General features: G+C 61.9%; 60 protein-coding genes (2 of these 60 running past the window's edge). 42 read left to right on the top strand and 18 right to left on the bottom strand.

Annotation, left to right across the window (positions count from 1 at the left end; translation table 11 throughout):
• Positions 1-52 carry the end of an ABC transporter ATP-binding protein gene (locus tag D1227_RS04870; protein WP_119403979.1) on the top strand. It extends 791 nt beyond the left edge of the window, so 52 of the gene's 843 nt are visible here — the last part of the coding sequence; its start codon lies beyond the left edge, outside the window; it ends in the stop codon at positions 50-52.
• Here D1227_RS04870 and rfbA read toward each other — a convergent pair.
• The 4 genes from rfbA to rfbC are packed head-to-tail and all read right to left on the bottom strand — an operon-like array spanning position 49 to position 3,458.
• Positions 49-912, bottom strand: a complete 864-nt coding sequence (gene rfbA / locus D1227_RS04865) for a glucose-1-phosphate thymidylyltransferase RfbA (RefSeq protein WP_119403978.1) — start codon at positions 910-912, stop codon at positions 49-51. The genes D1227_RS04870 and rfbA overlap by 4 nt on opposite strands.
• Complete coding sequence (gene rfbD, locus D1227_RS04860) at positions 909-1,793, bottom strand: dTDP-4-dehydrorhamnose reductase (RefSeq protein ID WP_119403977.1); 885 nt, start codon at positions 1,791-1,793, stop codon at positions 909-911. Before rfbD ends, rfbA begins: the two co-directional genes overlap by 4 nt.
• A 21-nt stretch (positions 1,794-1,814) precedes the next feature.
• Entirely contained in the window at positions 1,815-2,870 is a 1,056-nt protein-coding gene (rfbB, locus tag D1227_RS04855) for a dTDP-glucose 4,6-dehydratase (RefSeq protein WP_119403976.1), read from the bottom strand.
• A 3-nt stretch (positions 2,871-2,873) separates the two neighbouring features.
• On the bottom strand, positions 2,874-3,458 hold the full coding sequence (gene rfbC, locus D1227_RS04850) for a dTDP-4-dehydrorhamnose 3,5-epimerase (protein WP_119403975.1): 585 nt from the start codon (positions 3,456-3,458) through the stop codon (positions 2,874-2,876).
• 136 nt (positions 3,459-3,594) lie between these two features.
• On the opposite strand from rfbC, the gene D1227_RS04845 reads away from it, so the two are divergent.
• Positions 3,595-4,677: a glycosyltransferase family 2 protein gene (locus D1227_RS04845; RefSeq protein ID WP_233349573.1), complete on the top strand. Its 1,083-nt coding sequence runs from the start codon at positions 3,595-3,597 to the stop codon at positions 4,675-4,677.
• On the opposite strand, the gene cysN is transcribed toward D1227_RS04845, so the two are convergent.
• Positions 4,674-6,578: a sulfate adenylyltransferase subunit CysN gene (gene cysN / locus D1227_RS04840; protein WP_119403974.1), complete on the bottom strand. Its 1,905-nt coding sequence runs from the start codon at positions 6,576-6,578 to the stop codon at positions 4,674-4,676. The two genes, D1227_RS04845 and cysN, sit on opposite strands and share 4 nt — an antisense overlap.
• Positions 6,578-7,480, bottom strand: coding sequence for a sulfate adenylyltransferase subunit CysD (gene cysD, locus D1227_RS04835; protein ID WP_119403973.1), 903 nt, complete (start codon positions 7,478-7,480; stop codon positions 6,578-6,580). Before cysD ends, cysN begins: the two co-directional genes overlap by 1 nt.
• Positions 7,481-7,674: 194 nt before the next feature.
• Here cysD and D1227_RS04830 point away from each other — a divergent pair, with 194 nt between their 5' ends.
• Entirely contained in the window at positions 7,675-8,628 is a 954-nt protein-coding gene (locus D1227_RS04830) for a UDP-glucuronic acid decarboxylase family protein (protein ID WP_119403972.1), read from the top strand.
• 36 nt (positions 8,629-8,664) lie between these two features.
• On the opposite strand, the gene D1227_RS04825 is transcribed toward D1227_RS04830, so the two are convergent.
• On the bottom strand, positions 8,665-8,958 hold the full coding sequence (locus D1227_RS04825) for a hypothetical protein (RefSeq protein ID WP_158586562.1): 294 nt from the start codon (positions 8,956-8,958) through the stop codon (positions 8,665-8,667).
• 260 nt (positions 8,959-9,218) lie between these two features.
• Between D1227_RS04825 and D1227_RS04820 the strand changes: the two genes are divergently transcribed.
• From D1227_RS04820 to D1227_RS04800, 5 genes are all read left to right on the top strand, one after another.
• Positions 9,219-10,034, top strand: coding sequence for a 3-deoxy-manno-octulosonate cytidylyltransferase family protein (locus D1227_RS04820; protein WP_119374382.1), 816 nt, complete (start codon positions 9,219-9,221; stop codon positions 10,032-10,034).
• Positions 10,034-10,654 (top strand): histidine phosphatase family protein, encoded by a 621-nt coding sequence (locus D1227_RS04815; protein ID WP_119403970.1) that lies wholly within the window; start codon positions 10,034-10,036, stop codon positions 10,652-10,654. The genes D1227_RS04820 and D1227_RS04815 overlap by 1 nt, the downstream gene beginning before the upstream one ends.
• 101 nt (positions 10,655-10,755) lie before the next feature.
• Positions 10,756-11,718 (top strand): Gfo/Idh/MocA family oxidoreductase, encoded by a 963-nt coding sequence (locus tag D1227_RS04810; RefSeq protein ID WP_119403969.1) that lies wholly within the window; start codon positions 10,756-10,758, stop codon positions 11,716-11,718.
• Between the two features lie 39 nt (positions 11,719-11,757).
• The gene (gene cysQ, locus D1227_RS04805; protein WP_119403968.1) at positions 11,758-12,549 is read left to right on the top strand and encodes a 3'(2'),5'-bisphosphate nucleotidase CysQ; all 792 of its coding nucleotides are present in this window, start codon (positions 11,758-11,760) and stop codon (positions 12,547-12,549) included.
• 80 nt (positions 12,550-12,629) lie between these two features.
• Entirely contained in the window at positions 12,630-13,991 is a 1,362-nt protein-coding gene (locus D1227_RS04800; protein ID WP_147373260.1) for a hypothetical protein, read from the top strand.
• Between the two features lie 6 nt (positions 13,992-13,997).
• On the opposite strand, the gene D1227_RS04795 is transcribed toward D1227_RS04800, so the two are convergent.
• Positions 13,998-15,929: a gamma-glutamyltransferase family protein gene (locus D1227_RS04795; protein ID WP_119403966.1), complete on the bottom strand. Its 1,932-nt coding sequence runs from the start codon at positions 15,927-15,929 to the stop codon at positions 13,998-14,000.
• 103 nt (positions 15,930-16,032) lie between these two features.
• Between D1227_RS04795 and D1227_RS04790 the strand changes: the two genes are divergently transcribed.
• The 6 genes from D1227_RS04790 (at position 16,033) to D1227_RS04765 (ending at position 22,043) form a co-directional block, all read left to right on the top strand.
• Entirely contained in the window at positions 16,033-16,809 is a 777-nt protein-coding gene (locus D1227_RS04790; RefSeq protein WP_119374377.1) for an enoyl-CoA hydratase, read from the top strand.
• 108 nt (positions 16,810-16,917) lie between these two features.
• Entirely contained in the window at positions 16,918-17,181 is a 264-nt protein-coding gene (gene rpsT, locus D1227_RS04785) for a 30S ribosomal protein S20 (protein ID WP_119374376.1), read from the top strand.
• 464 nt (positions 17,182-17,645) lie between these two features.
• Entirely contained in the window at positions 17,646-19,112 is a 1,467-nt protein-coding gene (locus D1227_RS04780; RefSeq protein WP_119403965.1) for a DnaA ATPase domain-containing protein, read from the top strand.
• Positions 19,113-19,288: 176 nt separating this feature from the next.
• Entirely contained in the window at positions 19,289-20,407 is a 1,119-nt protein-coding gene (dnaN, locus tag D1227_RS04775) for a DNA polymerase III subunit beta (RefSeq protein WP_119403964.1), read from the top strand.
• Between the two features lie 9 nt (positions 20,408-20,416).
• Entirely contained in the window at positions 20,417-21,526 is a 1,110-nt protein-coding gene (recF, locus tag D1227_RS04770; RefSeq protein ID WP_119403963.1) for a DNA replication/repair protein RecF, read from the top strand.
• 271 nt (positions 21,527-21,797) lie between these two features.
• Entirely contained in the window at positions 21,798-22,043 is a 246-nt protein-coding gene (locus D1227_RS04765; protein ID WP_119403962.1) for a hypothetical protein, read from the top strand.
• A gap of 128 nt (positions 22,044-22,171) precedes the next feature.
• Here the strand turns inward: D1227_RS04765 and D1227_RS04760 are convergent, their stop codons facing one another.
• Positions 22,172-23,545, bottom strand: coding sequence for a hypothetical protein (locus D1227_RS04760; RefSeq protein ID WP_119403961.1), 1,374 nt, complete (start codon positions 23,543-23,545; stop codon positions 22,172-22,174).
• Positions 23,542-23,952, bottom strand: a complete 411-nt coding sequence (locus D1227_RS04755) for a hypothetical protein (protein ID WP_119455218.1) — start codon at positions 23,950-23,952, stop codon at positions 23,542-23,544. Before D1227_RS04755 ends, D1227_RS04760 begins: the two co-directional genes overlap by 4 nt.
• Before the next feature lie 138 nt (positions 23,953-24,090).
• Between D1227_RS04755 and D1227_RS04750 the strand changes: the two genes are divergently transcribed.
• Positions 24,091-25,329, top strand: coding sequence for a cytochrome P450 (locus tag D1227_RS04750; protein WP_158586561.1), 1,239 nt, complete (start codon positions 24,091-24,093; stop codon positions 25,327-25,329).
• Between the two features lie 12 nt (positions 25,330-25,341).
• On the opposite strand, the gene hemN is transcribed toward D1227_RS04750, so the two are convergent.
• On the bottom strand, positions 25,342-26,706 hold the full coding sequence (gene hemN / locus D1227_RS04745) for an oxygen-independent coproporphyrinogen III oxidase (RefSeq protein ID WP_233349576.1): 1,365 nt from the start codon (positions 26,704-26,706) through the stop codon (positions 25,342-25,344).
• 126 nt (positions 26,707-26,832) lie between these two features.
• On the opposite strand from hemN, the gene D1227_RS04740 reads away from it, so the two are divergent.
• The 4 genes from D1227_RS04740 (at position 26,833) to D1227_RS04725 (ending at position 31,712) form a co-directional block, all read left to right on the top strand.
• The gene (locus D1227_RS04740; RefSeq protein ID WP_119404047.1) at positions 26,833-27,597 is read left to right on the top strand and encodes an enoyl-CoA hydratase; all 765 of its coding nucleotides are present in this window, start codon (positions 26,833-26,835) and stop codon (positions 27,595-27,597) included.
• A gap of 203 nt (positions 27,598-27,800) precedes the next feature.
• Positions 27,801-30,227, top strand: a complete 2,427-nt coding sequence (gyrB, locus tag D1227_RS04735) for a DNA topoisomerase (ATP-hydrolyzing) subunit B (RefSeq protein ID WP_119403959.1) — start codon at positions 27,801-27,803, stop codon at positions 30,225-30,227.
• 71 nt (positions 30,228-30,298) lie between these two features.
• On the top strand, positions 30,299-30,655 hold the full coding sequence (locus tag D1227_RS04730) for a hypothetical protein (RefSeq protein ID WP_119403958.1): 357 nt from the start codon (positions 30,299-30,301) through the stop codon (positions 30,653-30,655).
• A 61-nt stretch (positions 30,656-30,716) separates the two neighbouring features.
• Positions 30,717-31,712: an OmpH family outer membrane protein gene (locus D1227_RS04725; RefSeq protein ID WP_119403957.1), complete on the top strand. Its 996-nt coding sequence runs from the start codon at positions 30,717-30,719 to the stop codon at positions 31,710-31,712.
• 9 nt (positions 31,713-31,721) lie between these two features.
• On the opposite strand, the gene D1227_RS20020 is transcribed toward D1227_RS04725, so the two are convergent.
• Together D1227_RS20020 and D1227_RS04715 are read right to left on the bottom strand one after the other, a co-directional pair.
• Positions 31,722-32,159 carry a hypothetical protein gene (locus D1227_RS20020; RefSeq protein WP_199288208.1) on the bottom strand — a complete coding sequence of 146 codons (438 nt, stop codon included), beginning with the start codon at positions 32,157-32,159 and terminating at the stop codon, positions 31,722-31,724.
• Positions 32,160-32,220: 61 nt separating this feature from the next.
• Positions 32,221-34,017 (bottom strand): ArnT family glycosyltransferase, encoded by a 1,797-nt coding sequence (locus tag D1227_RS04715; protein ID WP_119403956.1) that lies wholly within the window; start codon positions 34,015-34,017, stop codon positions 32,221-32,223.
• Positions 34,018-34,149: 132 nt separating this feature from the next.
• Between D1227_RS04715 and D1227_RS04710 the strand changes: the two genes are divergently transcribed.
• Complete coding sequence (locus tag D1227_RS04710) at positions 34,150-35,526, top strand: dicarboxylate/amino acid:cation symporter (protein ID WP_119403955.1); 1,377 nt, start codon at positions 34,150-34,152, stop codon at positions 35,524-35,526.
• Here D1227_RS04710 and D1227_RS04705 read toward each other — a convergent pair.
• Positions 35,523-36,443, bottom strand: coding sequence for a hydrogen peroxide-inducible genes activator (locus D1227_RS04705; RefSeq protein ID WP_119376251.1), 921 nt, complete (start codon positions 36,441-36,443; stop codon positions 35,523-35,525). The genes D1227_RS04710 and D1227_RS04705 overlap by 4 nt on opposite strands.
• Positions 36,444-36,570: 127 nt before the next feature.
• Here D1227_RS04705 and D1227_RS04700 point away from each other — a divergent pair, with 127 nt between their 5' ends.
• The 6 genes from D1227_RS04700 to rpsP all read left to right on the top strand — a co-directional run bounded on the left by D1227_RS04700 (position 36,571) and on the right by rpsP (position 41,089).
• On the top strand, positions 36,571-37,134 hold the full coding sequence (locus D1227_RS04700) for a peroxiredoxin (protein ID WP_119376252.1): 564 nt from the start codon (positions 36,571-36,573) through the stop codon (positions 37,132-37,134).
• A 134-nt stretch (positions 37,135-37,268) separates the two neighbouring features.
• Positions 37,269-37,799, top strand: coding sequence for a carboxymuconolactone decarboxylase family protein (locus D1227_RS04695; protein WP_119376253.1), 531 nt, complete (start codon positions 37,269-37,271; stop codon positions 37,797-37,799).
• Between the two features lie 123 nt (positions 37,800-37,922).
• On the top strand, positions 37,923-38,522 hold the full coding sequence (locus D1227_RS04690) for a GNAT family N-acetyltransferase (protein ID WP_119403954.1): 600 nt from the start codon (positions 37,923-37,925) through the stop codon (positions 38,520-38,522).
• 191 nt (positions 38,523-38,713) lie between these two features.
• Complete coding sequence (gene ffh, locus D1227_RS04685; RefSeq protein WP_119403953.1) at positions 38,714-40,189, top strand: signal recognition particle protein; 1,476 nt, start codon at positions 38,714-38,716, stop codon at positions 40,187-40,189.
• Complete coding sequence (locus D1227_RS04680) at positions 40,186-40,476, top strand: chorismate mutase (RefSeq protein WP_119403952.1); 291 nt, start codon at positions 40,186-40,188, stop codon at positions 40,474-40,476. Before ffh ends, D1227_RS04680 begins: the two co-directional genes overlap by 4 nt.
• A gap of 136 nt (positions 40,477-40,612) precedes the next feature.
• Positions 40,613-41,089, top strand: coding sequence for a 30S ribosomal protein S16 (gene rpsP / locus D1227_RS20445; protein ID WP_119376257.1), 477 nt, complete (start codon positions 40,613-40,615; stop codon positions 41,087-41,089).
• A gap of 81 nt (positions 41,090-41,170) precedes the next feature.
• Here the strand turns inward: rpsP and D1227_RS04670 are convergent, their stop codons facing one another.
• Positions 41,171-43,021, bottom strand: coding sequence for a long-chain-acyl-CoA synthetase (locus D1227_RS04670; protein WP_233349578.1), 1,851 nt, complete (start codon positions 43,019-43,021; stop codon positions 41,171-41,173).
• Positions 43,022-43,091: 70 nt separating this feature from the next.
• Between D1227_RS04670 and D1227_RS04665 the strand changes: the two genes are divergently transcribed.
• From D1227_RS04665 to D1227_RS04640, 6 genes are all read left to right on the top strand, one after another.
• Entirely contained in the window at positions 43,092-43,967 is an 876-nt protein-coding gene (locus D1227_RS04665; RefSeq protein ID WP_119376258.1) for an acyl-CoA thioesterase, read from the top strand.
• Between the two features lie 91 nt (positions 43,968-44,058).
• Positions 44,059-45,939 (top strand): ABC-F family ATP-binding cassette domain-containing protein, encoded by a 1,881-nt coding sequence (locus D1227_RS04660; RefSeq protein WP_119376259.1) that lies wholly within the window; start codon positions 44,059-44,061, stop codon positions 45,937-45,939.
• A gap of 134 nt (positions 45,940-46,073) precedes the next feature.
• Positions 46,074-46,832, top strand: a complete 759-nt coding sequence (locus D1227_RS04655; protein WP_119403951.1) for a phosphodiester glycosidase family protein — start codon at positions 46,074-46,076, stop codon at positions 46,830-46,832.
• Positions 46,829-47,065: a DUF2164 domain-containing protein gene (locus tag D1227_RS04650; protein WP_119403950.1), complete on the top strand. Its 237-nt coding sequence runs from the start codon at positions 46,829-46,831 to the stop codon at positions 47,063-47,065. The genes D1227_RS04655 and D1227_RS04650 overlap by 4 nt, the downstream gene beginning before the upstream one ends.
• Positions 47,066-47,139: 74 nt before the next feature.
• Positions 47,140-47,574 (top strand): hypothetical protein, encoded by a 435-nt coding sequence (locus tag D1227_RS04645; RefSeq protein ID WP_147373259.1) that lies wholly within the window; start codon positions 47,140-47,142, stop codon positions 47,572-47,574.
• On the top strand, positions 47,567-47,779 hold the full coding sequence (locus tag D1227_RS04640) for a helix-turn-helix transcriptional regulator (RefSeq protein ID WP_119376263.1): 213 nt from the start codon (positions 47,567-47,569) through the stop codon (positions 47,777-47,779). Before D1227_RS04645 ends, D1227_RS04640 begins: the two co-directional genes overlap by 8 nt.
• Here the strand turns inward: D1227_RS04640 and D1227_RS04635 are convergent.
• Positions 47,776-47,988 carry a hypothetical protein gene (locus tag D1227_RS04635; RefSeq protein WP_119376264.1) on the bottom strand — a complete coding sequence of 71 codons (213 nt, stop codon included), beginning with the start codon at positions 47,986-47,988 and terminating at the stop codon, positions 47,776-47,778. The genes D1227_RS04640 and D1227_RS04635 overlap by 4 nt on opposite strands.
• A gap of 163 nt (positions 47,989-48,151) precedes the next feature.
• On the opposite strand from D1227_RS04635, the gene D1227_RS04630 reads away from it, so the two are divergent.
• A complete protein-coding gene (locus tag D1227_RS04630) occupies positions 48,152-48,496 on the top strand; it encodes an ArsC/Spx/MgsR family protein (protein ID WP_119376265.1) in 345 nt (114 codons plus the stop codon).
• 1 nt (position 48,497) lies between these two features.
• Here D1227_RS04630 and D1227_RS04625 read toward each other — a convergent pair whose 3' ends face one another.
• Positions 48,498-48,890: an MAPEG family protein gene (locus D1227_RS04625; RefSeq protein ID WP_119376266.1), complete on the bottom strand. Its 393-nt coding sequence runs from the start codon at positions 48,888-48,890 to the stop codon at positions 48,498-48,500.
• Positions 48,891-49,039: 149 nt separating this feature from the next.
• On the opposite strand from D1227_RS04625, the gene D1227_RS04620 reads away from it, so the two are divergent.
• From D1227_RS04620 to D1227_RS04595, 6 genes are all read left to right on the top strand, one after another.
• Positions 49,040-49,561 (top strand): hypothetical protein, encoded by a 522-nt coding sequence (locus tag D1227_RS04620; RefSeq protein ID WP_119376267.1) that lies wholly within the window; start codon positions 49,040-49,042, stop codon positions 49,559-49,561.
• A 63-nt stretch (positions 49,562-49,624) separates the two neighbouring features.
• Positions 49,625-50,512: a hypothetical protein gene (locus D1227_RS04615; RefSeq protein ID WP_119403948.1), complete on the top strand. Its 888-nt coding sequence runs from the start codon at positions 49,625-49,627 to the stop codon at positions 50,510-50,512.
• Between the two features lie 91 nt (positions 50,513-50,603).
• Positions 50,604-50,963: a hypothetical protein gene (locus D1227_RS04610; RefSeq protein ID WP_119403947.1), complete on the top strand. Its 360-nt coding sequence runs from the start codon at positions 50,604-50,606 to the stop codon at positions 50,961-50,963.
• Positions 50,964-51,086: 123 nt separating this feature from the next.
• Complete coding sequence (locus D1227_RS04605) at positions 51,087-51,638, top strand: rRNA large subunit pseudouridine synthase E (RefSeq protein ID WP_119403946.1); 552 nt, start codon at positions 51,087-51,089, stop codon at positions 51,636-51,638.
• Between the two features lie 81 nt (positions 51,639-51,719).
• Positions 51,720-52,472 carry a dienelactone hydrolase family protein gene (locus D1227_RS04600; protein ID WP_119403945.1) on the top strand — a complete coding sequence of 251 codons (753 nt, stop codon included), beginning with the start codon at positions 51,720-51,722 and terminating at the stop codon, positions 52,470-52,472.
• Positions 52,473-52,709: 237 nt separating this feature from the next.
• Positions 52,710-53,378 (top strand): hypothetical protein, encoded by a 669-nt coding sequence (locus D1227_RS04595; RefSeq protein WP_119376272.1) that lies wholly within the window; start codon positions 52,710-52,712, stop codon positions 53,376-53,378.
• Here the strand turns inward: D1227_RS04595 and D1227_RS04590 are convergent, their stop codons facing one another.
• The gene (locus D1227_RS04590) at positions 53,379-54,182 is read right to left on the bottom strand and encodes a hypothetical protein (RefSeq protein WP_119403944.1); all 804 of its coding nucleotides are present in this window, start codon (positions 54,180-54,182) and stop codon (positions 53,379-53,381) included. It lies immediately after the preceding gene.
• Between the two features lie 178 nt (positions 54,183-54,360).
• On the opposite strand from D1227_RS04590, the gene D1227_RS04585 reads away from it, so the two are divergent.
• The 3 genes from D1227_RS04585 to D1227_RS04575 form a co-directional block, all read left to right on the top strand.
• Positions 54,361-54,870: a pyridoxamine 5'-phosphate oxidase family protein gene (locus tag D1227_RS04585; RefSeq protein WP_119376274.1), complete on the top strand. Its 510-nt coding sequence runs from the start codon at positions 54,361-54,363 to the stop codon at positions 54,868-54,870.
• Positions 54,871-54,937: 67 nt separating this feature from the next.
• The gene (locus D1227_RS04580; protein WP_119403943.1) at positions 54,938-55,630 is read left to right on the top strand and encodes an aspartate/glutamate racemase family protein; all 693 of its coding nucleotides are present in this window, start codon (positions 54,938-54,940) and stop codon (positions 55,628-55,630) included.
• A protein-coding gene (locus D1227_RS04575; RefSeq protein WP_119403942.1) for a hotdog family protein crosses the window boundary here: on the top strand, positions 55,627-55,788 show its 5' end (the start). Its footprint extends 552 nt past the window's final position; the window shows 162 of its 714 coding nt (coding positions 1-162); the start codon lies at positions 55,627-55,629; the stop codon falls past the right edge of the window. Before D1227_RS04580 ends, D1227_RS04575 begins: the two co-directional genes overlap by 4 nt.

Below are 55,788 nucleotides of genomic sequence, written 5' to 3'. Positions count from 1 at the left end.
GGAGGAGCCAACGCTGCACAATCTCACCACTGTTCGCTCGGCCGCAAACTAGGTCTTCAGCAAGCCCAACAGATAGGACTTGTAGTCATTCTTGTAGACACGGGCTGCCTTCTCGAGCTGCGAGGAGCCGATGAAGCCCTGGCGCCAGGCGATTTCCTCAAGGCAGGCAATCTTGAATTTCTGGCGTTTTTCGAGCGTCTGAACGAAATGGGATGCCTCCAGCAGGCTGTCGAAGGTCCCCGCATCCAGCCAGGCGGTTCCACGTGGCAGCCGGCTCACGCTCAGCTGGTTCTGAGACAGGTAGATGTCGTTCACGCTCGTGATCTCGAGTTCGCCGCGTTTCGATGGTTTCACCGATTTCGCAACATCGACGACCTGATTGTCATAGAAATAGAGGCCGGTGACGGCCCAGTCGCTCTTCGGCTCTTTCGGCTTCTCTTCAATCGACAGCGCGTTGCCGTCTCTGTCGATCTCGACGATGCCGAAACGCTGCGGGTCGCTCACCCGGTATGCGAAGACGCGCGCTCCATCCTTCAACTCGCCGGCTACGCGCAACTGCTCTCCGAGGCCTGCGCCGTAAAAAATGTTATCTCCGAGCGCCAGTGCGCACGGGTCATTGCCAATGAAATCCTTGCCGATCAGGAACGCCTGGGCGAGGCCCTCCGGCTTCTCCTGGACGGCATACTGGAAATTCATCCCCAACTGGCTGCCGTCGCCAAGCAAACCCCGGAACAGGGCCGATGACTGCGGCGTCGTGATGATGAGGATATCGCGGATATTCGCCAGCATGAGCGTGCTGATGGGATAATGTACCATCGGCTTGTCATAGACAGGCAGAAGCTGCTTCGACACGACACTGGTGACCGGGTTGAGGCGCGTGCCCGAACCGCCAGCCAGGATGATACCCTTCATACGCTTTCTTCCTCTTCAAGCAGCCGGCGAACGGTTTCGCGAAGGCTGTCCTGCCATTCCGGCAGGGTGATGCTGTAAACCTGTTCGAGACGGGCGCAATCGAGCCGCGAGTTTGCGGGCCTCTTTGCGGGCGTCGGAAACTCGGTGGCCGGGATCGGCCTTGCGGTGGCGGATGGCCCACCGACCTGCTTCGACAGGCGAAAGATTTCCTCGGCAAATCCATGCCAGTTGGTCTCGCCTGTGCCGGCCATGTGAAACATGCCCGGCTGGCCGTTTCCGGCGAACCAGCGGTCTGCAATCACAAGGGTGGCATCGGCAATGTCCAGCGCAGATGTCGGGCAGCCCCACTGGTCGGCAACGACGCCAAGCTCATCACGGCTGCTGGCCAGCCTCAACATTGTTCGGACGAAATTCCCCGCAAACGGGCTGTACACCCATGCGGTGCGCAGGATGACATGATCGCCGCCAGCCGCCCTCACAGCGTCTTCACCAGCGAGCTTCGAACGCCCATAGACGCCAAGCGGTGACGTCGGATCGTCTTCAACATAGGGTCCGGCCTTGCTGCCGTCATAAACGTAATCGGTCGAGTAGTGTATGAGCGGAATCCCGGCTGCAGCACAGGCCTCCGCAAGGGCTCCAGGCCCCTCTGCGTTTACAGCAAACGCCGCATCGGGTTCGGTTTCGGCCTTGTCGACGGCGGTGTAGGCAGACGCGTTGATAACCAATTGCGGCTTCTGGGCTGCTATCGACCGGCGGATTGAGCCCGGGTCGGTGATATCAAGCTCAGGTCTGCCAAGCGTCACCACCCCGTGCGGGGGCGTCGCCCGTTCGGCGAGCGCGCGCGCAATCTGTCCTGACTGTCCGATGACAAGGATACTCATGCACTCTCCGCTAGCCGGGTCCTAGCCCGACTTCAACAGGCCAAGGCGTTCTCCAGCATAGGTTTTTTCTCGCAGCGGCCGCCACCAGGCTTCGTTGTCGAGATACCAACGGATGGTCTTTTCCAACCCAGTCTCGAAATTTTCTTCCGCGGTCCAGCCAATCTCGGACTGCAGCTTGCTGGAGTCGATCGCATAGCGCGCATCGTGGCCGGGCCGGTCTGCGACGAACTCGATCAGCTCGCGGCGCGGCGTGTCGCCCGGCGCCAGGCGGTCAAGCGTGTCGCAGATGGCGTGAACAACCTGCAGGTTTGTGCGCTCATTGTTGCCGCCGACATTGTACTTCTGGCCGAGCCGGCCTTTCTGGAGAATCTGCAGCAAGGCGCGCGCGTGATCACGGACGTAGAGCCAGTCGCGGACATTCGAGCCATCGCCATAGACCGGCAGCCGCTTGTATTCGAGCGCGTTGAGTGTGATTAGCGGAATCAGCTTTTCGGGGAAGTGGTAAGGCCCGTAATTGTTCGAGCAGTTCGAAATTAGACCGGGGAAACCATATGTGCGCTGCCAGGCGGTCAGCAGGTGGTCGGACGCGGCTTTGGACGCCGAATAGGGAGAACTCGGATCATAGGCGGTCTCTTCGGTGAACAGGCCATCATCGCCGAGTGACCCATAGACCTCATCGGTCGATACGTGCAGGAACCGGAACGCATCCTTGCGCTCGGCCAGCAGGCCATCCCAATAGGCGCGGGCCACATCAAGCATGACAAAGGTGCCGACGATATTAGTATTGATGAACTCGCCAGCACCGGTGATCGAGCGATCAACATGGCTTTCGGCGGCCAGGTGCATGACAGCATCCGGCGCATGCGCCTCGAAGATAGCCTGCATGGCATCCTTGTCGGCGATGTCGGCCTGCTCGAAGGCATAACGCTCATTATCCGACACCGGCGTCAGAGACTGGAGGTTCGCCGCATAGGTCAGCTTGTCGACATTCACGATGCTATGGCTGGTGTCCTCTATCAAATAGCGGCAAACCGCCGAGCCGATGAAGCCTGCTCCGCCTGTGACGAGAATTTTCATGATTTATCCTTGTCCAGAACCAGCGTGAGCCGATTTATAGACGAACCCGCACTCGACTTCCGACAGAAGCGGCGCGCTAGCATCCTTTTCTGACAGTGTCACGACAGACGGGTCAATCATCCAATCGATGCCAATCGCCGGGTCATTCCAACGAATGCTCATATCGCATTCAGGGGCGTAGTAGTCCGTAACCTTGTACTGCAATTCACAATGATCCTCGAGCGTAACGAACCCGTGCGCGAAGCCTTTAGGAACGAGAATCTGCGCCCAGTTTTCGGCGCTGAGTTCTGCGCCGACATATTGGCCGAATGTTGGCGAGCCCCGGCGGATATCGACAGCGACATCATAAACACGTCCGCGCGTGCAGCGCACCAGTTTGTCCTGGGCATGCGGCAGGTTCTGAAAGTGCAGGCCCCGCAAAACCCCTCGCGCCGCGGAATAGGAATGATTGTCCTGCACGAACTCGAGATCAATACCCTCATCGCGCAACAGCTTGCTATTCCAGGTTTCAGAAAAGAAACCCCGGGCGTCACCGAAACGTTTCGGTGTGATCAATTTGACATCTGAGATTGCGAGAGACTGTATCAAGAAAACAACCCTATGGACTTCTTTGCCTCCTATAGCGCTCCCCACCGGCGACTTCTACCCTTGTTACGACTCGGTAGTCGATGCATTGTAAGCTAAGCGGTATGCAGGGGTACTGGCGGACAAGGAAGACAGTTGCGTGACCTACGAGCCAGCTGAAAGCGCCAGCGTCATCATCGTAAACTACAATAGCGGCGATATGGTGCTGACTGCGCTTGACCATCTCAGGCATCAGAGCCGCTTGCCTGATGAAGTCATCGTTGTCGACAACGCGTCGACGGACGGCTCTGCCGACAGGATCGACTTCGCCGGCCTGCCAAATGCCAAGCTAGTTCGGCTCGAACGCAATATCGGATTTGCCGGGGCCAACAATCTTGCCGCTGAGATGGCAACCGGAGACTGGCTCGCCCTGCTCAACCCAGACACTGAATGCCAGCCGGCATGGCTTGACGAACTGCTGCATGCCACGAAGCGCCATACGGACGTCTCAATGTTTGCCAGTGCTCAATATGATGCAGCTAATCCTGGACTCATCGACGGTGCAGGCGACTGTTATTTCGTTCTTGGTATTCCATGGCGCGGCGGATTTGGCCGAAAAGCCGAAGACATGCCAGGCGAAGGCGAGTGCTTCTCACCCTGCGGCGCAGGAGCACTATTTCGTCGCGAAGCATTTCTCCGCGCGGGCGGCTTTGACGAAAATTTTTTCTGCTACTGTGAGGATGTCGATCTGGGTTTCAGGCTCCGACTGCGGGGCGAACGCTGCATCTTCGTTCCACAGGCTGTCCTTTTGCATCATGGCAGCGCAATCACCGGTCGCTACAGCGACTTCACCGTGCGGCTCGGCACCCGCAATCGGCTGAGAACCTATCTAATCAACATGCCGCCGCTCGCCCTGGCGCTGACGCTCCCAGGTCATGTGCTCGCGACGCTATATCTCTATCTTCGCGCCTTCGGAAAAGACCATGCCTACGCCATGCGGCGCGGGCTGCAGGAGGCACTTGCCACTTTGCCATCTACACTAAGACGTCGCCGCGTTGTGCAGAAGTCCCGAACAAAATCGAGTGCTGCTCTAATGCGAGCCATGAGCTGGAACCCAGCAACACTACATGGCCGTCGACCGCATGTCTGGCACGAAGTTTCGAAGCCGGAGCGCGAAAGCCCGTCCCGCCCGGCAGCGACGCAAGCCGCGCCGCACCTGCGCAACGAGCCGTCGCAGCGCTAGCCGCTCAGGGTTCCGGCCTTCTGAAGCTGCTCCATCACCAGGTCAGCAGCGTCTTCCGGCGAAAGCTTGTTCGTGTCGAGGTGGATTTCGGGATCCATTGGCGGCTCATACGGGCTGTCGATGCCGGTAAAGTTCTTGATCTCGCCAGCACGCGCCTTCTTGTAGAGGCCCTTCACATCCCGCTGCTCGGCCACCTCGATCGGTGCATCGACGAAGATTTCCCAGAACTCGCCATCATCGACCATCTGACGGACGATCCGACGCTCGGCACGGAACGGCGAAATAAAGGAGACGAGCACGATCAGGCCGGCGTCGATCATGAGCTTGGATACTTCGCCAACACGGCGGATATTCTCGACGCGGTCGGCGTCAGTAAAGCCGAGGTCATTGTTGAGACCATGGCGTACATTGTCGCCGTCGAGCGTGTAGGTGTGCTTGCCGATCGCAGCGAGCCGCTTCTCGACAATATTGGCCACGGTCGACTTGCCCGCACCCGACAGACCGGTGAACCAGAGGATGACGGGCTTCTGACCCTTCATCGAGGCGCGAACCTCCTTGCTGACATCCATCGACTGGCGATGAATGTTGGAGGCGCGGCGCAGCGCGAAGTTCAGCAGTCCGAGGCCGACCGTCTCATTCGTCATCCGATCGATGACGATGAAGCCCCCCATTCTGCGGTTGTTCTTGTACGGATCGAAGGCAACTTCGCGATCCAGCGCGATATTCACGACACCGATCTCGTTTAGCCCTAACGTTTTAGCGGCTTCGTGGGCGCGCGTATTCACATCGATGCGGTATTTTTCTTCGGTGACCTGCATCTGGCATTCACGGGCACCCATTTTCATCACGTAGGAGCGGCCCGGCAGCATCGCGCTGTCGGACATCCACAGCATCGTGGCCTGGAACTGGTCGGACACCTCAGCCGGGCTCTGGTCCGCGCAGAGCACATCGCCCCGCGAAATGTCGATCTCGTCTTCGAGCGTAAGCGTTACGGACTGGCCTTCGACCGCCTCTTCCAGGTCACCATCCATGGTCACGATACGCGACACAGCGCTTGAACGACCCGAAGGCAAGGCGCGAATTTTATCGCCCGGCTTGATTGTGCCGGAGATCACTTGGCCGGCAAAACCGCGAAAATCGAGGTTAGGGCGGTTCACCCATTGCACCGGCATCCGGAACGGCTTCTCGGCCTCATCAGAATGGATCTCGACCGTATCGAGGTATTCAATCAGAGGCGGTCCGTCATACCAAGCTGTCCGATCGCTATTTGTAACGATGTTGTCGCCAGCTAGCGCCGAGACCGGGATGGCCTGGATGCTTTCAAAACCGAAATCGGCCGTGAATTCCCGATAATCTGCAAGAATCCGGTCGTAGGTGGCTTTATCGTAGTCGACCAGGTCCATCTTGTTGATGCAGAGCACGACGTGCTTGATGCCGAGCAGCGACACAATGAAGCTGTGGCGGCGCGTCTGCGTGAGGACGCCTTTGCGCGCATCGATCATCACGATGGCGAGGTCGGCCGTGGACGCACCCGTCGCCATGTTGCGGGTGTACTGCTCGTGGCCGGGTGTGTCGGCGACAATGAATTTCCGCCGGTCGGTTGAAAAGAAGCGATAGGCGACATCTATGGTAATGCCCTGTTCGCGCTCGGCAGCGAGGCCGTCGACAAGAAGCGCAAAATCGATCTCCTCGCCCTGCGTGCCAAACTTCTTCGACTCGTTCTTCAACGAGGCCAGCTGGTCGTCGAAGATCATCTTCGACTCGTAGAGAAGCCGGCCAATCAAGGTCGACTTGCCATCGTCGACGGAGCCGCAGGTGATGAAACGCAGCAGCGATTTCTTCAACTGGCTGTCGAGATAGGTCTCGATATCGGCGAACTGGGGGGCTGCGTAGGCGTTCATCAGAAGTAGCCCTCTTGCTTTTTCATTTCCATCGAGGCTGGCGCGTCCTTGTCTATCGCGCGTCCCTCGCGCTCGGATGTCGTGGTGCGCAGCATTTCCTCTATGATTTCGGTAATTGTTGATGCTTCGGACTCGACAGCACCTGTCAGCGGGTAGCAGCCTAGCGTGCGGAAGCGCACTTTCTTCATTTGCGGCTTTTCACCGGGCTCTAGCGGCAGTCGGTCATCGTCAACCATCACCATGATTCCGTCACGCTCAACCACAGGCCGTTCGGCCGCAAAATAAAGCGGCACAATCTCGATGCCCTCCTGAAAAATGTACTGCCAGATGTCGAGTTCGGTCCAGTTCGAGATCGGGAAGACCCGAACGCTCTCGCCGGGTTTAATCCGAGTATTGTAAAGCGACCAGAGTTCAGGACGCTGATTCTTCGGATCCCAGCGATGTTGGGCGGAGCGGAAAGAGAAAATGCGCTCTTTCGCACGCGACTTTTCCTCGTCGCGCCGTGCCCCGCCAATGGCTGCATCGAATTTGTACTTGTCCAGGGCCTGCTTCAACGCCTGCGTCTTCATCACATCAGTATGCAGCGCTGAGCCATGCGTGAACGGCCCGATACCTTGGTCAACACCGTCCTGGTTGATGTGCACAAGTAGGTCGGTCTGCGGATCGTCTTTCAAAGCGTCCCGGAAAGCGATCATCTCCCGGAATTTCCAGGTGGTATCAACATGCAGGAGCGGAAACGGGATTGGACCGGGATGAAAAGCCTTACGGGCCAGATGCAACAGGACCGAGCTATCCTTTCCGATCGAATACATCATGACGGGATTCTGCATGGAGGCCGCAACTTCGCGCAGAATATGAATGCTTTCGGCCTCCAGCCGATCGAGATGGGTCAGGTCTGTCATTAATCTGTCCAAGGTATCTGGCGTCGCACCGGTCGTAGCAACTGATCTAGTTACCGACAATGTAGCCACCTTCAACAATGGCGCTGCGATTTCTTAACGATCGATCCCGGCATGCCCAAATTGTCGCCTGCCGGGCAGTCGGAAGCGTGCTTCATCACTTGACGATAGCGCCAGCAGCAAGGCATCGAGCATCCATGCATTATGTCTCTCGAATACTCGTTACCGGCGGCGCGGGCTTCATAGGCTCATTTCTGTGTGAACGCCTTCTGGAGCGCGGCGCAGAAGTCCTGTGTGTCGACAATTTCTACACGGGCCGGCGCAGCAATGTCGCGCACCTGCTCGCGAATCCCCGTTTCGAGATCATGCGCCATGACATAACTTTTCCGCTCTTTGTGGAAGTAGACGAGATCTACAACCTCGCTTGTCCGGCGAGCCCCATTCACTATCAGTTTGACCCGGTCCAGACCACCAAGACCTCTGTGCACGGGGCCATCAACATGCTGGGCCTCGCCAAGCGAACCAAGGCACGCATTCTTCAGGCCTCGACATCAGAAGTCTATGGCGACCCGGAAATCCATCCGCAAAAGGAAGAATATTGGGGGAACGTAAATCCGATCGGCGTGCGCTCCTGCTACGACGAAGGCAAGCGTTGCGCAGAGACGCTGTTCTTCGACTATCACCGTCAGCACGGGCTTGAGATCAAGGTCGCTCGCATTTTCAACACCTATGGCCCCCGGATGCACCCCAATGATGGCCGGGTCGTCTCAAACTTCATCGTGCAAGCATTGCGTGGCGAGGATATCACGGTCTATGGCGACGGGAACCAGACCCGCAGCTTCTGCTACGTCTCTGATCTGGTCGACGGACTGATCCGCCTCATGGATTCCGACAAGGAAATCACCGGCCCGATAAATATCGGCAATCCGCGCGAATTCACGATCCTTCAGCTTGCCGAAAAGGTAATCGAGCTAACCGGCTCGAGCTCGAAAATCCTGAACAAGCCCTTACCTCAGGACGATCCGCGCAAGCGACGACCGGATATCAGCCTCGCGATGAAGACAATTGACTGGCAGCCGACTGTAAAGCTCGAGGAAGGACTGGGACCTACCATCGACTATTTTCGGGAGGAAATTGCGAATCTCCCCTGAGCCAATTGCATTCGCGCGTCGCCCAAAGCAGGACGTCTACTCAATCGCCTCGCGCCGCTCAGAGGTCTTGTCAATCGTGCCGGGGCGCAGCACGCCCAAAGCGATATCATCAAGCGCATGCCGGCGAAGGAATATGGCCAGGACTGAAATCAATAGGCCCAGGACAATGACGACGTTTGATCCGTAAAATGCCAGCTGGCGTAACTCGGGAGCGATCTGGCTATCGATGACGACTACGCCGAAGAATACAGCGCCAAGGGCCGCACCGAAGCCGACCAGCGCCAAGGTTAAAAAGCGAAACTCGACCATCACCACAATTCCAATCGTCACGGTATGCATCAATGGATGGACGCAAACACCCTGAATGACCCCACCGGCTAGAGTTCACGTCCACGCGCTGAGACAACTATTCCGGCGCGCCATTCTCTACCTTTAATTCGTTCTGATGACACTTTTTCCACGCCCTGAACAAGTTCTGGTCAGAACAGCCATGTTGGATTGCAGGTACGCAGAAACATCGCACCCAATTTCCCTTGACGGTTCGCCGGTGCACGCGCAGACCCGGACCTCCAGAAGGAGAATAAAGAGCCTTGAAAACGCTCATCGTCATCCCCGCCCGGATCGGGTCGACCCGGTTTCCGGCAAAGCCGCTTCACGTGATTGCAGGCCATTCCCTGGTGTCGCGGGTGGCCGATATCGCGGCGCGTGTGTCGGCGATGCGAGCAGATACAGACTATGTCATCGCAACCGATGACCAGGCGATTATGGACCACGCTGCGGCGATTGGGGCGCCGGCGCTGCTGACCGATCCGGCCCTGCCGTCAGGAACCGATCGCGCCCTGGCGGCAGCCCGCGCGCACGGCTCAGGTCCCGACTTCATTCTCAACCTGCAGGGCGACGCACCTTTCACGCCGCCCGGCTATCTGAGCGCCCTGATTGATGCGGCCGAAACCGGAACCGCCGACGTGGTGACGCCGGTCGTGCAGCTGGACTGGGAGGCGCTCGACACGATCCGCGAGCAGAAGAAGCGCGAACCGTTCAGCGGCACCAGCTGCATTCGCCGGGCAGACGGCATGGCCCTCTGGTTTTCCAAACAGATCATCCCGGCCATCCGCAAGGAAGACGCGCTGCGCAAGCAGGGACCCCTGTCGCCCGTCTGGCGGCATATCGGGCTCTACGGTTTCCGGATGGATGCTCTTGAACGTTTTGCCAGCCTTCCTGTCGGTCACTATGAAGCGCTGGAAGGGCTGGAACAGCTGCGGTTCCTTGAGAATGGCATGACCATCCAGGCCGTGGCTGTGGAGCCGGGTACCAATGCCATGTGGGGCGTCGATACGCCGGAAGATGCCACGTTCGCCGAGAAACTGATTGCCGAGCATGGCGATCCGATGGACGCCCCTCGCTGATGCCGCGTGATATCTACATCGTCCGCCACGGCAACACGTTCGACAAGGGTGACACCGTTACCCGGGTCGGCGCACGAACCGATCTAGACCTGTCTGTCTCCGGACAGGCGCAGGCCGACGCGCTTGGCACCTATTTCCGCGACAAGGGCATCGTCTTTTCCCGCACGATTGCCGGGCCGCTGAAGCGCACGCGCCAGACCGCCGATACCATACGCGCTGCCCAGGCCAATCCCCCGGCGCTGGAGATTGCCGATTTCCTGCGCGAGATCGATTATGGGCCGGACGAGAACCAGCCTGAGGACAAAGTGGTCGCCCGCATCGGCCAGGACGCCCTCGACCGCTGGGAGCATGAAGCCATCGCCCCGCCCGGCTGGGTCGTTGATCCAGACGCCCTTGCCCAGAACTGGAAGTACCTGTTCATCCTGCTAGGACAGGCCGAGAATGATGGCCCGGTCCTTGTCGTGACCAGCAACGGGATTGCCCGCTTTGCCCGACAAGTGGTCGAGACCGCTACGGACTTGCCGGAATCCACTGACCTCAAGCTCAAGACCGGCGCCTTTGCCCAGGTCCGGCTGGAAGGCGGCGTGGCGACTCTTGCGGCCTGGAATGTGCGGCCTTGAGGCCAACCGGGCGAACATGCCGAGCGACCGCAGACGGGAGTTGCCGCCCCCGGTCATTGGCGCTAGGCGGATGGCCAGAGTAGAGAGTCCCCAGGTCACCAATGTCATCGCTGCGGTTCGCCATTCTTGGAAAAAGCCAGCTAGCAGCCCAGCGTTGCCAGGCCATTGCACGCCATCCGGGCGCGCAGATTGTCAGAACCTGGGCGCCTGACGATGTCGGAGACTTTACCGAAAACGACTGGCGTGAAGCATTTGACCCGACCCGCATCGATGCCGTGATCCTCGCCCTGCCCCCGCATCTTGCAGCCACCGCATCGCTGTGGGCGCTTGGCGCGGGAATCCACGTCCTCAGCGAGCTGCCAGGCGGGCTGAGTGTCGAGGACATCATCAATATTCGCCGCGCCGAACGCGACAACGACGCCATCCTGAAGTTCGGATGCTCGCTACGATATCATGAGAATGTCCGCGCCGCTGCAGATCTTATCCGCGGCGAACCTTATGGTCGGCTTCTGACCGCGCGCGCCATTTATGGTCATGCTGGCTTTCCAAGCGCCGACGCCGAACAGCAGGGAATCCTGATCGGCCATGGCATTCACATGCTCGACCTGCTGCACCTGTTCTGTGGACCGTTCGAAAGCGTCAAGGCCATGGCGCCGGACGAGCCGGACAATGGCGCAAACTTGTTCGCCATCATGAAGGCGGGATCGGGCGCGATCGCGCAGCTTCACGCCTCGGCCACCTCCTGGCGCCAGACCTTCCGGCTCGAACTCGGCTACGAGGAGGGCTATGTCTGGCTTGACGGCCATCTGCCGGGCCTTGACGCCTATGGGCCGGAAATGCTGATCCACGCACCGCTGGCCCGTGATCAGGATGGGGCTCCGCGTCCCAATCCCGCAGAGTCAGTTTCCGAGTTCGCCCGGATGGATTTTGCCGACCAGGAATTGGCGGAATTCATGGATGCGCTGGCTGGCCGGGGCAGGATCTGTCACGGAACCAGCCACCATGCCTTCGATGCGATGAATATCGCCCAGCGGATTTGCGCTGCCACCGAAACGTGGGCATAAGCGGCGCGGCTTTATCATAAAAACGGAGACGGCATATCAATGATCACAGGCGATCAGCTGGCAAGCATAGCGCTCGACGCAGGCAAACTCATTATGGATATCTATTCTTCCGACTTCGCTGTTGAGCGGAAGGATGACGCTTCACCCGTCACTGACGCTGACGCCCAAGCCGAATTGTTAATCATGGACGGCCTGATGATCGCCGAGCCTAGTCTCGCCGTTATAGCCGAGGAGGCAATGTCTGCCGGTCAGCTTCCAGAACATGACGCTCGTTTCGCCCTGGTCGATCCGCTGGACGGGACCAAGGAATTCATAAACCGGAACGGCCAGTTCACCGTCAATATTGGCATTATCGAACATGGCAAGCCGGTGATGGGCGTCGTCTATGCGCCGGCCATCAATCGCCTCTTCGTCGCCGAGGCTCCCGACAAGGCCTGGCAGGCGAACGTGAAACCCGGCGAGCCGGTGCCTGCCAGCGATGCCCGCATGCCGCTGCACATCCGCCGCTGCCCCGAGCAGGGACTGACCGCAATTGCATCCAAATCCCACCGCTCCGCGGAAACGGACACCTTCCTGAAAAAGTTCAAGGTCAACGAGATCATCTCGGCAGGTTCATCGCTGAAATTCTGCCTGCTCGCAGCCGGCGAAGCCGACCTCTACCCGCGGATGGGCCGCACAATGGAGTGGGACACGGCAGCCGGCCAGGCCGTTGCTGAAGCAGCCGGTGCCCGTGTGCTGACAGAGGATGGCGAACCGCTGCGCTATGGAAAACGTGAACGTGGCTACGATAATCCTCATTTCATCGTATACGGAGATGTGACGCCCACCTGAGCCGCTATTTGACAAGTCTTGCCCAAGCCCACACATCGAGGCGTGGTCGCATCAATCGTTGCGCAGGAGAGTTGATCGGCATGGTTGAGACTAAAACGGCTGATACTGCCAGCACGGCCCCGTTCCGGCTAATGCCGGCCGCTGAACGTATTCACCTAGTCAGGGATGCGCTCTCAGGGCAAATAACGGCGAACGAGTTTGTCCCATCCGAAGGTGGTTACCTCGAACTTCCCATCATTAGCGTGACACCCGACGCCCTGGTCTATCGTGTCGACAATGGCCGAATCCTGTCGGAGCTGGTCGCTATGTCCGGCAATACCGGCCTGAGTTGGGAAGATGTGCAGGAGCAGGCAGAGACACAGCAGGTCCAGTCCATGCTGCACGAGCTCCTGATCGCGAAAGCGAAAGACCCAGCCGGACCAATTTTCGAGGAATTCGAGCGGCATGCCCAGCAAACTGCGCCGCTCCTGATCCGTTATGACGGTGTGGTTGTGAACGGCAATCGCCGCCTCGCCGCAATGCGCGAGTTAAAAGCGAGCGATCCGTCGCGCTATGCCGCATTCGATCGCGTTTCGGCAGCGGTTCTGCCAGAGGAAACAAGCCTCGAAGAACAGGAATATATCGAGGCCGCCCTTCAGATGGCCCCGGAGCTCAAGCTCGAATATGGCTGGATCAATCGGCGCCTGAAGATACGTCAGCATGTCCAGGACCTCGGCATCGAGCGCATACTGTCAGCATACCGGTTCAAGAACCGTGAGGAAGCCGAGACGGAATTGCGGGAACTGGAGCTGGCTGAGGCCTTCCTGGACTGGTGTGGTACGCCGCGTGCATTTGAAGGGCTCTCAGACGACGAAGAGTTTTTCATCACATTTCACGCACAGCTCGAGGCGCTCCCGGACGACTACATACGGCGTGTCTGGAGACTGATCGGCTTCTCCATGCTGAAAGCCAAGGATGAGTTGGGAAGCCGCATAGATCACTATTTCCCCTTTTCTGATCCTGAGCCGTCCGGGCTGATCCAGTGGGTACCACGTACGATGGCCGAGGATCGCGGCTTGGCTGAACGCCAGGCTCCAGGGCAGAACAAGGCGATGAATCCCCGCCTCGTCGACCGACTTGTCCCTTTGCTTGACGAGCCTGCGCAGGCGGTATCGATAGCTCGCAATGCCGTCGCTTTGATCGATACGATCAAAAGTGACGAGAAACGCATACTTGGCGCGAACCGCGCAGTTCATGCCCTGCGCACAGCCCGCAATGCGCTCGAAACGCTCAACTCGCAGGACACGACCAGCGACCAGTTGCGTAATATGCGCGCCGACCTTATGGCGCTTCAGGAAATCGTGCAGTCGCTTTCAGGCGGCGAAGTGCGCAAACCGACCCGGGACAAGCTTCTGCCCCGGATCGTTCACAAGATCAGCCGGCTCTTCGGTCGCGGCGGCTGACCCGGCTCAGTAGCCGTCGGCATTGCCATCCTTGCGCATTTCAGTCGCTGCGATCCAGGCCCCACTGTCAAAGTCGCGAGCGATGGCCTGGTAGCCCCCGCCATTGGCCTCGCAGCATTCGACCGTATAGCCGCGGCGCTCCAGCTCGGCGCGGGTGGCTTCCGGAATACCGCTTTCGAGGTGGACAACACCCATGTCGCTTTCGCAGGAATCGCCGGTGTAATCATCCGTCGGCTCGCAACCGCCCCTATGTTCCCAACGGGCCGCATCACCGGCTTCCTGCAGACCCATGTCGAAATCGACGAGGTTGAGGATGATCTGGACATGGCCCTGCGGCTGCATGCCCCCGCCCATCAGGCCGAAGCTCATCCACGGCTCATAGGGGCAGGCCAGCTCCGGCGCGACGGCGCGGACCTGGCAGCCGGGCATGTCTTTCTTGAAGGCGAAGGCCGGAATGATCGTATGGAAAGGCCGCTTGCCGGGCTCGAAAACGTTCGGGTGGTCTGGATCGAGGCTGAAAAGCTGGCCGCGATCCTGGAACATGAACCCCAGCGTGTCTGCCACAAGGCCGGAACCCATCCCGCGATAATTTGACTGGATCAGCGACACCATCATGCCGTCGCTGTCGGTGACGGTCAGATAGGTCGTGTCACCGTCTTCAAGCTTGGCATCCGCGGCAAAGTCCATCCCGGCGTCAACGCTAGCCATCGGCTTTTTGATATCGATCAGGCCGGCACGTTCAGCGTTGTAGCCTTCACGAATGAAGACACTCGGATCAATCCCCGCGAATTCCGGGTCGGCATAACTCTTGGCCCGGTCAGCGAAGGCAAGGCGCTTGGCCTCGATCTGCGCGACCAGGCTGTCGGCCGAGCCGAAGCCCATGCTGCGTAGGTCAAACCGCTCAAGCATCTGCAGCATCTGGAGCGCGGCAACGCCCTGCGTGTTCGGCGGCAGCTCGCAGAGTTTCACCTCGTCTCTATAAGAGACGCAAAGCGGCTCGACCCATTCGCCTTCATGGTTCGCGAAGTCTTCATAGGTGAGGTAGCCGCCGATCCGCTCGAAATAGTCGGCCATGATGTGGGCCGTCTCGCCGGTGTAGAATTCGTCGCGTCCCTTATAGGCGATGCGCTCCAGCGTGTCGGCGAGGTCTGGATTGCGGAAAAGCGAGCCCTCGACCGGGGTCGGCGAAAAATAGGTCTCTTTCGCATTGTCATACTCTTCCAGCATGCCGCTTTCATATGCCGGCGCATACCGTTTCGGACCATAGCTCCAATAGAAGGCGATGACTTCCGGGATCGGCGCACCTTCGCGGGCATAGCGGATCGCCGGTTCGAGGTTCTCGTTCATTAGGCGCTTACCGAAGCGCTCATGCAGGGCGTACCAGCCATCGACCGTGCCCGGTACGGTGACGGAGGCCGCCCCGTATGGCGGGATTTCCTCGCCGTCCATGAATTCGTCGGCCTTGGCCTGCATGTCTTCCAGGGTCGCGCCCATGGCTGAGCGGCCGGAGCCATTATAGCCGTAGAGCTGCTGGGTCTTCGGATCCCAGACGATGGCGAACAGATCACCGCCAATGCCGTTTCCTGTCGGCTCGACAAGGCCCAGCATGGCATTTGCGGCGATGGCCGCATCAACAGCATTGCCGCCCGCCTTCATTGTGTCGAGCGCCGTCTGGGTGGCCAGCGGATGGGCGGTCGCGGCAGCCGCATTCGGTGCAACGACAGCTGAACGGACGCCAAGATCGCGTCCGGAAGGCATCCGGTCTCCCGGCCCCGTCGCCGTGTCGAGCGCTGGAGCCTCGGCAATAATGGGCGGCGCGGCCTGGACGCGCTCTTCATCGGCGCGGTCGCTGGATGATGCCTGCACATAAACACACCCCGACAGGGCGAGCGCTGCACATGCCCCCGCGATTACGGTCAGTTTGCTGGTGAATTTCATGACTGGTCACTCCCTATCGACGCCGGACGCATATTCCCGTATGCCACGCGAGACTTGCGGCGGAGACCGCAAAAAGCAAGCAGGACACAAGACGGAACCCATCATGGCATATGAAACACTTCTGACCGAAGTCGACGAAGCCATCGCGATCGTCACCCTCAATCGGCCAGACGCGCTCAACGCTTTCAACAATCAGCTGATGGATGAACTGACCGAGGCACTTGATCGCTTCGACGCCGATGCCTCGATCGGATGCATTGTGATAACCGGGTCCAAGAAAGCGTTCGCGGCAGGCGCAGACATCAAGGAAATGCGCGAGCAGTCCTATCTCGACGCATACTATAAAGACTTCATCACGCGAAACTGGGAGCGCGCCTCACGCATGCGCAAGCCGGTCATCGCGGCTGTGTCCGGCTATGCGCTGGGCGGCGGCTGCGAACTGGCCATGATGTGCGACTTCATCCTGGCCGCCGAGAATGCCAAGTTCGGCCAGCCGGAAATCACGATCGGCGTTTCACCCGGCGCAGGCGGCACCCAGCGCCTTACCCGCTTTGCCGGCAAGTCCAAGGCGATGGAAATGTGCCTCACCGGCCGGATGATGGACGCCGCTGAAGCCGAGCGCTGCGGCCTTGTCTCCCGCGTCGTCCCGACAGACGACCTGCTGGAGGAAGCCCGCACCGTTGCACGCAAGATTGCGTCGATGCCGCGCGCTGCTGCGATGATGACCAAGGAAATGGTGAATACCGCTTATGAAACCACGCTCAGCCAGGGTGTGATGTTCGAACGGCGTCTCTTCCATTCCCTGTTCGCGACCGAAGACCAGAAGGAAGGCATGGAAGCCTTCGTGGAGAAGCGCGAGCCGCACTTCAACAACCGCTAGGCGCCTCACCGCGCTTTATGCAGACATGGCCGCTTGTTCCGGTTGACTGCACTGAGGCCTTTGGGTATGTCCGCCGCTTGCGTCCGACCGGACACTCAGGAGTTATTGATGGCGAATACCCGCTCAGCCAAGAAGATGGTGCGCAAGATCGCGCGCCGTACCGAAGTGAACACTGCGCGCCGCTCGCGCATGCGTACCTATATCCGCAAGGTCGAGGAAGCGATCGCTTCTGGTGACCAGAAGGCCGCAGCCGAAGCGCTGAAGGAAGCCCAGCCGGAAATCATGCGCGCTGCCGGCAAGGGTGTCATTCACAAGAACACTTCGGCCCGCAAGATTTCCCGCCTTTCCGCACGTGTGAAAGCGATGGGCTGAACACGCTTCAGGCGTGTTCACAAAACTGCAAAAATGCAAGACCTGCATGGCTCGCCATGCAGGTCTTTTGCTGCCTGAAACAAACGTGACAAGGATGCAAACCTGATAACAAAAAGGCTGATTTTCACAGGCTTTTAGAGGCCAAAAAGTTGACAGAACATAATGCGTACAAATAATGGGTACGATGCGTTTGCATTAAAATGAGCAGCCTTGTGTATTTTTTTCTTCTTTGAATCTTTTGCGGTTTTCGGCCGTCACAAGAGTTTCAAGATGGTTTCTCACCTAATTTGGAAAAAAGTCAGCTGGACAGGCTCTGAAGCCGTGTGGTTTAGTTAACCCGCGACGGAAAAAAGTCCCTGTACCGAGTATTTTGGTGACGGATCCCGAAGGATCCGAACAGGGTTCGCGTGTTCTGATCGGCAACAGGAGATGGAACAGAAAAACACAGGAAAGGGGAAGTTCCTATGGGGCGCCATGAAGAATCTGGCAGATGGGGCAAGAACGGACACGAAGATGGACAGACCGGCAAAGACGGCAAGGATGTTCATCGCGGCAAGGAGATCTGGGATACGGTTTTGAACGATACCCGCGTTCGGATTCCTGCCGAGGACTTCGACAAGTGGATCGCGGATCTGCGCTTTGTTGCGGAAGTCGATGACGTTGTCCTGATTGCTGCACGAGACCAGCTCGCTTTTGACCGTATCAACAGCAATCATCGTCCGCTGCTCAAACGCATCTGGCGCAAGTCGGATCCGAAGGGCCGGGCGCTGCAGATCGCTTGCTGGAAGGATATTCCGGCCAGTACACGCGATCTCGTCGACAATCCCTGGTCGGTCGAAAAGCGGCAGACAGTCAATGCGGAAGAGACCGCCGGTACGGAGCGTTCCGAGGGCGTGCCGGGCATGACATTCGCCAACCTTGTTACCGGTGACACCAACAAGCGGGCCGTCGGCCTCGCCATGGAGATTGTCGGCGGAAAGCGCGGGGCGGATGTGTCTCTGATCTATGGCCGGCAGGGCACGGGCAAGACCCATATCCTGCGCGCCATCGAGAACGCCGTCCTGCATCTCGATGATGGACGCCGCGTGACCTACATGACCGCGGAAGAATTCGTCACCGCCTATGTCGATGGCGCCATGGCCCGCGACACGCGCGACCTGAAGAAGTGGGTCCGTAACAATGACCTGCTGCTGATCGACGACCTTCAGTGGATCGCCGGCAAGGCCAAGACGGACGATGCCTTCTTCGCGACCATCCGGTCTGTTACCAAGGAGGGCGGACGCGTCGTCCTGACAGCTGATGAGGCACCAGGTGACCTGAAGGGTTTTTCCCAGCGCATGCGCGGCGAGATCATGGGCGCAGCTTCCAGTGAGGTCGGCCTCCCGGACCAGGAAATGCGCCGCGAGATCGTGCGTCTTCACGCTGCGATGATCCGCGAGGACCAGCCGAACTTCGAGCTGACCGAGGAAATGATCGACCGCATCGTGTCGACCGTTCGCGGCCCCGGCCGGGAGCTGTGCGGTGTCCTTTGGACGCTGCAGACGGAAACCGGCTATGGCGAGGTTGAGCCGGACACGGACATGCTGGTCACGGTGCTCCGCCGCCAGCAGGGCGAGTATCAGGCCCCGTCGCTCGACAATATCAAGCGGGCAGCGATGCGTGTTTTCGGGCTCAGCAAGACCGAGATCGAAAGCGCCAACAAGTCCCGCTCGATCTGCTATCCACGCCAGATCGCCATGTATCTCTGCCGGGAAATGACCGACAAGTCGTATCCCCAGATCGCCCGGGCCTTCAACAAGAAGGACCACACGACCGTGCTGCACGCATGGCGCAAGGTGAAGGAAGAGATGCAGGACGATCCGGACATGATCCGCGATGTCGAGCGCGTCCGGGAGATGGTCTTCGAGATACAGGCTGAAGGCAACTGCTGATTTCCCCAGAATCCGGCCCTCAACCGGCTGACGGGGGCTTGCAATTTGGCCAATTTTGACAAGGGTATCCGGCCCGCTTCTTTCGAGGAGCGGGCCGATTCGCATTCGGCGGAACGGTTACAGGCAACGAGGACAAGGCGGCGACCGGAAGACCGCCTCGGCATATGGGCTGATTGATGAAGTTGACGATCGAGAGAAGCGACCTCCTGAACGCACTGTCTCACGTGCAGAACGTGGTGGAGCGGCGCAATACGATTCCGATCCTGTCCAACGTGCTGATCGAGGCGAAAGGGCCGGAAGTCACCTTCGTGGCGACCGACCTCGACATTGAGGCGGTAGACAGCGCCGATGCCCAGGTGTCCAGCGAGGGCGCAATCACCGCGCCGGCCGGAACGCTCTTCGATGTGGTTCGCAAGCTGCCAGCTGGCGCCGATGTCGAACTGGAGCTGAACCCGGAGAACCGCCGTCTTTCCATCCGCTCGGGCCGCTCGCAATTCGCTCTGCCGACCCTGCCGGCAACCGATTTCCAGACCATGACCGGCGATGACAGCGCCATCAAGTTCGACCTCGATGCGGGCGACCTGCGCCGTCTGATCGACAAGACGCGCTTTGCCATCTCGACCGAAGAAACCCGCTACTATCTAAACGGCGTCTATTTCCACGCCGCCGATAGCGACGGGAAAAAGGTCCTGCGCACGGTCGCGACTGACGGCCACCGCCTGGCCCTCGCTGATGCCCCGGCCCCGAAAGGCGCCGAGGGCATTGAAGGCGTCATCGTCCCGCGCAAGGCGATCGGAGAGGTGCGCCGCCTGATCGACCAGGTCGACGGCGACGTCTCGATCGCCGTTTCGGACACCAAGATCGTCTTCCGCGCGGGCCGCGCCGTCCTGACCTCCAAGCTCATCGACGGCTCCTTCCCGGACTATGCGCGCGTCATTCCTAAGGGCAATGACAAGCGCCTTGTCATCGACAACAAGTCCTTCGAAGCCGCCGTCGACCGCGTCTCGACCGTTTCGGCCGAACGCTCGCGCTCGGTGAAGCTGTCGATCGAACCGGGCAAGGTCATCCTCGCGGTGAACTCCGCCGAGACCGGACAGGGCCACGAGGAGATCGAGTGCGAGTATAGTGAAGAGCCGATGGAGATCGGCTTCAACGCGAAATACCTGCTCGACGTGACCGCCCAGATCGAAGCCGAGGACGCAGAATTCCTGCTCAATGATCCAGCCTCCCCGGCGCTGATCCTCGATCCGGGCGATGCGGCCTGCCGTTATGTGCTCATGCCGCTTCGGGTGTAAGCGGGGGCGATGACCGCCCTTACCCGCCTGCGCCTCAAGGATTTCCGCAACTACGAGACGCTGTCGCTCGATCTCGATGGGCGGCATGTCTGCCTGTTCGGCCCGAATGGCGCGGGCAAGACGAACCTGCTCGAAGCGGTCTCCCAGCTCGGCCCCGGACGCGGGCTTCGAAGCGCAACCCTCGCCGATCTTGCCCGCCACGATGCCGGCGGCGCCTGGACCATCTCGGCAACCGTCGATGACCGCCGGATCGGCGTCGGCCTCGAAACCGACGGCACCAGCTCCAAGCGCGTCGTGCGGATCGATGGCGCACCGAGCCAGGCCTCCGACCTTGCCGAACTGATCCGCATCGTCTGGCTGACGCCCGCCATGGACGGGGTATTCCGGGGCGGGGCGTCAGACCGGCGGCGCTTTTTCGACCGGCAGGTCATGGCGCATATCCCTTCGCACGGCACGGCGGCAGCGCGATACGAACGCGCGATGCGCGAGCGAAATGCGCTGCTCGAGCGCGGCCATGTCGACCCGGCCTGGGCCGATGCCATCGAGACGCGGATGGCCGAAGCGGGCGCCGAGATTGCGGTGAACCGCGCCCATGTCCTGGAAGCGCTGCAAGCTGCCGTCGATGCCCGGCCCGAAGGCTTCTTTCCGAAGGGCGATCTTTCCCTCGATGGCGAAGCCGAGCAGGCTGCCATGGCGGGCGAGGACTTCAAGAGCATCTTCGAAACCCTGACCGAGGCTCTGCGCACCGGGCGCCGCCGCGACATGGCCGCCGGACGGACGCTTTCCGGCCCGCACCGTACCGATCTTTCTGTCATCCACCGCCCCACCGGCATGCCTGCGGGCGATGCCTCGACCGGCCAGCAGAAAGCGCTGCTCATCGGGCTCATCCTCGCTTCTGCTGCAGCGCTAGCGAAAGACGGCGAGGGGCCCTCGCCCATCCTGCTGCTGGACGAGGCCGCTGCCCACCTCGATGCCGACCGCCGCGCGGCCCTGTTCGACGAGCTTTGCGCACTGGGCGGCCAGGCCTGGCTGACGGGCACGGAAGCCTTCCTCTTCGAGGCCTTCTGGGACCGCGCACAGCGTTTTGAGGTCCAAGATGGTAAAGCAGTGAAGGTTTAAAGTACCATTTTTTGTTTGGCACTCAATGCCATGAGAAACTTGGGGCTGCGCTGAGTTCAATAAACTCTCTTCTCCCCACAAATGGAGGCGGTTATAGAGCTCGACTGTTTAAACAACAGCCTACCAAGAAGACTCGCTTCCGACTTATAGGCAGGCCGCATAGTAACGTAATTGCCACGCACAAGGGCGGCTCAATTTAGCAGCGTAAAAATGTTAGACTGTTTTGATTGCTCTCGGGATAATGACGTTCGGCCGTCCGAGGAACACCGTGATGGATAATCAGATGGATTTTCAGAAGCTGATGATCAGAAGTGTCACGCAGCTCAGCTGGCAGCTTTATGAAACCTCAAAAGAGGTTGGGCCAGAACGGGTCGAAGAATTAGTGAATTCATGGGCTTCATCCAAAAATCCTATCTTCGAAGTTCTTGCTGAGTACATACAAAACGCGCCGGAACCGCCTAGTCAGCCTCCTAATTTTACGGTGACCCCAGGCGGCAAAGCCGAGCAGAATTCCTGACTATTGGACATTAAGTCAGCCAACGAATTTCACGTAAAGCTTCGTCTCAGAAGCTGACAATTTGCCATCCAGAATGATCGGCTCCTCCGAATGCCCGCTGTTGGATTTCGAGTAGCACCTCCAGTGCATCATAGCGACCCGCCGGCGTCGGCGTCGCAGTGGCGCGAGAGGTCGTCGACCGTGCTGCTGTAGCGCGGCGGCAAGAGGCGCTTCAGCTCAGGCCGGTCGATCTGGTTGCATTCCATCAGGCCGAGCACGAGGCGGGTATCGTTCTGGATCGTCTGCATTTTCCGGATCTCGTCGCGCGATGCCCCGGCGCTCTTCAGCGCCTTTTCATTCTCCATTGCTGCGATGTGGCGAACGGTCAGGTTCCACGCGAGCGGGAGAATGTCGTCGATGCGCTTGGTGTGCTCAAGCGCGGCCTGCCAGTCCCGGTCGAGGATATGGATGAATCCGATATTCTCTTCCGTGTAGGCCACACCGACCGAGGTCGCGCCGCGCTCGCCGCGGATTCGGGCGGCTTCGCGCAGCTCCGACAGGGCTTCCTGCAGCGCCGTCTCGGAGTCCTCACCGGGCGGGAGTTCCTCGCTGGCGACAAGGGCAACCAGCGTCGTGCCGACGCCGTGATGGGCGAGCTGGGCGTGCAACAGCGTCTCCTCGAAATCGCCGCCTTCCAGCATGGTCGCCGCCTTGCTGAAGGCCTGGTAAGCCGTCAGCGCATCGCCGCGCTTGCGCAGGCACTGGCCTTTCCAGAGCAACAGCATTGGTGCTTCGAGGCCGCGCGCAGAGGCCTGGTTCACATAGTCGACGACCGTCGAGCAGCCCCGGTTCCAGCCGAGCGAATTGTCGCTGGCAGAGCGATATTCCAGCGCCGCAAGACCAGCCGCGCCGCGTGCCTGGTCAGCCAGGCTTTCACCGTCCTGGTAAAGCGTGTTGAGCGCGGTGCGCACCGCCTCGCTGTTCTGGTCGCCCCAATCCTCCAGCGCCGCATGCAACATCAGCCGGTCGGCGGACGACAATAGCTCGCCATCGGTCCCGTCGGCGCGGAGCACAACCGCGATCACCTGCGAGGTCACCTCATTGAGCGGGATGCCGAGAAAGTGCTTCTGCGCGAGCTCGATCGCGTTTTCCTTGTAGCCGGCGGCCTGCTTGACCGAGTCGGCCCGCTGGATTTCCCGGGCGAGTTCGGCCTGCCGGCGGGCCGCTTCATTCTCTTCGCGGATGGCGACAATGGCGGCTTGCGTGGACTCGCGCTGGCGCCCGGCCTCGCCGGCGACGATGCGCAGATTCATCTCGTTGAGCCGGGTCTGCTCGGCATATTGCGACTTCAGCCCGGACAGCTCCATGTAGAAATAGATCACGCTGCCAGCCACGATGACGGCAGCCATGCCGATAATCGCCGCCAGGGCGGTCATCAGGAACCGGAAGCTCTGCTGCTCCTCTCGCAGTTCGGCCAGCAGGTCGGCTGAAGTGATGCGCTGCTCGTCGGTTGTTTCACTCATCGCGGGATCCTCACGCGGATGCGGCCTTTCGGCGCCTTGTTCTGGTTATCCTGCCAGACCTGGTCGCCGAAGACAGGCTCCAGCAGCAGCTTCATGGCCGTGTCATTGTCATTTTCGCGGATGAAGGCTTCGGCGATCATCAGCTTGATGCGCATCTGGCGGAAGCGCCACATGTTCAGCGCCGCGCCGACAGCCGTCATCATGAAGAAATTCGTGGCGCCCAGCAGGCGCTCGGGATTGTCGGACAACAGGTCCGCCCCCATCGGCAGCGGGTACTTGCCCGACAGGGTCGAGACGAAGACGACGAAACAGGTCAGGGTCGCCATGATGGCAAGCACAAGGATGTAACGCGACAGGCGTGCGCGCTCCTTGATCTGTCCCCTGTAGCGGCCAATGAGCCTGTTCATGCTCTCCATGCATCAAGGAGTCTGACGTTCCCGGCAGGAAGTCAATTCAATTCCCGGTACCGGTGACGCCGCGCAAACCAAGCCATGCGGGCGATTTGGCGCTATGATGCCTCAAAACAGAATAAAGGGAGGAAAAACATGGCCGACGGTACGAACCCAAAAGACATACCCCAGAGCATTTTCCAGGTATCAGCCTTCGATCCGGATGCGCGGAGCGACCCGCACACGCCGCTGAAGCAGCTGCGCGAACATTGCCCCGTGATGCGCGACGAAATGGCGAAGACGTGGTTCCTGACCCGCTATGAAGACATCCGCGCCACAGTGAATGACCGCAGCTATGTGCGCCTTCCCAGCAAGGCTGAGGAGGGCTCGCTCTCGCGCCGGCTGGTCGATGAGGAGAGCGGCGAGATGGAGCAGCCCTCCATCCTCTTCCTCGACGATCCCGATCATGCCCGCATCCGCCTGCCGCTGGCGAAAGCCTTCTATGCACGCATCCAGAAGATGAAGCCCGAGATCGAGGCGATCATTGACGAGATCATCGAGGCGGCGCCGGAAAGCGGCCGCTTCGACCTGATGAACGACATCGCCGTGCCGATCCCCGTCCTGGTCATCGCCCGCATCCTTGGCGTCGATGAAAACAGGCTGGCGGAGTTCCGCGACTGGTCGGAAGGGGTGATCCTGTCGCTCAACCCGGTGCGGACCGAGGAAGAGACCGCCCATCTCGTCCGATCGGCAGACGCCATCAACGCCTATTTTGACGATCTTATCGCAGCGCGGCGGGCCGAGCCGCAGGACGATCTCGTCAGCGACATGGTCGCCCTGCAGGCCTCCGGCGAGGCCGATATCAGCGATGAGGAACTCCGGCGGAACCTGGAAGCCCTGCTGGTCGGCGGCAACCTCACGACGACAGACCTGATCGGCAATGGCGTCTGGCTGTTCCTGACCCATCCCGACCAGCTTGAAGCCCTGAAGGCCGATCCGGGCCTGGCCGGCCAGGCCGTCGAGGAAGTGCTGCGCTATGAGGCACCCGTCTCTGCAACCTCGCGGATTTCGCCGGATGAGCGGGAGATTGGCGGCTGCCCGGTCAAGGCGCGCCAGACGGTGTTCTGCTCACTCGCCTCGGCCAATCGCGATGCCGGCACGTTCGATCAGCCGGACCGGTTCGACATCACGGTCAAACGGCCCTCGCACGTCGCCTTTGGCGGTGGGCCGCACATCTGCATCGGTGCGCCGCTGGCCCGGATCGAGGCGCGGCATGTCTATGTGAAACTGTTCGAGCGCTATCCGGACATGAAGCTGGCCGATGCGCCGCTTGTCTGGCGCACCCTGCCCTTCTTCCGGGGCCTGGAAACGCTTGAGGTCGAGACCGGCGCCTAGACGCAAGCCGGGTCAGACTGCCTTGGCGTGGCGCGGCTCGGCATTGGCGCGGGGCACATATTCGTCGAAGCAGCGCGCCACGGTGCGCAGCAGGGTGCGCGCCTCTTCCGGCACGGTGAGACGGCGCCCGTCAATCGTGCAGAGGCCCGCCACTTCAAGCGGCTGGGCCCGTTCCAGCGCGCAATCGAGGCTGTCCTCGGCAAGACCGAATTCCCGGCAGACAGCCGCCGTGTCGACGGAGAGGTTGCACATCAGCGCCTCGATGGCGCGGCCGCGCAGGCGGTCCTGGGTACCCAGCTTGAGGCCCTTTTCGCTGGCCAGCCGGCCTTCGCGTACAGCGTCTTCCCAAGCCCTGCGGTCCTTCGTGTTCTGCACGAAACCCTGCCGGAAGGCCGAGATCGACGACTGGCCGAGGCCGATCAGCGTCTCGCACGGATCGGTCGTATAGCCCTGAAAGTTGCGCCGGAGGCGGCCCTCGGAGGCCGCGCGTGCCATCTCGTCGCCGGGCCGCGCGAAATGGTCGAGGCCAATGGCAGCATAGCCGGCCGATGTCAGGGTTTCGGTGACGGCGTCAGCCTGGTCGAACCGCTCATTCACGCCCGGCAGCGCGGCGGAATCGATCGCACGCTGGTGCTTGGCGAACCACGGCACATGCGCATAGCCGAACACTGCGACCCGGTCGGCGCCGGTGGCCGCCGCAAAGCAGGCCGCATCGATGACGTCGTCGACGCTCTGGTGCGGCAGGCCATACATCAGGTCCATATTGATCGCCGGGATGCCGGCCTCGCGCAGGTCCTCGACCGCGAATGCGATCATCTCGCGCGACTGCACCCGGTTGATCGCCTGCTGCACGTTTGGCGCCAGGGTCTGCACGCCGAGACTGGCCCGTGTCACACCGCTCACGGCCATGGCCGCGATGCGCTCGGGCGTCAGTGAGCGCGGGTCCAGCTCGACGGCAAATTCGGCCTCCGGCAGGAGACCGAAAGCTTCGCAGATATGTTCGGAGACCTCGACGAAATCCTCCGCCGACAGGGCATTGGGCGAGCCGCCGCCGAAGTGCAGGTGCCTGACCCCGCCATGCGGCCCGAGGCGGCTGGCCCACAGCTCGATTTCCTTGTGCAGGTAATCGAGATAGCGCTCGATCCGGCCATAGCCGTTCGGCACGCTGGTATGGCAGCCGCAATACCAGCACAGCCGCTCACAGAAGGGCACGTGGACATAGATCGAAATCGGATCGTCATGATCGACACTGGCCGCCCAGTCGCTCGCAGCAGGTTCGGCAATGCCGGTATGGAACTGCACCGCGGTCGGGTAGCTCGTATAGCGCGGCACGGCGGCGCAGGCGAATGGGATCCAGTCATGTCTCATAAGCGCCATCAACACCGCCCGGCGCACGCGCGCTATCCGTGAAATTCCCTAATGCCCCGCCGCCGCAGGGGCATGGCTTGCCCGGCGCGGTGCATCCTGCTCAATAAGCGCCAAGACCTGACCGAGGACACCGCCATGACCGATCATATCAAGCTCGACCTTTCCGACCGCATCCTGACCATCACCATCGCCCGGCCCGAGCGCAAGAATGCGCTGACCCAGGCGATGTATGGCAAGATGGCGGACGCAATTGTCGATGCGAACACGAACAAAGCCGTCCGCGCCATCGTCATCACTGGCGAAGGCGACATGTTCACGGCCGGCAACGACCTCTCCGACTTTGCCTCCATCGAAGAGCGCGAAACCGGGACACCGCCGGTGACGCGCTTCCTGAATGCGATCCGCGATGCCTACAAGCCGATCATCGCGGCCGTGAATGGCCCGGCCATCGGCGTCGGCCTGACCATGCTGCTGCATTGTGACATTTCCTTCGCCGCCCAGTCGGCGAATTTCCGCGCCCCCTTCACCCAGCTTGGCCTGGTGCCGGAAGCCGGTTCGTCGCTGCTGCTGCCGCGCATTGTCGGCCGCTCCATGGCCAATGAAGTGCTGCTGGCCGGCCGCATCCTGACGGCAGACGAAGCGCTGGCCTGCGGCCTCGTCTCGCGTGTCCAGCGCGATGAGGAACTGCTCGGTGCCGCCATGGCAACGGCGCAGAAAATCGCCGCCTCCGCACCGACGGCCATCCTCAAGTCGAAGGCACTGATCAACTCCCGGACCGCCGAAATTGCCGACCAGATGCGCGCCGAGGGCGAGATCTTCGCAGCCCAGCTCCAGTCGCCCGAATTTGCCGAAGCCGCCGCCGCTTTCGCCCAGAAAAGAGCCCCCGTTTTCGAGGATTGAGGCCCTGCTGGCGACGGCCCGGAACGCCCGGATTCCGCCGATTTTCGGGACTTTGCGGACCGGCCCCTGCAAACAGTTGCACACGCCCCTGTACGACCCTGTTTTTAAGGGTTTTTCAAGGGTGCCCAGGATTTCCCTTTTGGCCCCGAATCCTCTACAATTTCAAAGAATTGTGACGAATCACAAAAGGCAGGCAGAACCCCATGGCTGAAACAGCTGAAAACATGCCCGAATATGGCGCCGATTCCATCAAGGTCCTGAAGGGCCTCGAAGCCGTCCGCAAGCGTCCCGGCATGTATATTGGCGACACCGATGACGGGTCCGGCCTGCACCACATGATCTACGAAGTCGTCGACAATGCGATCGACGAGGCGCTGGCCGGCCATGCCGACGAAGTGACCGTCACGCTGTATCCCGACGGCTCCGCCGAGATTACCGACAATGGCCGGGGCATCCCGGTCGAAATGCACAAGACCGAAGGCGTTTCGGCGGCCGAGGTCATCATGACCCAGCTGCACGCCGGCGGTAAGTTCGACCAGAACTCCTACAAGGTTTCCGGCGGCCTGCACGGCGTCGGCGTCTCGGTCGTCAACGCCCTGTCGGACTGGCTGGAGCTGCGCATCCACCGCGGCGGCAAGGAGCACTATGTCCGCTTCATCGAAGGCGGCCAGGTCGAGGCGCCGCTGAAAGAGGTTGGCGAGAGCCCGCTGCGCGCCAATGGCAAGGTGCTGACGGGCACGGCGGTGCGCTTCATGGCGAGCCCGTCGACCTTCACCATGACCGAATATGACCGCAAGACGCTGGAACACCGGCTGCGCGAGCTGGCCTTCCTGAACTCCGGCGTGCGCATCGTCTTCCGCGACGAACGGGGCCCTGAGCCTTACGAATCCGTGCTCGAATATGAGGGCGGCGTGAAGGCCTTTGTCGAGCATCTCAACCGCCAGCGCCAGACGCTGATCCCCGACACGATCTATGCCGTCGGCGAGAAGGACGGGATCACTGTCGAGGCGGCCCTCGCCTGGACCGACAGCTATCATGAGCAGGTGCTCTGCTTCACCAACAACATCCCGCAGCGCGATGGCGGCACGCACCTTGCCGGTTTCCGCGGCGCGCTGACCCGGATCATCAACAAATATGCCACCGAGACCGGTATCGCGAAGAAGGAAAAGGTCGAGATTTCCGGCGACGATGCCCGCGAGGGCCTGACCTGCGTCCTGTCGGTAAAAGTCCCTGATCCGAAATTCAGCTCACAGACGAAGGACAAGCTGGTCTCCTCCGAGGTGCGACCGGTCGTCGAGAGCCTGATGGGCGAGAAGCTGTCGGAATGGTTCGAGGAGAATCCGCGCGACGCACAGAACATCATGCAGAAGATTGTCGAGGCCGCCGCCGCGCGCGAAGCGGCCCGCAAGGCGCGTGAGCTGACCCGCCGCAAGACTGCGCTCGACATCACCTCCCTGCCCGGCAAGCTGGCGGACTGCCAGGAAAAAGACCCTTCAAAATCAGAGCTCTTCATCGTCGAGGGTGACTCCGCCGGCGGGTCGGCCAAGCAGGGGCGCGACCGCTCCAACCAGGCCATCCTGCCCCTGCGCGGCAAGATCCTCAATGTCGAGCGCGCGCGCTTCGACAAGATGCTCTCATCCGACCAGGTCGGTACACTGATCATGGCGCTCGGCGCCGGGATCGGGCGCGACGAGTTCGACATCAACAAGCTGCGCTACCACAAGATCATCATCATGACGGACGCCGATGTCGACGGCGCCCACATCCGCACGCTGCTGCTGACCTTCTTCTATCGTCAGATGCCGGAGGCTATCGAGAACGGCTATCTCTACATCGCCCAGCCGCCGCTCTACAAGGTGACGCGCGGGCGCTCGGAGCGCTATCTCAAGGACGATTTGGAGATGGACAATTACCTCATCAATGAGGGCACGACGGGCGAGACGCTGATCCTGGCCGACGGCACGCAGATTGCCGGTGAGGACCTTCGCGAGAATGTCCGCAAGGCAGCGCAATTCAAGCAGGCGCTATGGCGTCTCCAGCTGCGCGCGCCCGGCCCGATGGTCGAGCAGGCCGCGATTGCCGGGGCGCTCGCCGCGGGTGCCTCCAACACCGAAGCGCAGAAAACCGCCGACCGGCTGAACCTGTTTGCCGAAGAGGGCGAGGATTGCTGGGAAGGCGAGTTCAACGACGAGGGCAGCCTGGTGCTGCGCCGTGAAGTCCGCTCGGTCGAGGAGAAGGCCGTGCTCGACCGGACCTTGCTGGCGAGCCAGGATGCGATCCGGCTCAACAATCTCGCCAACGAGATCCGCCCGATCTATGTCGAGCCATCGATCCTGCGCAATGAGAAGGCCGGTGAGGTCAACGTTTACGGGCCGGTCGGCCTGTTCGAGGCGGTGCTCGCCTCCGGCCGCAAGGGCCTGAAGATCCAGCGCTACAAGGGCCTCGGCGAGATGAATGCCGACCAGCTCTGGGAGACGACGCTGGACGCCAATGCCCGCACGCTGCTGCAGGTCAAGGTCGCCCATGCCGACGACGCCGACGAGATGTTCACCCGCCTGATGGGCGACATCGTCGAACCAAGGCGCGAATTCATCCAGGACAACGCCCTTGAAGCGGAGGTGGATGTGTAACGCTCCGCTCTCGCTCGAGAGGGGAGTCATATGCTTGACCTGCCCGCCGTCCCGCGCCACATCCCGGCGCCATGGCCCTGAAAGACTATCCCCACACCCCCGATGGCCGCTATTTCGTGGCATCCGGCAAGCTGTGGCGCTGTTCCGATCCGCGCCTGACGCCCGAGGGCCGCAAGGCGCTGACGGCGAAGCTCATGGCGGCGCGGCGCAAGGTGAAGGAAGTCCAGCACAATGAGGCGCAGCTGAAACGCGCCCGGCGCGCGGTCAACGCGGCCAAGGAAGCCCTCGGCGAGCGCGGCCCGGTCTGGTGGGATGATGGCGCCCCCGACGAGACGATGAAGGCGCCGTCTGAGTCCTCCTATGCCGACTGGTGGGCGAGCCTCAGCGACGAAGAGCGCGTGAAAGGCTATGCCAACCCGCGGGGGTAAAGGCGCTTCCCATTTCGCCTCTCACGTGTAACGCTCCACCCCTGTTCCAGTGGGAGGACGCATGATGAGACTTGCCATCGCTACGGCGCTTGCCGCGATCGCGCTGCCGGCCGCCGCGCAGACCGTCACCGTAACCTTTGACGACGAGGCGGCCATGTCCGTCTATGGCTACCAGCTGGACGACTTCCATCAGGAGCGGCTCGACCACTGGCGCGGCGAGATCGAGGCGAAGTCCGCCGAGATCGGTGCTCAGCAGGCCCGGATCGCGCAGGACGGCGCGGTCTGGCCGGAAGAAACCCTGCTGCTGCAACAGCAGAGACTTGCCGAGCTGCAGGACCGGCTCGTCGACCTGAATGTCCGCGCCAATGAGGAGGTCGACCAGCTCGCCCGCACGGCCAAGTCAGGTTTTCGCGCCGATGCCCGCCCCTTCATGCGTGACTTTGCGAAAGCGAACGGGATCGGCGAGATCCTGGTCGATCCCATCGACGATGACGGGCCGTCCTTCCTTGTCCTCAATCCGGCCTATGACATCTCGGCGCCGATCGGGGAGATGATGAAGTCCGGCCCGGGCGCGGACGTCCCCAACGGTCCGGACCGCCCGCCGGTCATCCGCTATGTGCACGCCAAGGATGTCTATTATTTCAGCGGCAACCAGGCCGCGCGCGAAGCCGACCTGGGCGAGCGCCTGCGCGCGGATGAAAACAGGCTCGCGGGCGAGCGCCGGGACCTCGACATGCGGCTTGCCAATCTCGAGCAGAGGCGGCTGATCATGTCGCCCGAGGAACAGGAACTCGCCGAGCTGAAGCTAGAGGCCGATAGCGAGGACATGACCGAGGCCTACCGGCAATCAGGCGAACGCTTTGTCCTGCTCGGCAAGGAACGCCTCGCCTCATTCAAGACCGACATCTACATCTATCTCGCCAACAATCCCGATGAGGTGAAGGCCGATATTGTCCGCTTCATCGACGATGATGCGCTGGATGGCACGCTGCTGGTCGCGCATCCCGATCTCGACATCACCGAAATGGTGACGGCGCGGATGACGCTGCCAGAATAGGCGCTGGCGCTACAGCCGTACCGTGCCGGAGCTGCGGATCGCTGCGAGCTTGCGGTGCATCTCTTCGACATCGGAGACCTCGATGCGCTGGGCATCCTCGAAGCGCCAGTCGCGCTTCTCGCCATACTGGCGCTCATAGGCGCGGTCGAACTTTTCCTCGGTCAGGTCGCCAGCGAAGCGGTAGGTGGTGAGATCGTCGCCCGCATCGGCGCGCGAGCCGCCCGGCAGGTAGATCGCGCCGGAGCCGAAGTCGACCGCAAAGGCGATCAGGCCCGGCACCAGGAAGAGCAGGAGGCCAAGCCCATCGAGGATGACCACGGCGGTGTCGAGCCGTCCGCCCGTCTGGCCGCGGCGTTCAGGGTAAAGCAGCGTGCCGCAACCGCCCAGCGGGGCGGCGAGGGCGGTCGTTCCGGCAAGGGCCAGAAGGCGGCGTCGGGATTGATCCATGATTTCCTCCTCCAGATCGGTTCACCCAGCTGGAAACGCCGTGCCGCGCGCACGGTTCCCGTCAATCGGCCGGGCAATCGGCCTCGTAGCGTACAGCAATAAAAGCTGACGGGTCATTATTGGAATAGTTTAAACTATAGAAAGGCTGAGACCGCGTCTCGCACCGGCCAAGGCGCGCGGCGGAGGCTTCCACCTTGGGGAAGTCTTCCTGCGCAGTCCGGTTCTCCAGATTGACGAGGTAGACCACCGGATAGGCCGCCTCATCCTCCGGCAGTTCGAGCGGGGTTTCCGGCGGGTGGAGGTTCTGCGTGCCGAGGGTGAGGACGTAGGACGGCTCTGCAAAGCCAAGCGCGAGGACGCGGTCGGGCCCTTTGGTGTCGCCGCAATCGGTGCGCGGGATGCCGCAGACGTCAGCCAGGGCGAGCTTCGCGGTCTCGGTCGCCTGCACCCAGGTCTGCGTCGGCAGAACATAGATCCGCGCCTGCCAGCCGAGCAGAATCGCCGCTGCAACGCCGCCCGCCACGGCCCAGCTGATGCGCCGGCCCAGCATGGCGACGGCGGCAAGACCGGTCGCGCCGAGCCCCATCCACCACAGGAAGAGCGGATAATCGGTCGAGCCGGACCATTGCGCGAGGACCGCGTCGGCCCCCACGGTCTTGAAGTCACCCGCCTTGTCGGCCTGCAGGGCCTCGATCGCCCAGGGCGAGGTAAAGGCGATAAGCGCGGCCCCGCCAATCACGAAGAAAGCCGTCGAGACCCAGCGCGCGACCGGGGCGCGGTTGCCCTCCATCAGCTTCACCGCCGCCCAGCCGCAAAGCAGCGCAAAGGCCGGATAGGCGGGCAGGATGTAATGGCTGAGCTTTGTCAGCAGCAGCTCGAAGAAGATCCAGGTCGTCAGCGACCAGGCGACCAGGAATTTCAGCGCATCGCGGTCGACATCGCCGAGCGATTCCAGCGTGCGGTGGCGCAGGTAGCGCCAGGTGAGCAGGATGGCCGGGAGGACCAGGATGATGCCGGGGAAGAACCAGGCCGGTAGGTGCATCAGGTGATAGCCCGGCAGGCCGCCATGGCCTTCGGACGCGGTCACCAGCTTGTCGCGCAAATCCTTGCCGACCGCCCCTTCGACATAGGTGCCCTGCGTAGCGATCTGGATCATGATGAACCAGGGCAGCACCATGAGCACGCTGATCAGCGGCCCCGGCCACCAGGCCAGGCTTTTCATCCAGTCATGGTCACGCCGGTCCCAGAGCCACAGCACCAGCAGCGCCATGCCGGCCACCAGCGAGATCACCGGCCCCTTGATCAGGAAGCCGGCGCCATGGATCACCCAGAAGGCGATGGCGAGCTTCCTGTCATTGTCCTTGCGCAGGTAGAGCCGGAGCAGGCAGCCCATGGCAGCAGTGATCAGGAAGACGAGGACGCCGTCTGTCTTGGAGATATGCGCTTCAGAGGTCAGCAGCAGGCTGGAGCCGAAAAGGGCGGCGCCGATAAATGCGCCCCGTCGCCCGATCGCGGCGATGCCGACCCAGAACACCATGAGCGTTGCCAGCCCCGCGCCGATCCAGCTCGGCACGCGATAGGTCCAGACGTCCAGGTGTTCACCCTCGCCGAACGCTGCGGTCGAACCGGCCTGCAGCCAGTGAATACCGGCCGGCTTCTTGTTGCGGTATTCGTCCTGGTAGCGGATCGTGATGTAGTCGCCGGTCTCGAGATACTGCTTGGAGGCCTGCGCAAAACGGCTCTCATCCCGGTCCAGCGCCGGCAGGTTGAAAACCCCCGGCGCGGCCGCCGTGATGGTCAGCGCGAAGAGCAGCACCCAGGCTTTCCAGCCCGTCGAAAGTCGGTCGATCCAGTCCATGTGCGCCTGCTTGTAAACGGTTCCGCCAGCGTGTGAAACGGCAAACCGCCGTCAATCCGCACAAGCCGATTTGATTTCAGCGCGGCGCCGTCTAGGCTGCGCCCCAATCTGGTGGTTTGAAAGGGGTTCGGGATGAAGGCCTGGTTCAGGATTGATCTCTGGAAGCGCGTAATGATTGGCCTTGCGATAGGCCTCGCGATCGGCACGGCGGTCCGCTACGGGATGATATCGTCGCTCGGCCATGATGACGGCATTGCCCGCTCGCAGGAGATTGCAAACATCTTCAAGCCGCTCGGCGATCTCTTCCTCAACCTGATCCGCATGCTGGTCGTGCCGCTGATCTTCCTGACCCTGGTCTCTGGCGTGCTCGCCCTTGGTGATCCGCGCAAGCTCGGCCGTCTCGGCGGGCGGACCATCGGCATCTACATGATGACGACGCTGGTCGCGGTCACGCTTGGCCTGATCATGGGCACCATCTTCCAGCCGGGCAACGGCTATGACCTCTCATCGGTGACCCCGGAGCAGATCGCCGAGACGCAGGCGCGCCTGGAAAGTGGCGGCGCGCTCGAACAGGTCGGCGTTTACGAGTCGATCATGCGCACCATCCTCTCCATCGTGCCGACCAATATCGTCGCCTCGATGACGAATGGCGACGTGCTGCCGATCATCTTCTTCGCCATCATGTTCGGCATCGGCATCCTGCTCGCCGGCGAGGCGGGCAAGCCGATGGCGAAAGTCTTCGATGCCGGCTCCGAGGCGATCCTCAAACTCACGCTGATCGTCATGGAAACCGCGCCATTTGGGGTCGCCGCCCTGATGGCCTGGGTGATGGCCGACCAGGGCTTCAGCGTCGTCTCTTCGCTGGCACTGATGACGGTCGCGCTCTACCTCGCCTGCGCGTTGCACATGCTGCTGACGCATGGCTTCCTGATCAAGGTGGTCGGCCGCCTGCCGCTCATCCCCTTCTATCGCGGCATTACCGATGCGCAGCTCGTTGCCTTCTCGACCTCGTCCTCCAGCGCGACGCTGCCCGTGACGCTCAGCGTCGCGGAGAAGAACCTCGGCGTCGGCAAGTCGGTCGCCTCATCGGTGCTGCCGCTCGGCTCGACCATCAACATGGACGGGACCGCGCTCTATCAGGGGCTCATCGCGCTTTTCGCCGCGCAGGCGCTTGGCATCGACGTGTCGATCGGCATGTATTTCACCGTCGCCGTCATGGCGACGCTGGTCTCCATCGGGACGGCCGGTATCCCGTCGGTCAGCCTGTTCCTTGCCACGACGACGCTGGGGGTTGTCGGTGCCACGCCCGAGCAGATGTTCGTTATCCTCGCCCCGCTTTTCGCCTTTGACCGGCTGCTCGACATGATGCGCACGGTGACCAACATCACCGGCGACCTCGCCGTCTCGACGCTGGTGGCAAAATGGGAGGGCGACCTGGATGAGGACATCTTCCGGGCCGAGGACAATGTTACGGCGGAAATCGACCGCACGGTGACGCACGACGCTTAAGGCGTCGCTGCATCCTTTCGTGTCGACAGTGCCTCGCGCACACTCTCGCCGATCATGCGGGCCTCGGCTTCACGCGGGGATCCGGCGCGCCAGGCAATCCCGATCTGGCGGCCGATGACCGGCTTGTCGAAGGTGCGCAAAGTGACATCCGTGCCCGCCGTCACGCCAGCATCGGCGGCAATACGCGGCAGCAGCGAGACGCCCAGCCCGCCGGCCACCATCTGCACAAGCGTCGCCAGCGAGGTCGCCCCGACATCGGAACTCGCGCTCGATGGCGACAGGGAACAGACCGACACCGCATGGTCGCGCAGGCAGTGGCCGTCTTCCAGCAGCAGCACGTCCTCGCCATTCAGGTCGTCCGGCTGGAGGCTGTTTGCCTTCGACAGCTTGTGATCCTTCGGCCCGACGAACAGGAACTCGTCATCGCCCAGGACTTCGGTCTCGATCCCGCTCGCCGGCCAGGGCAGCGCGATCAGGGCGGCGTCCAGCGTGCGGTTTCGGAGGCCCTCCAGCAGCCGGTCGGTCTGGTCTTCGCGCAGGTAGAGTTTCAGCTCGGGATGACTGGCCCGCAGCGAGGCGAGCGTGCGCGGCAGGAGATAGGGGGCGAGCGTCGGAATGGCGCCGAGATGGAAATGCCCGGTCAGAGGTTCACCGGCCTGATGGGCGGCCGCGACAAGGTCTGCGGCGCTGGACAGGATCGCCCGGGCGCGCTCGACAGCGGCCTCTCCGGCGCGGGTCAGCGAGGCCCCGCGCGCTTCGCGTTCGACCAGCTGGACGCCGAGGATCGCCTCGACTTCCTTGATCGCGGAAGACAGGGTCGGCTGCGTCACATTGCACACATCGGCAGCCCGCGAGAAGGACTTCTCATCGGCCAGGGCGCACAGGAACTGGAGCTGTCGGAGGGTCGGTAAATGCATAGACCTAATCTATTGTAGGAATTTTATTTATCAATTGGATTTCTTGCAGCGCAGCATGCCATTGCCGCATCACGACAGCGGTCAGCGCTGCAAATATGCATAATAGTTCACAGTGAAAGGACCTCCCATGCTTGGAATTGGCGAAAAGATCCCGGAATTCAAAGTCGTCGGCGTGAAGCCGAAATTCATGCAGCACGAGCAGAACGGCGAGAGCGCATTCGAAGAGATCACGCAGGACAGCTTCGAGGGCAAGTGGAAGGTCATCTTCTTCTACCCGAAGGACTTCACCTTCGTCTGCCCGACCGAGATCGCCGAATTCGGCCGCCTCGCCGGTGAGTTCGAAGACCGCGATTGCGTTGTCCTCGGCGGCTCGACCGACAATGAGTTCGTCAAGCTTGCCTGGCGCCGCGACCACCAGGACCTGCACGAACTGCCAATCTGGCAATTCGCCGACACGACCGGCTCGCTGGTCGACGGCCTCGGCGTGCGCAACCAGGAAGAAGGCGTCGCCTATCGCGCGACCTACCTGGTCGACCCGCATGGCGTCATCCAGCACGTCTACGTCAACAATCTGAATGTCGGCCGCAACCCGCAGGACACGCTGCGCGTCCTCGACGCCCTGCAAACCGACGAGCTGTGCCCGTGCAACCGCGCCATCGGTGGCGACGTTCTGAACATCGCGGCTGAATAAGGTTTCTGTCTAAACGCGGCAGCCTACCTGCCGCCTCCATCATCATGACAGACAACTGGCGCCGCCTCTGACCTGCTCAAGGGCGGCGCATTTTTCTCGACCTGCAACTTATCAGACATTCTGGAAGTCTTTTTATGACGATCGACACACTGAAGTCGGCCCTGCCCGACTATGCCAAGGACCTGAAGCTCAATATCGGTTCGCTCTCCAATGAGACGATCCTCGACGATGAGCAGAAATATGGCTGCATGCTCGCCTGCGCCTATGCGGTCGGTTCGCCGGACATCGTGAAGAACATCGCCGCCGAGGCCGAAGGCAAGCTGAGCCCGGAGGCGGCCAAGGCTGCCAAGGCCGCCGCCGCCATCATGGCGATGAACAATGTCTATTACCGCTCGGTCCACCTGGTCTCGAACGACACCTACAAGACACTGCCCGCCCGCCTGCGGATGAACGTCATCGGGGCGCCGGGCATCTCCAAGGCGAATTTCGAACTGTTCTCGATGGCCGTGTCCGCCGTGAATGGCTGCGGCATGTGCCTCGACGCGCATGAAGCCGAGCTGCGCAAGGCTGGCATGACATCGGAACAGATCCAGGCCAGCCTGCGTATTGCGTCCGTCATCAACGCCGTGGCGTGCGTCCTGCAAGCGGAGACCGCCGCGGCCTGACCGGCTCGAATCGAGACTGGCCGGGGCGCACCGCAGGGTCGGCTCCCGCCGGTAAATTATAGTTAAGGAATGGCCCGGCCGCGTGTTGCAAGGCGATGGCGGCTGAGCCACAATGCGAGCGAAATGGAACTCGGCGCCCCCGGACTGGAAACCAGCCTCATCAGGCTGGAAGCGCTCGGTGCAAAGCACCGGCCCGCGCTGCTCGAATGCGGGGTGGCCGACGATATCTGGAAGCTGATGCCGCTCATACCAGAGGGCAATTCTCCCGAAGCCTATTTCGACTACACCATGCGGATGGGCGAATTGGGAACCGGCCAGGCCCTTGCCGTGATCGTGCGCGAAACCGGCGCCTTTATCGGCATAGCGGCCTATCTCTATCCCAACCGGCTGAACCGCCGCGTACGGATCGGCTACACATGGATCGATCCGCGCTACCGGGGCATCGGCATGTCGGCGCATATCAACTATCTGATGCTGAAACGGGCGCTCGAATGGCGCGCGCGGCGCGTCGAATGGATGATGTCGATGCGCAGCGAACAGGCCATCGCCGTCATGGACCGCTGGGGCATGGTGCGCGAAGGCGTCCTGCGCGCCTATTCGCGCATGGCTGATGGCAGCTGGGCCGACGTCGTCGTCTATTCCCTGATCGCCGATGAGATTCGCGCGACGTTGATGCGGATGGGCGGCGAGATCGGCGAGCTCGAAGCCGCGCCGGGCGCTTGATTTCAAGCGGCTATCGTGCTTTAGGGCGCATCTTAAATCACGCGCAAAAGGTACAAGCGCACTTTTCCAGGGCCATGAACCTGGCGAAGTCCCTGCTCGGCGACGTTTCGCTCAGCGAGGTCGCGACGCTTTGCGCGAACGGTATGAGCGCTTACCTGTAAGGCAATTGCAGGCAAGCATGGAGTGACGCGATGTTCGACGCGCTGACAGACCGCCTAGGCGGCATATTTGACGGACTGACCGGGCGCGGCGCCCTGTCGGAGAAGGACGTCACGGCTGCGCTGCGCGAAATCCGCGTGGCGCTGCTGGAAGCCGATGTCGCGCTGCCGGTCGTCAAGGACTTCATTTCCAAGGTCAAGGAACGCGCGGTTGGCGAGGAAGTCATCCGTTCGGTGAAGCCCGGCCAGCAGGTCATCAAGATTGTGCATGACGGCCTGGTCGACATGCTCGGCGGACCGGATGCGGAAACGCGCCTGCGCGTCGACAATCCGCCATCGGTGATCATGATGGCCGGCCTGCAGGGCTCGGGTAAGACCACCACCACCGGCAAGATCGCCAAGAGACTGGCCGATCGCGACAAGAAGAAGGTCCTCCTCGCCTCGCTCGACGTGCGCCGTCCGGCCGCGATGGAGCAGCTCGCCATCCTAGCGGACCAGGCGGGCGAGAACGTCAAGTCGCTGCCCATCGTCGAAGGCCAGATGCCGGCCGAGATCACGCGCCGCGCGCTGCAGGCGGCCAAGCTCGGCGGCTATGATGTCCTCTTCCTCGATACCGCCGGCCGCACGAGCATCGACGAACAGATGATGGCCGAGGCCTCGGAGATCGCAAAGATCGCCGAGCCGAAGGAAACCCTGCTCGTTGCTGACGCGCTGACCGGCCAGGACGCGGTCGAGACGGCCAGGCGCTTCCATGAACGCCTGCCGCTGACCGGCCTTGTGCTGACCCGGATGGATGGCGATTCGCGCGGCGGCGCGGCCCTCTCCATGCGCGCAGTGACCGGCCTGCCGATCAAGTTCCTCGGCACCGGCGAGAAGCTCGACGGGCTCGATGCCTTCGATGCGAAGCGGCTGGCCGGCCGCATCCTCGGACAGGGCGACATCGTCTCCCTCGTGGAGAAGGCCGGCGACCAGTTCGACCAGGAAAAAGCCGAGCGCATGGCGAAGAAGATGCGCAAGGGCGAGTTCGACCTGAACGACCTTGCCGACCAGCTTCGACAGATGCAGAAAATGGGCGGCCTTGGCGGCATCATGGGGCTCCTGCCGGGTGCCAAGAAGGCCAAGCAGGCCATGGCGTCGGCCAATATGGATGACAACATGATCAAGCGTCAGGAGGCGATCATCTCCTCCATGACGAAGAAGGAACGCGCCAAGCCGGCCCTGCTTAACGCGTCCCGCCGCAAGCGCATCGCCGCCGGCGCCGGCGTCAGCGTGCAGGACGTCAACAAGCTCCTGAAGATGCACCGCCAGATGGCGGACATGATGAAGAAGATCGGCAAGGGCGGCATGAAGGGCATGATGAACGCGCTTGGCGGCGCGGGCGTGTCACAGGCCGACATTGCGAAAATGGGTCAGGGCGCAGCGCTGCCCGGCGGCATGGGCGGCGGCCAGCTCCCCGGCCTCGGCGGCAGCGGACTTCCCCCCGGCATGGGCGGAGGGAAGAAGAAGTGACAGCCCTCCCCGAACTCGAGCGCCTGCGCGCCAGCATCGACAATATGGATGCGATCCTGCTGCATACGCTGGCCGAGCGCTTCAAGCTGACCCAGCAGGTCGGCGTGCTGAAGGCCGAGCATGACCTGCCGCCGGCCGACAAGGCCCGCGAGGCGCGCCAGATCGAGCGGCTGCGCCAGCTCTCGGTGGAAAGCGGGCTGGACCCGGCTTTCGCCGAAAAATTCCTCAATTTCATCGTGGCCGAAGTCATTCGCCACCACGAGAAAATCCGGGAGGGCCAGGAATGAGCCTCCCACAAGAACACGCCCCCGACCTTGCCCTCCACAAGCAAGGCGCAGGCGCAGTGGCCGCTGGCGCCAGCCAGCGATCAGCCACGAGCAAGACACTCACGAAGACGCCATAAGACACTTAAGGAGATACACCATGGCTCTCAAAATCCGGCTCGCCCGCGGCGGGTCCAAGAAACGCCCCTTCTACCGCGTTGTCGTCGCTGACTCGCGCGCCCCGCGCGATGGCCGCTACATCGAGAAGATCGGCACCTATGATCCGCGCCTGCCCAAGGACTCGGAAAACCGCGTCCAGATCGACGGCGAAAAGGCCGCCGAATGGGTCAAGAAAGGCGCCAAGCCGACTGACCGCGTCGCGCGCTTCCTGAGCGCCATCGAAGTCGACGGCAAGCCGGTCGTCGCCTGGGAGCATGGCAACAACCCGCAAAAGGGTGAGCCGGGCACGAAGGCGAAAGAGCGCGTGCAGGAAAAGGCTGACAAGGAAGCTGCCCGCAAGGAAGCTGAGGAAGAAGCCAAGAAAGCTGCCGAGGAAGCCAAGAACGCACCGGCTGAAGAAGAAGCCCCTGCCGAAGCAGAGGCTGAAGCCGAAGCTGAAGAGGAAAAGGCCGAGTAAGGCCCTTTCCTTTCGAGAGACACTGAAGGCCGGACGGGCAACCGTCCGGCTTTTTTTGTCTGCAGGTTACGCTACCAAGTCCTAGAACCGCACGCCGCCATTTCCGATCTTGCGGAATTCCTCAGGCGTCAGGCGGACATATTCGCCGGTCTCGGGATCGTGGTACCAGACTGGATCCTCGACGGCTTCCGGGTCGAAGCCCTGTTTGGCGAGGTCCACCTTGCGGTATTTGAACGTGCCCGTCGTCTCGGCCTGCTGCTGCTCGCGGATGAAGACCGGAACGGCATATTTCGGCAGGCGCGCGGACAGACGGTCGAACAGGTCCTTATAGTCGAGATAGCCGCTGACCGTGACCGAGGCCATGCCGGCCTTGCCTTCGGTGCCCGGCACGGTGACGCCATAGACATTCGCCGTCTCGACACCCGGCACCTGCGACAGCGCTTCGGCGACTTCATTGGTCGAGACATTCTCGCCCTTCCAGCGGAACGTGTCGCCCAGCCGGTCGACAAAATAGACATAGCCATGCGCGCCCTGGCGCATCAGGTCGCCGGTGCGGAACCACATGTCGCCCTTTTCAAAGACATCGCGCAGCACCTTGGCTTCGGTGTCCTTCGGGTCATTGTAGCCCTCGATGCGCGTGCGGGCATCCTCACCGATCCGGCCGATGGCTTCGCCCGGCTCACCGATCGCGGCGCGCTGGCAGAGGCCATCCTCGCCGCGCAGGGGTTGTCCGGTCTCGACATCGTAGCGCACGAAGGCGATGTGATCGAAATGCTTGGCGGCATAAGGCGGGATCCGCCCGCAGGCGCCCGGCGTGCCATCGAAGTTCATGAGCTTCACATTGCTCTCGGTCGAGCCGTAGAACTCGATCATCTTGCCGACGCCGAACCGGGTGCGGAAATCTTCCCAGATGTCCATGCGCAGGCCATTGCCGAAGCCGCAGCGCACCTTGTGCGCGCGCTCCATTGCGCTTTCCGGCTGGTTGATCAGATAGCGGCAGAGCTCGCCGATATAGACGAAGGTCGTCACGCCATGGCGCACGCAGTCTTCCCAGAAATGGCTGGCCGAGAATTTGCGCCGCAGGATGACTTCGGCGCCAGTATAAAGCGCGATGCCGACCCCACACAGCCCGCCCGTGGCATGGTAGAGCGGCAGGGTGACATAGACCTTGTCCTTCGCCGTCGTATTGCAGGGCGAAATGAAGGTCCGCATCATCGAGCGCACCCGTGCATGGGACATCTTCGCAGCCTTGGGCAGGCCCGTCGTGCCGGAGGTGTAGAGATAGAAGCAGATGTCGCGATTGGTCAGATGCGCGCGCAGCTCACGCGATGGCCGGTCGCTGCTGTGGTGATCCAGATCGGCCGCAAGGTCCTCGCCCGCCGAGCCGCCAAGCGACCAGACAGACGGCGCCCCGGTCAGGAAGGGTTTGGCACTCTCGACCTGCGCGTCCTGCTCCTCGCCGGTAATCACTGTCTTCGCGCCGGCAATGTTGATGCAGTGCGCCAGGCCCTCGCCCGACAGGTTGGAATTGATCAGGGCGGGGATGACGCCGATCTTGGTGAGGCCGAACCAGGCGGCGACATATTCCGGACGGTTCTCCATGAAGATGGCGGCGCAGTCGCCTGCCGCAAGACCTTCCGACAGGGCCCAATGGGCGACGCGGTTGGCCATTGCATCCAGCTCGCCATAACTCATCTGGCGATCCTCGAAGCGGAAGGCGACACGGGCCTGATGGCGGTCGACCGCTGCTTCCAGATCGTCTGCCAGGAGGTCGGCGGACTCGTTCGTGACCGGGTCGAGCCACTTCTTCGCGCGCAGCAATACGTTGATCGCGGTCCATTCCCGCTTCACAGCGTCAAACATTTCCATCACCATCATTCCAGTTTCCGGCGCGGTGCGGGGATGGGCTTTTGCCTGCTTCTGGCCCCGCATGCCGGTTTCCACGTGCAGCCCGGGATGCTAAGCGCGCGTGGTTAAGATCTGATGGGAAAGCCTATTGAATATGACTGACGCTGTTTCCGAATTGTTAGCCCTTCTCGAAGTCGAGCGGCTGGAAGTCGACCTGTTCCGCGGCTTCACGCCCGAGCATGAGGTTGGCCGCGAACGTGTCTTCGGCGGGCAGGTGATCGCCCAGGCGCTGGCGTCGGCCTACCGGACCGTGAAGGATGACCGGCTCTGCCATTCCCTGCACGCCTATTTCATTCGCCCGGGCGACCCGAAGATTCCCATCATCTATGAGGTCGACCGCTCGCGCGATGGCGGCAGTTTCACCACCCGGCGCGTCGTCGCCATTCAGCACGGCCAGCAGATCCTCAACATGTCCGCCTCCTTCCATGTCCACGAGGATGGCTGGGACCACCAGCACAAGATGCCCGAGGTGAAACAGCCGGAAGAACTGAAATCCCGGGCTGAACTGGCCGAAGCGTTCAAGGACAAGATTCCCGCCGACCAGCTGGCCCACTGGACGCGCCCGCAGCCTTTCGAGATGAAGGAAATATCGGCGATCAACCCGTTCGACCCGAAGCCGAAATCGGATGTGAACCATGTCTGGCTGCGCACGATGCGCGAGGTCGATATCAGCGCGCCGATGCACCACTGCCTGATCGCCTATGTCAGCGACATGAACCTGCTCGGCTCCAGCCTCCGCCCGCACGGCCTGCACTGGCTGAACCCGAAGCTGATGACGGCGAGCCTAGACCACGCGATCTGGTTTCACGCCCCCATCCGGGCCGACCAGTGGCTGCTCTACACGATGGACAGCCCGAAGGCGGGCAATGGCCGCAGCTTCAATCGCGGCTCCATCTACACCCGCGACGGCAAGCTGGTCGCCTCGACCGCGCAGGAAGGCCTGATGCGGAAGCTGACGAAGAAGAAGTAGGGCCGTTTACCGGGGGAGCGCCCTTCGGCCTCAATCCGTCACTCGCCTTCGCTCTTGAAGCCGCCCCGCTGAAGCCTTAGCAGGCCCCATCATGCTTACGATCGACAACCTCACCTACCGGATCCAGGGCCGGATGCTGCTCGATGGCGCCTCGGCAACGCTGGCGGCTGGCTGGAAGGTGGGCCTGATCGGGCGCAACGGGACCGGCAAATCGACCCTGCTGCGCCTCATCCGCGAGGCCGACGAGGATGCCGACGCCGCCATCCGGATCGGCAAGGCCGCCAAGCTCGGCTGGGTGGCACAGGAAGTCGAGGCCTCGGACCGCACCCTGCTTGACGAGACGCTTCAGGCCGACACCGAACGCCACGCCCTGATGCAGGCTGCCGAGACCGAAACCGATCCGATGAAGCTTGCCGAAGTGCATGAGCGCCTGACGGCCACCGACGCCTGGTCGGGCGAAGCGCGGGCCGCTTCGATCCTCACCGGCCTCGGCTTTTCGCAGGCCGACCTTGGCCGCGCCTGCAGGGAATTTTCCGGGGGCTGGCGGATGCGCGCGGCCCTCGCCGGCGTGCTCTTTGCCGAGCCGGACCTGCTGCTGCTCGACGAGCCGACCAACTATCTCGACCTGGAAGGCGCCGCCTGGCTGGAAAGCTATCTGAAGCGCTATCCGCATACCGTGCTGCTGGTCAGCCACGACCGGGAACTGCTCAACAATGCGGTCACGCATATCCTCGCGCTGGAGCACCTGAAGCTGACCGTCCATGCCGGCAATTATGACAGCTGGCAGAAGAAACGCGCCGAGCAGCTCGCCCTGGCGCAGGCCCAGAAGGCCAAGCAGGACAAGCAGCGCGCTCATCTGCAAAGCTTTGTCGACCGCTTCCGCGCCAAGGCCTCGAAGGCGACGCAGGCCCAGTCGCGCATCAAGATGCTGGAGCGGATGCAGGATATCGTCATCCCGCTTGAGGAACGCACCCATCCCTTCAACTTCCCGGACCCTGAGAAGCTGGCTTCGCCGCTCTTCGTGCTGGACGATGCCGATCTTGGTTACACGCCCGGACAGCCGGTGCTGCGCGGCGTGAACCTGCGCGTCGACAATGACGACCGGATCGCGATTGTCGGGGCCAACGGCCAGGGCAAGTCGACGCTGGTGAAGGCGATTGCCGGCCGGCTAAAGCTGCTGGACGGCAACCGCGTGGCCGCGCCCAAGGTGGAAATCGGCTATTTCAGCCAGGACCAGCTCGATGAGCTGTCGGCCGGCCAGAACGCCATCGATCATGTCCGGCGCATGCGCCCGAACGCAACCGAGGGCCAGCTGCGCTCCATTGTCGCCCAGATCGGCTTCAACCGCGACAAGGCGGAAACAAAGGTCGAGAAGCTGTCGGGCGGGGAGAAGGTCCGCCTGCTGCTCGGCCTGACGGCGTTGAAGACCCCGCATATCCTGATCCTCGACGAGCCGACGAGCCACCTCGATATCGACTCGCGCGAGGCGCTGATCCTCGCGCTGAACGAGTATCAGGGCGCAGTGCTGCTGATTACCCACGATGTCTATCTGGCCGAGGCAACCGCTGAGCGGTTGTGGCTGGTCAATCAGGGGCGGGCGGCGCCCTATGATGGCGACCTGTCGGACTATCGTGCGCTGGTGCTGGCAGCCGACAAGTCCCGCGAGGGCGGTGGCGCGCCGGCCCTGCTTCCGCCGCCGCCTCCAGCGCCAAAACGCTCGGAAACCGAGATCCGCCGCGCCACAGCCGACATCCGCAAGCGGATTTCAGCCGCAGAGCGCGAGATGGACACCCTGCAGGGCAAGCTCGCGGCACTGGACAAGAAGCTCGCCGATCCGACGCTGTATGACCGCGATCCGGCTGAAGCGCAGTCGCTCGGCAGTGAACGCGACAGGCTCGCGGACGCGCTCAATGCGGCCGAGCAGGCATGGCTCGAAGCCAATGAGGCCTATGAAGCCGAGGCCTCGGCCTGATCGCAGCCGAAGCCTCGGGAATGCCACAGTTTCCGGGCAGTTGATCGATCAGGCGAACCCTTCCATTTCAGAGGGATCGGAATCGTTTCGAGGGCGTTGATCCCTCAGGAAAGGCGGCAGATTTGCGCAAACCGATGACAGGCTGGCTGGGAGCGGTTGGCGCCGGTTTGCTGGCGGCGGGCCTGTCGGCTTGTGACCTGCCGGTCCGCAATGAGGCCGGCGACCATTGCCGCGAGCTGACCTACAGATCGAACCCCTATGTCGTGTGCAGTTTTGACGCGGCGCGCGAGGATATCCGCCTTTTCTATACCGGCGATGACGGCGTGCCCTACCTGCAGTTCGACGCCCTGGCCGAGGCCGTCGAAGCCGATGGCGGCACGCTCGTCTTCGCGATGAATGGCGGCATGTATCATGATGACCGCCGCCCGGTCGGATACCTGCGTACCGGCTCCGGCGACACCGCCACGGTCAATACGAATGACGGGCCCGGCAATTTCCACATGAAGCCGAACGGCGTGTTCTGGATCGATGAGGGCAAGGCGGGCGTCAGCGTATCGGAGGCCTATCTCGCGGCAGGAATCGACCCCGACTATGCGACCCAGTCCGGCCCGATGCTGGTCATCGACGGCGATATCCACCCCTCGATCAATGCCGACGGCACATCCCGCAAGCGGCGCAATGGCGTCGGCGTGAGCGAGGATGGCGAGACGGTGTATTTCGCGATTTCGGACGGCGCGGTCACCTTCCACGAATTTGCGAGCCTGTTCCGCGACAGGCTGGATGCGCCGAACGCCCTCTTCCTCGACGGGCAGGTCTCGCGCCTCTATGCTCCGATGATCGGACGAAACGAGCCCGGGCTCGATATGGGTCCGATTGTCGGGGTGGTGGAATGAAGCAGATCCAGCTCAGTGACGAACGCCGCGACGCGCTGATCGGCCATCTGCAGACGCTGTTCTCGACAGAATTCGACGAAACCCTCAGCGATTTCCGGGCAGGTGAAATCCTCGACCGGATGCTCAAGACGCTTGGCCCCACCGTCTACAACCAGGCGGTCGAGGATGTCCGCGCGCATCTCCAGACCAAGCTCGATGACCTCAATGGCGAGGTCTATGTCGATGAAAACTAATTGCAGAATGTAACCTTGACGTTACTTTCAGAAGCGCCCATTGTGTAACGCGAAGGTTACACAGAGGCATGCTCATGACAAACACGGAAAAACTCTCGGTCCGCCGGCGCTGGCTGCTCATCCTGCTGGGGCTGTCTTTTGCCATCTGGACGCTGGCCGATCTTGAGGTTGCGGAAGCCTATGCCGCAGACGGTCATGGCTGGATGGCGCTGCTTGGCGCGGCGGCCGGTCTGGTCTGGGTCGCCGGGCTCTTGTTTTTTACGTTCTCCTTTGCCCGCTCCAAGCTCGATCCTGCGTCGAAAGCCGCGCTTGAGGACGAACTTGTCGAGCAGAACCGCAAGACGTCCTTCTCGATTGCATACAGCGTACTGATCCTGCTGACGGTGACGTTCTTTCTCCTCTCGCGGATGACAGAACTCAACGCGAAGGACACAGTGACCGTCCTGCTGACCGCAGGCATCGTGACGCCGATGTTCACTTTTGCCTGGCTGGAGGGAAAGGGTGCCTGACCATCCAGACCTTGCCACGTCGCTGAAGGATTACCGTCAGGCCGCCGGCCTCACCCAGGCAGATCTTGCCGCAAAGGTTTCAGTCAGCCGCAAGACGATCAACACGATCGAAAATGGCGTCTTTGTCCCGACAACCGTGCTCGCCCTCAAACTGGCGCGCGCCCTCGGCTGCCGGGTCGAGGACCTGTTCAGCCTGAGAGACTAGTCGCCATCGTTCAGGTCGCGGATGGCCTCGTCGGTCTCACGAGCCATCTCCTCGGCAGCCTGGCTGGTCTCCTCGGCCGCTACACCCATGATCCGGTCCATGCGGGCCCCGGCTTCGGCAAAGGAGCCTTCGGTGATCCGGAAGAAGATCAGCAAGACGAGAAAGACGGAAGCGAAAAGGACGATAAGTCCGTACAGAAATTTGCCCATGGCGTGATGTTCCCTTGGTCTGGCCGGCTGCCTTGAGCGGCCGGCTTCCTTGCCATGGTTAACCCGCAAGGCGCCGACGCGTTCCGCGCTGACGCTTGGCAAGACCGGCAAATGACCCGATATGCCCCGTCAGATATCCGGAACACGAGATGAGGAGCGCGCAATGGCAAACCTGACGCTTTACGGCCTGAAGAACTGCGACACCTGCAAGAAGGCGATGAGCGAACTCGACAAGGCCGGCCATGATGTGGCGATGGTCGATATCCGCGCCGATACCGACCTCGCCTCGAAGGTCCCGCAATGGCTGAAGGCCGTCGGCCCGGACGCGCTGGTCAACAAACGCTCGACGACCTGGCGGGGCCTGTCGGAGGCCGAGAAGGCCGCCGTCGAACAGGGCAAGGCCGAAAAGCTGCTGATCGCCAATCCGACACTGATCAAGCGCCCCGTCATCGAGACAGGCGCCGATGTTCATGTCGGCTGGACCAAGGATGTGCAGGCGGTCTTCTGAGCTAGACCACCACATACCACAGGCAGGCGATAACGGTCGCGAGCATCACGACGAGCGACAGGAGCGTGCCCCACATACGCCCGGGCGATCCGCCGGACGAGCCGCCAAGGCCGACGGCATGCAGCACCCGCGCGAGGAATAGCGTTGCGCCGAGCGCATGCACCAGCCAGACCGGTGCGCTGAGCAGGGCAAGCCCGACAAGCCCAACGAGCGTCACCGGCACGTCTTCGACGGCATTACCCTGCACACGCTGGGCGCGCTGGACAGGCTCCTTGCCGCCATCGCCGAACATCACTTTCTCTTTCGCGCGCACGCGCCCGACATTCATTTTCAGCGCCAGCATCAGGAGCAGGCAGAGCGCCGTGTAGAGTACGGCGGCTTCAATCGCGGTCATGGATCAGTCCTCCCTTTATTGCCGTAGAGCTTCACCGGCTTCGCAGCGCGCCGTCAATTCAAATCACAAGCGCCAGGGTGGACTTCGCGCGGCGCGGCCTATCTACTTTCCACCAAGGACGGACATCAGAATCCGGGAAACGAGGCACGATGTTAAGAGGGCCGATCAGGGAGGCGATCGACACCGGCCAGCCGCTCGCCGCGAGCGCGCTGGAGCGCGTCAGTACGCAGTTTGGCCATCGAGACGACTATGCCGACACACTGATCGTGCTGGCCGCGGACGCAACGGACAATGTCTCGGCGGCCGCAACCTGGCTCATCAAGCATCACCTTGAGCAGGGAAAGACACTCTCACCGGCGCAGACCGGCAAGTTGATCGAGACCCTTGTCGCGGTCACGGCCTGGGGCGCGCAGCTGCATGTCTGCCAGTCCATCCGGTTTCTCGACATCCCGCCCAACTATGCGACCACGCTCATCGCCTGGCTGCGGCCCCTGCGCAGCCATCAACGGCCATTCCTGCGCGCCTGGGCGCTCGATGCGACCTGCCAGGTGGCGCGCCAGAGGGAGAATGCCATGCCAGAAGCGCGCGCGGCGCTTGAGGCTGCGCTGACCGATCCTGCCGCGTCGGTGAAAGCGCGGGCGCGGGCAATCAACCGCCAGTTCGAGGCCTGACCGGCTTGCGCGTCGGCCTGGCGGCTGACTAAACTCGCCGGATTCAGGTGGAGGACGCATTCTATGCGGATCGGAATCATTGCTGCGCTGGCGGCGCTTGGCGGGCTGGTGCAGCCCGTCGCTCACGCGGACGAGACAACAGCAGACGCGGCCACGCCGCCGGCCTGCCCGGATGATGCCGTGCAGCAGATGTTCAATGTCCAGATGGCCGTCCTCGCCGGGCAGCTGACGGACGTCCAGCAATTGTTCAACATTGCGGAGAACGCTTCTGCAGCCTGCCCCGAAAACAGCGCGGTCCAGTCCTATGCGAGCCTCTTCTACGGCATGGTCAGCAAGTCCGTTCCCGAAGCCGAAAACCAGCTCATGTTGCTGTCAAAAGCCTATGATACGGCGATCGCCGCCGAAGCCCATATTGGGAGCTCGTCGGCGGAAACGGTCACCCTGCCGGACGGGACGGCGCAAACGGTCTATCCCTACGGACAGGCTTTCGGGGCCCTGAAGAGGGAAGTCTTCCCGGACCTCGCCAAGCTGGCGGCAGCCGGACATGTACACCCGATCTTCGAAACGGAAACGCTTGAGGCCTGCCCCTATGTGACGGCCTATAATTCGAGCGTCCAGTTTGAGATTGACGGCTTTGCCTGGACCTCGCCCTACGAAGCCGCCGATTTCGTGACGACGCGGCTGGAGGCGCTCAAGGGCGCCTGCCCGCACAAGACGACCAACATTGTCGCCGCGCTCGGCCGTGTGAATGAGCGGGCCGCGCGTTCGGCCCGCGAGGCCGGTGATGAGGTCCGCGCACGCGCCTATGCCCAGGCCGCCTTCGACTATACCGACGAGTTCTCCAAACTGCCGTCAGGGGGCAGCGAATGGGAGGGGCTTCATATCGCAATGGGCTCGATCCGCGCCGACATGAAGGTGGATTTCCTCAGCGGTGACCCGGCGGGCGAATAGCACCTTCAGGTCCAGACGGACCTGAGATTTCTCGGAACGGCCCGGCGTCCTTCCCGTTGTTTGGGTAAGCAGACAACAGGAAAGGAAAGCCATGAAACGTATCATGACCGCACTTGCCGCAACGACCGCATTCGCCGCCGCGCCGGCCCTTGCCGACCATCACATGGACAAGAAGGATGACCATGCCGAGATGGACATGAAGGGCGACCATATGGACGTCTCCCAGAAGGACTGGACGAAGGCGCAGATGAATTCCGAGGTCACGGCCCTGAAGGCCAGCCAGGTCTTCCTCGCCATTGATGACGAGAATGACGGTGTGATTTCGAAAGCCGAGTGGAGCGACTGGCAGAACGGCTCCAAGGACAGCACCAAGCAGTTCTCTGACTATGATGCCGACTCCGATGGCGATATCGAACTCAGCGAATACCTCGCGACCTTTGACATGTCGTAGGATGAGCTGATTGCTGCAAAGCAACCGGAAGCCCGCCAGAAAGGCGGGCTTTCTTGTGTGCGCCGGTGAGGGCGTACGGCAAAGACGCTTGATGCTTCGGCGGCCCCGAGGCACACCCGGCCCATGCTGATCGCCTTCAACAAGCCCTATGGCGTGCTTTCGCAGTTTACCGACAAGGGCACGGCGGGCTCCACCCGCCCGACCCTGTCAGCCTATATCGACGTGCCCGGCGTCTATCCGGCCGGGCGTCTCGACCGGGACAGTGAGGGCCTCCTCCTGCTGACCGACGACGGCAAGCTGCAGGCCCGGATCGCCGAGCCGAAGCACAAGATGGAAAAGACCTACTGGGCGCAGGTCGAGGGCCTTCCCGACGAAGCCGCGCTACAGGCCTTCCGCACCGGTCTCGACCTCAAGGACGGACACACCCGTCCCGCCCGCGTGGCGCTTATCGATGAGCCGCCCGGCCTATGGGAGCGCGACCCGCCGATCCGCTATCGCAAGTCGGTGCCCGATTGCTGGCTGGAGATCAGTATCAGCGAGGGCAAGAACCGCCAGGTCCGCCGCATGACCGCAGCCATCGGGCATCCGACGCTGCGCCTCATCCGCTGTTCGATCGGCGACTGGACGCTGGACGGACTGAAGCCGGGGGAATGGCGGGCGGTCGATGTTTCATGATCGTGATTTGGAACGCCGTGCCAGCGCGCTAGGTTAACCTTCAGGACGCCCGGAACAGCACCATCAGGGAAGGAAACCACCATGCGCCGTACGCTTTTCACCACGCTTACCGCCGCCGCCGCGCTCGCCCTCTCAGCGCAGGCCGGCGAGGCCGTCACCTATGATGTCGATGGCATGACCTATGAAGGCTATCTCGCCGAGGCGACCCGCGAGGCGAAGGGGCTTGTCATCATCATCCATGACTGGGGCGGCCTCGATGATTACGAAAAGACCCGCGCCGAAATGCTCGCCGATGAAGGCTACGATGCCTTCGCCGTCGATCTCTACGGCGCCGGCAACCGCCCGGACACGACCGAAGCGCGCAAGGAACTGGTCGGCCAGCTTTATGGTGATCGCGACATGATGCGCGCCCGCATCCTGGGCGGCATCGCCAAGGCCCGCGAAGTGTCTGGCGAGAACGAGGCCATTGTCATGGGCTATTGCTTCGGCGGCGGGGCGACGCTGGAACTTGCCCGCTCCGGCGAAGGCGAAGGCATTGCCGGCTATGCGACCTTCCATGGCAGCCTCGATGCGCCCGAAGGCGCCGACTATTCGAAGACGGATGCACCCATACTGGTCATGCATGGCGGGGCCGATGCGGGCATCCCGAACGCGCTCGCCGCGCAGGCGGCCGACGCAATGGAAGCGGCTGGTGTGACGTATGAGGTGCAGATCTATTCCGGCGCACCGCATGCCTGGACGGTGTTCGGCTCCGACCGCTACCGCGAGCATGCCGACCAGCAGTCCTGGGACGCCTTCCTCGACTTCACAGCCCACAACCTGCAGGGCGGCTGAGCAGACACTTGGCCCGGCGGGACAGCCCACGCGTCACGCCACGGATAATTGTCACGGCAGCCAGCGTCTGAAACGTCTTCTCGCGCACCAATTCTGGTCTAACGAGGGACATGAAGACGCAAATGCCGCGTTTAAAGGCAGATTGGCCCGGATACAGCACACATAGCGATTGAGTGTCGCCGTCAAACGTAATAAGCCCGATGGTACAAATGTAGCAAAGGGATGGGGACATCACGCATGACGGACGACAAGGCGCCGACGCGCAAGGGTGAGGCGTTCAACCGCCTGCTGACGGCACTGGCCGCTATCATGCCGAGGCGGCCTGAACGGTCCGAATTCGTCGATTCCGCCGAACTCGCCATTGCGCATTCCTCAAGACTGCGGCTGGCGCGCTACATCGATCATCCGCGCGGCGATGCACAGGCCAGCCTGCCGGAGTCCCGCAAGCGCAACGCCGCCAAGGCGGTCGGACGGATGATCTCGGCGGGCGCGTTCAAGGAAGTGATCGTCCCGAACGGCGATCACAAGAATATCAACCTGCCCGAATCCGGCATGATCGCGGTATCGATCAGCCTGGCGGAACTGAACGTTCAGTACAATCGCTGGGTCGAGGGCGGAAAGGTTGGCCCCAAGCCGTCGCAGGAAGTGATTGCCGACAATATCCGCAAGCAGTCACTGCTCTGGTCGCTGGAAAGATCGGAGACGCAGGACCTGCCGATCCTGCTCCGGGATATATGGATCGTGCACGGGTCCGGATCCTTCGACATGCTGGTCCTCGTCATGTACCGCAAGTCGGATGACTTCATGACCTATGTCCGCGATGTCGTGCAGCGCACCGAAGGCGTCCTCAACACGCATACGATGCAGATTTCGACGATGTTGTCGGAGGATCAAGGCCCCGCCTGATCAGCGATACTTGCGCGGATTGTGGTAGAGATTGGCCTCGTGATGGTCGAGTGCGCGCGCCGTCTTGCCATTGCGGATATCGCCCACCTGACGCTTCACGTGTTTGCGCACATCGTGATTGTAGCGCAGCATGGTGCAGAACAGCTGGATCACGGTTTCGAGCGGGCCGTAGGTTTCCGAATCCCGGATCTTAACCTTCCATGAGCCGCCGAGATTGATGACCCGGTGATCCAGCACGCCGATCTTCCGGCCCTGCCAGTCATACAGCACATAATCGGCCCCGATCGCGAAGACCTTGCGCCGCAGGCTGTAGAATTTCGGGCCGTCGCGCGTCTCCAGGAAGAAGGAAAAATACTCCGGCAGGAAAGGCCACTTCAGGGCTGACCGCTCAAGCTGGACGAGCTGGTCGTGCCGCGCAAGGTTGATCGTGTAGGCACAGACCGGCAGCCCGCGCGCGCCCATGGAGAGCTGCATCGAGCGGCCCATCATCAGCTCCATCGATGCCTTCCAGTTCATCGAATCAGTGAACTGCTTGATGACCAGCCGGCGCTTCAGGCCGCCCTCTTGCTTCCAGGCTTCCTTGCGATAGGCGAGCACGCCCGTCCGCTCGCCGCCATCGCGAACCTGGCCGATGATTTCCATGTCATGGCTGAACTGGTCGGACGCGGCCTCATGCTGGGTATGCTTCATGATGCCCAGCTCGGTGAGGTTCATGTCGGTCAGCCAGAGATCGACCTTGAATCGGCGCCATTTCGTCTTCGCCTGGCTCTTCGAGCTGGCGTTTTCTGCGGTCGCTATGGCCATGGGTTGTCTCCAGATCTGCTTCGCAAGTGCGGGCAAGCTCGCGCATCGAGGTCGACAGAAGGTTAATGGAAGGCGGGTTTCCGTTAAGCCTGACAGACCGGCGGCGTTTGACGGGGATCAAGGACCGGCGGCGCGATCCCTGAAAAATGGGCGCTATTGTCAGCATGGGAGCCCGCACATGAAGGACACACTGCGAACCAAGGCCGTCGATATCATGGAGGCCTGCCAGGACCTCGCCATTGCGACCTTGCGCGAGGACGGCTTTCCCCAGAACACCACGGTGTCCTTCGTCCATGATGGCCTCGAAATCTTCTTCGGCGTCGGTACCGACAGCCAGAAGGCGAGGAACATGCGGCGCGACCCGCGGGTCTCGATCAGCATGACACCGCCCTACAAGGACTGGTCCCACATTCGCGGCCTGTCGCTGGCCGGACAGGCGCGCGAGGTGACCAGCGATGAAGAGACTTATGAGATTGCACGCCTGATGGTCCGGCGCTTTCCGCAGATTCCGGCCATGGAGCTGCCGGAACTGAGCGGCGCGGCTTTCTTCCGCGTGATGCCGACGGTAATTTCCGTCCTCGACTATGAGAAGGGTTTCGGTCACGCCGACACAGTCCGCGTCCAGGACAATGACATTGCCGAAAGCCTTGAGAGCATGAAGCATAAATGGCTGATCCCGGTGAGCTGAGCCGGGGGCTGCGGCCGTTGGACCACCCCCGCTTTCCAAGCCGCCCCTGACGGCCTAAAGGGGCCTGATGTCTCTTGTCGGCCTGATCGGCGGGGTGAGCCCCGAAGCTACGAAGATCTATTTCGATCTCTTGAACGCGCATGCGCGCGCCCGCTTCGGCGGCCAGCACTCAGCGCGCTGCATCTTCTTCATGCTCGATTATGGCGTGATGATCGGCCACTATCATGACGAAGCCTGGGACGCCTTCAGGTCGGAGGTCGTCAAAGGAGCGAACGCGCTGAAAGCCGCCGGCGCGAAAGCCATCGCCATCACCTCCGGCACCACCCATGTCGCGGCCGAGGCCGTCGCGAAAGAGACCGGCCTGCCGGTGATCCACATGCTCGACAGCCTCACCGAGGCGATGCAGGCGAAGGGCGTCGCCCGCCCGCTGCTGCTTGGCACGCCCTGGGTGATGAGCGGCGACTTTTTCCGCCCGGCCCTGCTCCAGCGCTATGACGGCGACCCGGTCGTGCCCAGCCAGACCGACCGCGACATCATTGGCCGGATCATCTTCGACGAACTCGTGAATGGCGTGGTGAAGGACAGCTCGCGCAAGGAGATGCAGGCCCTCGTCGCGCGCTACGATGTCGATGGCGTGATCCTCGGCTGCACGGAGCTGTGCATGATCCTCGAAGACGGCGACTGCGATGTGCCGGTCTTCTCGACGACCCATATTCACGCCGATGCCATAAACGACTGGATTGGAGACGGCCTCGCATGACGACCATTACCATCCCGCCCGCTTTCAATGGCCCGCCCGGCAGCGGCAATGGCGGCTATTCGGCCGGCCTGCTCGCCGCTTACCTCGACGGCCCGCATACGATCCGGATCAATGCACCGATTCCGCTCAATCGCCCGCTGGCGATGCGCCGCGAGGAC

It is taken from the genome of Henriciella mobilis (assembly GCF_003576315.1).
GTDB lineage: Bacteria > Pseudomonadota > Alphaproteobacteria > Caulobacterales > Hyphomonadaceae > Henriciella > Henriciella mobilis.
The sequence above is the reverse complement of the archived record's forward strand: the minus strand, read 5'-3'. Positions and strand labels throughout refer to the sequence as shown.

Bases quoted from the DNA above. Each gene is read 5' to 3' on its own strand.
- rfbA (WP_119403978.1), bottom strand. From the start codon at position 912: ATGAAGGGTATCATCCTGGCTGGCGGTTCGGGCACGCGCCTCAACCCG.
- rfbD (WP_119403977.1), bottom strand. From the start codon at position 1,793: ATGAGTATCCTTGTCATCGGACAGTCAGGACAGATTGCGCGCGCGCTC.
- rfbB (WP_119403976.1), bottom strand. From the start codon at position 2,870: ATGAAAATTCTCGTCACAGGCGGAGCAGGCTTCATCGGCTCGGCGGTT.
- cysN (WP_119403974.1), bottom strand. From the start codon at position 6,578: ATGAACGCCTACGCAGCCCCCCAGTTCGCCGATATCGAGACCTATCTC.
- cysD (WP_119403973.1), bottom strand. From the start codon at position 7,480: ATGACAGACCTGACCCATCTCGATCGGCTGGAGGCCGAAAGCATTCAT.
- D1227_RS04830 (WP_119403972.1), top strand. From the start codon at position 7,675: ATGCATTATGTCTCTCGAATACTCGTTACCGGCGGCGCGGGCTTCATA.
- D1227_RS04815 (WP_119403970.1), top strand. From the start codon at position 10,034: ATGCCGCGTGATATCTACATCGTCCGCCACGGCAACACGTTCGACAAG.
- D1227_RS04810 (WP_119403969.1), top strand. From the start codon at position 10,756: ATGTCATCGCTGCGGTTCGCCATTCTTGGAAAAAGCCAGCTAGCAGCC.
- cysQ (WP_119403968.1), top strand. From the start codon at position 11,758: ATGATCACAGGCGATCAGCTGGCAAGCATAGCGCTCGACGCAGGCAAA.
- D1227_RS04800 (WP_147373260.1), top strand. From the start codon at position 12,630: ATGGTTGAGACTAAAACGGCTGATACTGCCAGCACGGCCCCGTTCCGG.
- D1227_RS04795 (WP_119403966.1), bottom strand. From the start codon at position 15,929: ATGAAATTCACCAGCAAACTGACCGTAATCGCGGGGGCATGTGCAGCG.
- D1227_RS04790 (WP_119374377.1), top strand. From the start codon at position 16,033: ATGGCATATGAAACACTTCTGACCGAAGTCGACGAAGCCATCGCGATC.
- rpsT (WP_119374376.1), top strand. From the start codon at position 16,918: ATGGCGAATACCCGCTCAGCCAAGAAGATGGTGCGCAAGATCGCGCGC.
- D1227_RS04780 (WP_119403965.1), top strand. From the start codon at position 17,646: ATGGGGCGCCATGAAGAATCTGGCAGATGGGGCAAGAACGGACACGAA.
- dnaN (WP_119403964.1), top strand. From the start codon at position 19,289: ATGAAGTTGACGATCGAGAGAAGCGACCTCCTGAACGCACTGTCTCAC.
- recF (WP_119403963.1), top strand. From the start codon at position 20,417: ATGACCGCCCTTACCCGCCTGCGCCTCAAGGATTTCCGCAACTACGAG.
- D1227_RS04765 (WP_119403962.1), top strand. From the start codon at position 21,798: ATGGATAATCAGATGGATTTTCAGAAGCTGATGATCAGAAGTGTCACG.
- D1227_RS04760 (WP_119403961.1), bottom strand. From the start codon at position 23,545: ATGAGTGAAACAACCGACGAGCAGCGCATCACTTCAGCCGACCTGCTG.
- D1227_RS04755 (WP_119455218.1), bottom strand. From the start codon at position 23,952: ATGAACAGGCTCATTGGCCGCTACAGGGGACAGATCAAGGAGCGCGCA.
- D1227_RS04750 (WP_158586561.1), top strand. From the start codon at position 24,091: ATGGCCGACGGTACGAACCCAAAAGACATACCCCAGAGCATTTTCCAG.
- hemN (WP_233349576.1), bottom strand. From the start codon at position 26,706: ATGGCGCTTATGAGACATGACTGGATCCCATTCGCCTGCGCCGCCGTG.
- D1227_RS04740 (WP_119404047.1), top strand. From the start codon at position 26,833: ATGACCGATCATATCAAGCTCGACCTTTCCGACCGCATCCTGACCATC.
- gyrB (WP_119403959.1), top strand. From the start codon at position 27,801: ATGGCTGAAACAGCTGAAAACATGCCCGAATATGGCGCCGATTCCATC.
- D1227_RS04730 (WP_119403958.1), top strand. From the start codon at position 30,299: ATGGCCCTGAAAGACTATCCCCACACCCCCGATGGCCGCTATTTCGTG.
- D1227_RS04725 (WP_119403957.1), top strand. From the start codon at position 30,717: ATGATGAGACTTGCCATCGCTACGGCGCTTGCCGCGATCGCGCTGCCG.
- D1227_RS20020 (WP_199288208.1), bottom strand. From the start codon at position 32,159: ATGGATCAATCCCGACGCCGCCTTCTGGCCCTTGCCGGAACGACCGCC.
- D1227_RS04715 (WP_119403956.1), bottom strand. From the start codon at position 34,017: ATGGACTGGATCGACCGACTTTCGACGGGCTGGAAAGCCTGGGTGCTG.
- D1227_RS04710 (WP_119403955.1), top strand. From the start codon at position 34,150: ATGAAGGCCTGGTTCAGGATTGATCTCTGGAAGCGCGTAATGATTGGC.
- D1227_RS04705 (WP_119376251.1), bottom strand. From the start codon at position 36,443: ATGCATTTACCGACCCTCCGACAGCTCCAGTTCCTGTGCGCCCTGGCC.
- D1227_RS04700 (WP_119376252.1), top strand. From the start codon at position 36,571: ATGCTTGGAATTGGCGAAAAGATCCCGGAATTCAAAGTCGTCGGCGTG.
- D1227_RS04695 (WP_119376253.1), top strand. From the start codon at position 37,269: ATGACGATCGACACACTGAAGTCGGCCCTGCCCGACTATGCCAAGGAC.
- D1227_RS04690 (WP_119403954.1), top strand. From the start codon at position 37,923: ATGGAACTCGGCGCCCCCGGACTGGAAACCAGCCTCATCAGGCTGGAA.
- ffh (WP_119403953.1), top strand. From the start codon at position 38,714: ATGTTCGACGCGCTGACAGACCGCCTAGGCGGCATATTTGACGGACTG.
- rpsP (WP_119376257.1), top strand. From the start codon at position 40,613: ATGGCTCTCAAAATCCGGCTCGCCCGCGGCGGGTCCAAGAAACGCCCC.
- D1227_RS04670 (WP_233349578.1), bottom strand. From the start codon at position 43,021: ATGCGGGGCCAGAAGCAGGCAAAAGCCCATCCCCGCACCGCGCCGGAA.
- D1227_RS04665 (WP_119376258.1), top strand. From the start codon at position 43,092: ATGACTGACGCTGTTTCCGAATTGTTAGCCCTTCTCGAAGTCGAGCGG.
- D1227_RS04660 (WP_119376259.1), top strand. From the start codon at position 44,059: ATGCTTACGATCGACAACCTCACCTACCGGATCCAGGGCCGGATGCTG.
- D1227_RS04655 (WP_119403951.1), top strand. From the start codon at position 46,074: ATGACAGGCTGGCTGGGAGCGGTTGGCGCCGGTTTGCTGGCGGCGGGC.
- D1227_RS04650 (WP_119403950.1), top strand. From the start codon at position 46,829: ATGAAGCAGATCCAGCTCAGTGACGAACGCCGCGACGCGCTGATCGGC.
- D1227_RS04645 (WP_147373259.1), top strand. From the start codon at position 47,140: ATGACAAACACGGAAAAACTCTCGGTCCGCCGGCGCTGGCTGCTCATC.
- D1227_RS04635 (WP_119376264.1), bottom strand. From the start codon at position 47,988: ATGGGCAAATTTCTGTACGGACTTATCGTCCTTTTCGCTTCCGTCTTT.
- D1227_RS04630 (WP_119376265.1), top strand. From the start codon at position 48,152: ATGGCAAACCTGACGCTTTACGGCCTGAAGAACTGCGACACCTGCAAG.
- D1227_RS04625 (WP_119376266.1), bottom strand. From the start codon at position 48,890: ATGACCGCGATTGAAGCCGCCGTACTCTACACGGCGCTCTGCCTGCTC.
- D1227_RS04620 (WP_119376267.1), top strand. From the start codon at position 49,040: ATGTTAAGAGGGCCGATCAGGGAGGCGATCGACACCGGCCAGCCGCTC.
- D1227_RS04615 (WP_119403948.1), top strand. From the start codon at position 49,625: ATGCGGATCGGAATCATTGCTGCGCTGGCGGCGCTTGGCGGGCTGGTG.
- D1227_RS04610 (WP_119403947.1), top strand. From the start codon at position 50,604: ATGAAACGTATCATGACCGCACTTGCCGCAACGACCGCATTCGCCGCC.
- D1227_RS04605 (WP_119403946.1), top strand. From the start codon at position 51,087: ATGCTGATCGCCTTCAACAAGCCCTATGGCGTGCTTTCGCAGTTTACC.
- D1227_RS04600 (WP_119403945.1), top strand. From the start codon at position 51,720: ATGCGCCGTACGCTTTTCACCACGCTTACCGCCGCCGCCGCGCTCGCC.
- D1227_RS04595 (WP_119376272.1), top strand. From the start codon at position 52,710: ATGACGGACGACAAGGCGCCGACGCGCAAGGGTGAGGCGTTCAACCGC.
- D1227_RS04590 (WP_119403944.1), bottom strand. From the start codon at position 54,182: ATGGCCATAGCGACCGCAGAAAACGCCAGCTCGAAGAGCCAGGCGAAG.
- D1227_RS04585 (WP_119376274.1), top strand. From the start codon at position 54,361: ATGAAGGACACACTGCGAACCAAGGCCGTCGATATCATGGAGGCCTGC.
- D1227_RS04580 (WP_119403943.1), top strand. From the start codon at position 54,938: ATGTCTCTTGTCGGCCTGATCGGCGGGGTGAGCCCCGAAGCTACGAAG.